Consider the following 42892-nt stretch of genomic DNA (forward strand, 5'->3'; position numbering starts at 1 on the left):
GTCGGCCACGCGCCGTACGGTGTCACGATCAGCCGGGACGGCACCAGGGCGTACGTCACCGACCAGGGCGCCGAGACCGTCTCCGTGCTCGACCTGACGGCGGCCGAGCCCGCGGTCCTGTCCACGATCACCGTGGGGACCCACCCGAACCAGTCGGTCCTGGACCCGGCGCGGAACCTCCTGTACGTCGCCGACGGCGACAGCGACGACGTGAGCGTCGTCGACACCACGGCCGGCAGGACGATCCGCACCATCGGCCTGGCGCCCTACCGGGGGGCGCAGGTCGGGAGCAACCCCGACGCGCTCGCGCTGTCCCCGGACGGGAAGACGCTCTACGTCGCCAACTCCGGCAACAACGACGTCGCCGTCGTCGACACCGCCGGCGGCCGGGTCAGGGGCCTGATCCCGACGGGCTGGTATCCGACTGCCGTGGTGTCCCTCGGCGGACGGTTACTGGTGACGAACGCCAAGGGCCTGGGCGCCGGGCCCAACGACGGTCCCGGCCGTCCCGACCCCTACGGCCCCTCCGCCTCCCCCGGCCGGTACTCCGGGTCGATGATCGTCGGCACGCTGTCCCGGATCTCGCTGCCGATCCGGCGGGACCGGCTCGCCCGTTGGACCCGCCAGGTCGAGGCGGACAACGGCTTCCACGGCGCGGGCGGCGACACGACGCCGGGGGCCGCCTCCAGCGTGGTGCCGCGCCGGGCCAAGGAGCCCTCGCCCATCAAGCACGTGATCTACATCGTGCGCGAGAACCGTACGTTCGACCAGGAGCTGGGCAGCATCGGCAAGGGCGACGGCGACCCCTCGCTGAACCTCTTCGGCGACGAGTCGGCGCCGAACGCCCGCGCCCTGGCCCGGCGCTTCGTCACGATCGACAACTTCTACGCCGACGCCGAGGTGAGCGCGCAGGGCTGGAACTGGGTGGTCGCCGCCAACTCCAACCCCTACTCCGAGCAGGGATGGCCCGCGAACTACTCCCGCCGCAACCATTCCTACCCCTCGGAGAGCGACGACCCGGCCATCGCCCCCCAGAGGCCCGACGACGCCTACATCTGGCAGCGGCTCGCCAAGGCCGGCGTCTCGTTCCGGAACTACGGCTTCTACGTGACCCGCGACTCCACGGGGCGGTTCGTCGCGGGTGACCCGGTGCTCGACGCGCACACCGACCACGCCTTCACCGGGTTCGCCCTGGGCTGCCCCGACAGCCCCGGCTCCTTCGAGCCCCGGGCCGCCACGTGCGGCCCCACCGACCGGTTCACGGAGTGGAAGCGGGAGTTCGACCGGTACGTGGCCGACGGCGGTCTGCCGGCCGTGCAGTTCGTGCGCCTGCCCAACGACCACACCGCCGGCACCAGGGCCGGCTCGCCCACCCCGCGGGCGTACGTCGGCGACAACGACTGGGCGCTCGGCAAGCTCGTGGAGAGCGTGTCGCACTCGAAATTCTGGAAGTCGACCGCCGTCTTCGTCACGGAGGACGACTCCCAGAACGGCCCCGACCACGTCGACGCGCACCGCACGGTCGCCCTGGTGATCAGCCCCTACACCCAGACCGGACGGGTGGACTCCACCTTCTACAGCACCGCGTCGATGCTCCGCACGATCGAGTTGTTCGCCGGGTTGCGCCCGCTGACCCAGTTCGACGCGTATGCCACCCCGATGATCGGGTCCTTCACCGGCAAGCCCGTCTTCACGCCGTACCGCGCGATCCGGCCCGGCACCATGGCCGAGGTGAACGGCGCGAACGCCCCCATGGCCGCGCAGTCCGCCGAGCAGAGCCTGGGCAAGGAGGACCAGATCGACGAGCAGGTCTTCAATCAGGCCATCTGGAAGAGCGTCAAGGGTGACACGTCGGTCATGCCGGCGCCCAGGCACTCGCCGCGGGGATCCGTGCCCCGCGACCAGGCCGGGAGGCACGCGGACGACGACTGACGGCGGCGGTTTTCCGGAGATCCGGAAAGCTGTTTTCGACCCCGCCCGTCTCTCCGATCTTCACCTGCCCGGTGGACGCCCGCCCGCCGCACGTCACCTGGCGTTGATCCAATTCCTGCCGTCACAGCCACGAGCAAGCGAAGGTATCGACGTGCACCACAACAGCTTCCGGCGCCGGGCGGCGGTCTCGGCGGCCCTCGCCGTGACGGCGGCCGTCTCGGCGCTGACCGCCCTGCCGGCCGGCGCCGCCGAGGCCGCGCCGCCGCCCGTGGACGTCCAGCTCCTGTCCGTCACCGACCTGCACGGCTACCTGACGCCGCAGAACGACGCGGCGAACGGCACGGTGAAGGACGCCCAGGGCCAGACGATCGTGGTGGGGGGCGCGCCGTACATCGCCGCCCACCTGAAGAACCTGAGGCGGGGTCACGAGAACTCCATCACCTTCACCACGGGCGACGACTTCAGCGGCTGGCCGGTCGAGGTGGCCTACCACCAGGACGAGCCGACCGTCGAGTTCCTCAACTCGATCGGCGTGGAGTTCGCCGCAGTGGGCAACCACGAGCTCGACCGGACGCCGGAGTTCCTGCGCGACCACATGGGCAAGGGCCGCTGCTTCGGCGTCGCCGACGAGGACAGCTGCTTCACCGACTCGACCGGCCACCGGTTCCGCGGCGCGGACTACACGATCTCCTCGGCCAACATCACCCGCAGGGGCTCCACCACGCCGATCCTCAAGCCGTACGTGATCAAGCACGTGAAGGTCCGCGGCGGCAGGGACGTCCGGATCGGCTTCATCAACCTGACCACCCCGACGACTGTCGCCGGTTCGACGTCGTACCAGCCCGAGCTGGACAACCTGCCACTGCTGGAGACCGCCGACAGGTACGCCGCGGAGCTCAAGCGCCAGGGTGTGGAGGCCATCGTGGCCAACGTCCACGAGGGCGGCTCGGCGGGCGGCTTCTACGACGGATGCACCAACCCGTCGGGGCCGGTCGTCGACTTCGCCAGGCAGGTCTCCCCCGACATCGACGCGATCGTCACCGGCCACTGGCACGCGCTGTTCAACTGCGTCATCCCCGACCCGGCGGGCAACCCCCGTCCCGTGGTGGAGGCGGGCAACCACGGGCGCCTGATCAGCGAGATCAACCTCAGGATCGACCCGAGGACGGGCGACGTCATCCGCTCCGCCACCACCGCCGTGAACCACCCGGTCACCCGGGACGTCACCCCCGACCCCGCGGCGGCGCGGCTCGTCGACTACTGGAAGGCCAGGTCCGCGCAGACGGCCGCGCGCCCGGTCGGCAGGATCAGCGGCGACATCACCCGGGCCCGCGCCGCCGACGGCGAGAGCACGCTGGGCAACCTCGTCGCCGACGTGGAGTACGCGGACGCGCTGCGGACGGCCGGCGGGCCGGTCGACCTGGCGCTGGTGGCCACGGCGCCGCTGAAGGGCTCCGCCAGCCTGCGCGGCGACCTGCGCTTCGCCAAGGGGACCAACCCGGCGGACGCCGACGGCACCGTCCTGTTCGGCGAGGCCTGGGCCACGTACGGCTACGCGAACCCGGTGCTCACCGTCTCGCTCACCGGGCGGCAGATCGAGCAGGCGCTGGAGCAGCAGTGGCAGACGCAGGCCGACGGCACGGTGCGGTTCGGCCCGCTGGCGGTCTCGGCCAATGTCCGGTACTCCTATGACGCCTCCCGGCCGGTGGGCGACCGGATCGATCCCTCTCAGGTGCTGATCGGCGGCGCTCCGCTGGACCTCGGGAGGACCTACCGGGTGGCCGCCCTCGCGTACACCCTGATCGGGGCGGACGGCTTCGACGCGCTGACCTCCTTCACCGACCCGGTGCGGGGGTCGCGCGACTACGACGCGTTCCGCGCCTACTTCGAGGCCAACGAGACGGTCGCTCCCCCCGCGCTCGACCGGGTGACCGCGCTCTGACCCCCACCGGTGGGGCCGTCTCCCCTCCCGGAGGCGGCCCCGCCGTGTCGATCCCGGCCGCCGTCGGCAGCGCTCCGCCAGCGTTCACGACACCCGTACGTCACGTCGCAACGGCGGCCGGCTGCCGACCAAGTGACCCGACGTGGAAGCGACCAACGAACCGGAGCCCCCGTGCACCTTCGCAAGTTTCTGTTGAGCCTGACCCTCGCGCCCGCACTCGCCGCGCCGGCGGCCGCCCACGCATCGACGGCGGGCGGACCCGGAGTGTTGCCGCAGAAGACCCACTTCGACCTGCAGGCCCATCGTGGCGGCATCGGCATGACGACCGAGGAGTCGCTGGAGGGCTTCGCCAAGGCCCTGCGCCTCGGGGTCAGCACCCTGGAGCTGGACACCCACGTCACCAAGGACGAGAAGGTCGTCGTCAACCACGACCGGCAGATCAGCGCCCAGAAGTGCCGCGACACCGGGCCGGTCGTGCCCGGCGACCCGATGTACCCCTACGTCGGCAAGTACATCAAGGACCTGACCCTGGCGCAGATCAAGACCATGGACTGCGGATACCGGCAGCTGCCCGGGTTCCCCGAGCAGGAGGTGATCCACGGCTTCCGGATGGCCGAGCTCAAGGACGTGCTGGACCTCGTCAAGAGCTACCGCGCCAAGCAGGTCATGTTGAACATCGAGACCAAGGTCGAGGCGGGCGCGCCGGAGCAGACCGCGCCGCGCGAGCTGTTCGTCCGCCGGGTGTACGAGGAGATCCACGCCTCGGGGATCGAGGACCAGGTCACCATCCAGTCCTTCGACTGGGGCGCGCTCAACGAGATGCACCGGCTCGCCCCGAGTTGGCCGCTGGTGGCGCTGACCAACTACGACTTCCTCCAGGTGGGCAGGCCCGGCGCCTCGCCGTGGCTCGGCGGGCTCGACGCCGACGACTTCGGCGGCGACTTCGTGAAGGCCGCCGCGGCCATCCCCGGCGTCACGGCGCTGTCTCCGGTGTACGGCTTCCCGCAGAACGGGAAGATCGGCGACCCCGGTTTCCGCTTCTACGTGGACGAGGCAATGGTGGCGCAGGCGCACGCACGCGGCCTGAAGGTCATCCCGTGGACCTGCGACGACCCGGCGACCATCGAGGCTCTCATGGACATGGGCATCGACGGCGTCATCACCGACTATCCGAACGTCGTCCGCCAGATCATGGCCGACCGCGGCATGCGGCTGCCGAAGGCCCACGAGCCGCGCTGACGGTCGCGACCCGATCAGGAGGCGAGGCTCGCGCGACTACGACGCGTTCCGCGCCTACTTCGAGGCCGACGAGACGGTCGCTCCCCCCGCGCTCGACCGGGTGGCCGCGCTCTGAGGTCCCGCCCGCGTCCGGCGCCGCGGCAGGGCCGGCTCCCCACCTGGAGGCGGCCCTGCCACGGCGCGCGCTCCACCCCAGAGGCGGTCGCTGACCCGGCTCTCACAGGGCAGCGCTCAGAGGGCGGCGCTCAGGGGATGGCGCTCAGGGGGTGGCACTGCGCGGCGGCGACGTCCTCGCGCCGGTCCTCCCTGCCCTCCGCGCCGCCAGGGCCGGCCCCGCCACGGCGAACGCCAGCGCCACCAGCAGCGCGCTGACCCACAGCGGAGCGCGGAAGCCCAACCCCGCGCCGATGGCGGCCCCGCCCAGCAAGGGCCCGGCGGTCGCGCCCACGTTGAAGGCGGCGGTCGCGAACGAGCCACCCAGGGACGGCGCTTCGGCCGCCGCGTAGAGCGCCCGCGTGATCAGCGTGGAGCCGACGGCGAACGACAGCGTGCCCTGCACGAAGACGAGCACGAACACCGCCGCCGCGTCGCCCGCGGCCACGCCGAACACGATCCAGCCCGCCAGCAGGGCCAGGCCGCCGGGCACCAGCAGCCGCATCGGCCGCCGGTCCGCCATCCGGCCGCCGATCGACACTCCCGCGAACGACCCCAGGCCGAACAGCGCCAGCAGCACCGGCACCCACTGCCGGCCGTACCCGCCGACCTCGGTGACCACCGAAGCCAGGTAGGTGAACGTGCAGAAAGTGGCGCCATTGACCAGCGCGCCCAGCAGCAGGGTCACGAGCAGCCGGGGCCGGCGCAAGGCCCGCAGCTCCCGCCGCGCCTCGGGCACGGCCGCGTCCGGCGGCGTGGCCGGAACCGAGCGCGCGACCGCGACGACGGCCGGCGCCGAGACGACCGCCACCGCCCAGAACGCCGAGCGCCAGCCCCACACCTGGCCGAGCACGGCACCGGCGGGCACCCCGGCCACGCACGCGAGCGTGATCCCGCCGAGCAGTACGGAGGCGGCCCGGCCCTTGGCGCCGGGTCCCGCCATGGCGGTCGCCGTCGCGAGACCCACGGCCAGGAAGCCGGCGTTGGCCAGCGCTCCGGCGACGCGGGTGGCCAGCAGGACGGCGAAGCTGGTGGTGACCGCCCCGGCCACGTGCACGATCATGAAGGCGGTCAGGAAGACCAGCAGCGCCCGCCGTCTCGGCCACCGCAGGCTGAGCACGGCCGTCAGCGGCGCGCCGACGATCATCCCAACGGCGAAGGCCGACGTCAGCGCCCCGGCGGCCGGGACGGACACCTGCAGGTCGCGGGCGATGTCGGGGACCAGGCCCGACAGCATGAACTCGGACGTCCCCTGGGCGAAGACCGCCAGTCCGAGCATGTAGATGGCGATTGGCATGACAACTCCACACCGCGTGGTGAATATCGCGAAAGGTCGACGCGGCGAGCCACGGAGAACCACAGCCGGACGATGAGGGAGGCGTCCAGCCGGGCACACGAGGTCACCGCGCGAGGGAACCCGGGTTCCGGCGAGGCACATGTGGCCGTCACGTCGGCGACTGTGGTGCGGAGCCCGGGAGAAACGGCCCGTACGACGGTGGTTCGGTGGCAGGGTTCGGTGGCAGGCAGAGCGCAGCGACGCCGTAACGGACGCGACGGCACCCCAGCACGGCACACAGCACGGCAAGCACAGCTGCGGACACAACGCTGCAGCGCAGCGCGGCAAGCACAGCAGGGCAAGCACAGCGCGGCAGCACAGCGCCGCAACGAGCACGGCAGGACAGCACGGCGAACACCGCGCGGTGAGCCAGCGCTGCGGCTCAGTGCGGTAGGACAGCTCAGTGCGGTAGGACAGCTCAGTGCGGTAGGACGGCTCAGTGCGGCCAGGTCAGCCGTGGGACGGCTCAGCCACCGAATGACCGGTGGCTAGCGTCTCGACGCCTCGGGGCTCGACATGGCCGTCACGTTAGCCACGGCGCAAGCGCCCTGTCCACCGCTTTGATCGCGGTTCTGGTTCCATCACGGTCCGGAGGCGGGGCGGCCGCGGTCGTCCCGCCGGAAGGCCGGAAGGGCCGAGGCGTCCCGGACCGTCCGAGGCCATGCCGGGACTGGGGCGGGACTGGGCCGGGACTGGGCCGGGGCGTGCCAGAACCGTGCCACGGCCCTGCTAGGACCGCGTGCCGCCGAGGCGGGCGACGACCGCGAGAGCCGTACGGGCGCTCGCCGCGTCGTGGACGCGGAACACCCGGGCGCCCAGCAGCGCCGACACTGCGAGCGTGGCCAGCGTGCCCGCGTGGCGCTCCTCCACGGGCAGCCCGCCCAGCGTCTCTCCCACGAAGTCCTTGTTGGAGACGGCCACCAGCACCGGCCACCCGGTGGCGGTCAGCTCACCGAGCCGTCTGCTGACCTCCAGCGAGTGCCAGGTGTTCTTGCCGAAGTCGTGAGCCGGGTCGATCAGGATCGCGTCGCGCCGGACTCCCGCGGCGACCGCCCGCTCCGCGAGGTCCGTCGTGTACGCGACCACGTCGGCCACCACGTCGTCGTACGCGATGCGGTGCGGCCGGGTGCGCGGCTCCGCCCGCCCGGCGTGCGCGCAGACCAGGCCGATGCCGTACGCCGCGGCGACCTCGGCGAGCTTGGGGTCCACGCCGCCCCAGGTGTCGTTGAGCAGGTCGGCCCCGGCCTCGGCGACGACCTTGGCGACCTCCGACCGCCAGGTGTCGACACTGATGATCACGCCGGGGTGCCGGTCCCGCACCGCGGCAACGACCTCCGCCACGCGGCGTATCTCCTCGGCCGGGTCGACCTCCGAGCCGGGACCGGCCTTCACGCCGCCGATGTCGACGATGTCCGCCCCCTCCTCGATGAGGCGGGAGGCGGCGTCGACCGCGGCGGAGAAGGCGTAGGTCGATCCCCTGTCGTAGAAGGAGTCGGGGGTCCGGTTGACCACGGCCATGACCGCGAAGTCGCCGGGACCGAAGGCACGGCCGCGCAGGCGCAGGACGGCCGGCCGGCCGGGCGCCTCGGCGGGCATCGGCGTAGTGGACATCGCCGCCAGCGTACTAGGTGAACGTCGTCCTATCGCCTGCCCGCCGGGAGCGCGGCCTGGAACGGTCCAATCGCGGGGCATGCGTCACGCCGCTGAGCCGCCCTCGGCCAGTGCCACGAAGTCCTGCGCCATCGTCGGCAGCCGCCGCCGGGCGTGCACGACCGCGATGATCTTCCGGAGCGAGGGATCGAGCGAGCGGACCACCAGGCCGGCCCTGCCCGCCTGCTCGGCCATGCCCCGATACCACAGCAGCGAGGCCCGCCCCTCCCGTACGGTCCGCAGCCAGCCCCGGCGCTCGTCGGATTCGACGGCCGGAATCGGGCGGACGCCGTACGTGGCGAAGATCTGGTCGAACTCCCTGCGGCGGGGGCTGGCGGGGGCGGGCAGCACCAGCCGCATGCCGTCCAGCCGGGCCACGGGGACGGGGTCGGGCAGGTCGAGGCCGGGCGGGGAGATCAGCACGATCTCCTGGCGTTCGAGCGGGTGGCTCACCAGGTCGGTGGGCACCGGGAGGTCGGTCAGCCCCAGATCGGCGCGCTGCTCGCGGACCGCGCTGACCACTTCCTCCCGGCCCTCGCACCGCACGATGTGCACCCGGATCCCCGGATGCTCGGCGGCGTAGGCGGGCAGCAGGCGCCCGGCGAGACCGGGCTCCAGGCTCGGAGTGGACGCGATCCGCAGTTCGGCGCCGGAGGAGTTGCCCTGCGTGGCGAGGGCTTCGATCTCGGCCACCGCGTCGAGGGCCTCGCGGGCCAGCTTCACGACCCGGCGTCCCTGGGCCGTCACGACGACCCCGCGGCCCGAGCGCGCGAAAAGCGTCATTCCGAGTTCACGTTCCAGGTCGCGTATCGCGCGGGACAGGGCGGGCTGCGCGATATAGAGCGATCTGGCGGCATCGGTCATGGTGCGGTGCTCCGCAGTGGCGACCACGTAGCGGAGCTGCTGCAGATTCATGCGAAAAACGCTAGGGCAGACGAGCCCGGCGATTCCGGAACATCGCAGAGATCACGCCGCTCGATTACACATCGTGCCCGACATCTGCTACATCCGTGATGGATGGGAAAACAGTATCCTTTTGCCCCAAATCCACAAAGGGGGCAATGTCGTGGCGCAGCAGTACCCTCCCCAGGAGCCACCCGGGGGGAGTTCTTCCTATTCAGGTCCGCCGTATTCGCCGCAAGCGGAGGCTGTGCCCGGCTCACCGGACGGACCGCAATCCCCTGGCACGGTGCCGGGGCCGTACGGCCCGCCGGGATGGGGCGGCCCTGAGGGCGGCGCGTGGCAGCCGGGGCCCGGCGCCGCTCCCTACCCACCGGCGGCGCAGCCCGGCCCCCCTCCAGGCCCGGGACACTTCGGGAACCCAGGGAACCCAGGGAACCCAGGGAACGCGGGGAACTTAGGCGCGGGCGGGCACGCCTGGGGTGGCGTGGCAGCCGGGGCCTCCCCCGGCACCGCCCCCTACCCCGCTCCCCAGCAGCCGGTGGGACAGCAGCAGAACGGCCCCTATCCGCCTGGGGCGCATCCCCAGGGCCCGGCCGCGTACCCGGCGAACGCCTCGCCCCAGGGCGGCCCCCATCCTTACGGCGCGCCTCAGGGCCCGCCGGCGTACCCCGCGAACGCCTCGCCGCAGGGCGGTCCCCATCCTTACGGCGCGCCTCACGGCCCGGCCGCGTACCCCGCGAACGCCTCGCCCCAAGGCGGCCCCCATCCTTCAGGCGCGCAGCCTCACGGCGCCGTCTCCGGCATGCCACAGGGCGGCGCCTCCTATCCGCAGAGCGGACCGCAACAGGGCGGCGTCCCGTACCCCGGATCGCACGGCGGGGCGCCGTACCCGCAGGCCGCGTCGCCCTACAGCCGTGGCGCGTACCCGGGGGCCGAGGCGCAGGGCGGCGCCTACGCGCCGAACGGCCCGCACCCGGGCGCGACGCCCTACCAGCCCGGGGTGCCGCTCCAGGGCGGTGCTCAGCCGCATCCACAGGCCCCCGCGTGGCCGGACGGGAGCGGACCGTACGCACAGTCCGTCGCGCAGTCCGTCGCCCAATCCCCCGCGCAGCCGCACGCGGAGCCCTACGCGCAGTCCTACCCACCTCCGCCGTCCCCCGCCGCCCCGGCGGGCACGCCCCCGGGCGCTCCGTACGCCCCGCCGAACGGGGCGGCCGGCCATCCGGGAAGCCAGGCGTACGCGCCGGGCGGGCTCGGGTATCCGCCGAATTTCCCGGCTCCGCCAGGGGACATGGCGGCCCCCGTCCCGTCGCAGGGCATGCCGTTCCAGGCCGCGCCACCACAGGCACCACCACAGCCGGCACCCCCGGCGGCGCCTCCACAGTCGGCACCACAGTCGGCACCACAGGCGGCACCACAGGCGGCACCGCCGGCAGCGCCACCCCAGGGAGCTCCGTTCCAGATGCCGCCGCAGGCAGCACCGCCGCAGGGGCCGGGATGGGCGCCGCAGCCGCCGCCTCCCCCGCGCGGGCCCGCTGCCCCCTATCCGCCGCCCGCCTGGCGCCCGCCCCGCCGCAAGTCCGGCGCGGGGGCGGTCGTCGGCGCGCTCATGGGCGTGCTGGCGCTGGTTTTCGTGCTCGTCGTGGTCGTGAGCGCGCTGGCCGGCCTGTCGGACCACGACGAGTCCGTCTCGCCGGTCGCGATTCCGACCTTCACCTTCTCGCCGTTCCCGTCACACGAGGCCACCACGGACACGAGACCGACGCAGAAGCCCACCTCGCGGCCCACGACGCGGCCGACTCCGGTGCTCAACCGGACGACGAAGAACAACACCGTCTACCGGGCCGGGTCGCTGGCCAAGACGAACTGCCGGGCCGGGAACGCCAGCATCTACAACCACGCCCAGTTCAAGGCGCTGATCCTCAAGACCGGCGCGTGCATGGGCAAGGCGTGGGCGCCGGCGCTGCAGCGGGTCGGGATCGACTGGAGCCCGCCCAACTACATGATCGCGGCCCGCAAGGGCAGGGGCGCGTGCGGCGACTATCCCTCACCCGGCAGCAACGTGCCGTACTACTGCCCGAGCAACAGCACGATCTACGCCTCCACCTCCGCCATGGCGAGGGAATACGGCTCGCTCGGGTCGTGGAACGGGATCATCATCAGCATGATGGCCCACGAGTACGGCCACCACATCCAGAGCCTGTCGGGCATCTCCGACTCCTGGTGGCGGCAGACGCTCGACTCCTCCTCGCGCAGCGGCAGGATGGCGCTGAGCCGCCGGCACGAACTGCAGGCGACGTGTTTCGGCGGCATGTTCATGCGGTCGGTCGCCGCCTCGTATCCGATCGACGCCACCCGGCGCAACACGCTCCTGTGGGCGTACGGCCACCTGGGCGACCCGCCGGGAGGGCCGCGCGACCACGGGAACACGCGCAGCAACGCCGCGTGGTTCCGCCAGGGTTACACCCGCCCGATGGCCTACCAGTGCAACACCTGGGTCGTCGGCTCCAGTTCCGTGTCATGATCGGCCCTCTGGCTTACGTCTACCTTGTCCGGATATGGGGGTTAGAATCCCTAGCCACAGCTTCGGAGGAGAGAGCGGTGAACCATGCGAGGCGGGGGTCCCGCTGACGACGCCGGGGGTCCCCCGGAAGGTCAGCGTGCAGGTCGGCGTGGTGGGAGTGGGAACGACAAGGAACCCACGGGCCCGCCGCCCACGCCGCCCGCGCCGCCCACGGCCGCCGCGCGCGGCGGGACGCCGCGTTTCGGCCCTCCGCTGACCACCGCCTCCCTGATCGGCTGGACGGCGCTGTCGGCCGTCCTGCCCGGGGCGGCCCACCTGAGGGCGGGCAACCGCCGCACCGGGATCGCGCTGCTGGCGACGTTCGGCGTCGTGCTGGTCGCCCTGGTGGTCCTGGCCCTGCGCCTGAAGGACAACGCCGGGGCCGCGCTGCGCGGCAGCACGCTGACCGCCATCATGGGCGGCGCCGCCGTGTGCGCGCTCGCCTGGTTCACGCTCGTGCTCCTGTCGTTCATCGCCCTGCGCCCGCAGCGCCTGCCGCAGACCGGGCAGGTCGTGTCCGGCATCGTCGTGGGCGTGCTGTGCGTGGCCGTGATGGCGCCGTTCGCCTTCACCGCGAACACGATCAGGACGGCCAGCCAGTTACTCGACGACGTCACGGCCCCGGTGGAGGGCTCGACCCCCGTCCCCGTACGGGCCGAGGACCCGTGGAACGGCCGCACGCGGGTGAACTTCCTGCTGGTGGGCGGCGACGCGGCGGGCAACCGGGTCGGGGTGCGCACCGACTCGATGACCGTGGCCAGCGTGAACGTCGCCACCGGCAACACGGTCCTGTTCAGCCTGCCGCGCAACCTCCAGTACGTCCGCTTCCCCCCGACCAGTCCCCTTCACAAGGTGTTCCCCGACGGCTTCAACGCCGAGGGGCAGGGCCTGCTCAACTCCGTCTGGTACTACGCCGACAACAACCCCCAGATCATGGGCGGCAAGAACAGGGGCGCGCAGGCGCTGAAGGACGCCATCGGCTACACCCTGGGCCTGCACATCGACTACTACGCGATCGTCGACATGTACGGCTTCGCGGCCCTGATCGACGCGGTCGGCGGGCTCAAGATCCGGGTCGAGCAGGACATCAGGTGGGGCGGGAAGTTCGGCACCGCCGGGACCATCAAGGCCGGCTACCGGACGCTGAACGGCGAGGAGGTGCTCTGGTACGGCCGCTCGCGGGTGGACAGCGACGACTTCTCCCGCATGGCCCGCCAGCGCTGCGTCATCGGCGCGCTCGCCCAGCAGGTGACCCCGGCCACGGTGCTCGCGAACTTCAACAAGATCGCCTCGGCGGCCCGGCACATGTTCCGCACCGACATCCCCCGCGACCTGCTGGAGCACCTCGTCCCGCTCGGCATGAAGGTGCGGAACGCCAAGATCACCAGCCTTCAGTTCGTGCCGCCGCTCATCTACACGGGCAACCCGGACTGGGCCAAGATCAGGCAGCTGACCAAGGACGCGATCCGGGAGTCGATGTCCGACCGGGGCGCCGTCGCGGCCACCGCCTCGCCGATGACGTCCGCCGGATCGGCGGCGTCCGCCACTCCCTCCGGCTCGCCCGGCCGGTCCTCGTCGCCCTCCGCGTCGCCGAGCCCGTCGCCCTCCCGTACGCCGGTCGTCGCCGGGGCGACCCCCCGCAGGACGCCCACCCCGAACGACAAGGCGGCCAAGAGCCTGTCGGAGCTGTGCGGCTTCTGAGCGAGGGCTTCTGACCGGGCCACACCAGAGGGTTTTTCCGCGAAGGCGTGGACGCCGCCTTCGGGATGCAGCATGGTTGTCACGTAACGTATCCACCCAGTCACAATCCGCCTAGTAACGGAGTGGACTCGTCGTGCGCGTACTCATCCAGTTGCGTCCGTCCCCCGATCTGGTCGCCGCCGTCGCCGACCCGTCGGTCCCGTCGGCGGCGTCGGACGTGGCCGACGGCCTGCCCGGGGTCGTCCTCGACCACTCGTACGCCCCCGTGGCCGTGCCCCGCCCGATGCCCGCCTCCCCCGGCGGGGACCCGTTGTCGCTCAACCAGCCGCTGGTCTTCTCCTTGGCGCCCCGGGACGCCTCGGTCGTGGTCCGCGGGGAGATCGCCGACGACGAGGTCACCAGCAGGGTCGCCCTCCTGCCCGCGGCCCGGCGGGACGTGGTCGCGGTGTACGCCGACCCGGCGATCGAGACCACGCTCACCTGTGGGGGCGACCCCGCCGTCGGCGACTGGCACGACGTCGAACGGCTGCTGCGGGTGCCCGACCTGACGGCCGAGGGGCTGGACGGCTCCGGCGTCCCCCTCGCGGTCATCGACACCGGCATCAACGCGGCGTACGTCAAGGCCGCCCGCGGCCACGACGTGACGGTGGATCACGAGCGGAGCTGGAACCCCCAGAGCGTGTCCGGAACCCCCGGGGACTTCCCGGTCGACCACGGCACGATGTGCGCCTTCGACGCGCTGATCGCCGCGCCCAAGGCGTCGCTGGTGGACGTGCCCGTGCTGCTGTCGCGGCGGCAGGGCGGCTCGACGCTCGACGGGCTGCTGTCCGACGCGATCGCCGCGTACGCCCACCTGCGCGAGGTCCTCGACGCCCAGCCCGCCGAGTCGCGGGCGCTCGTGGTCACCAACAGCTGGGGGTCGTTCTCCCCGCGCTGGGACTTCCCGCCCGGCCACCCCGGCAACTACTCCGACAACCCCGCCCATCCGTTCAACCTGATCGTCGGCAGCCTGGCCGAGGCGGGGGCGGACATCCTGTTCGCCGCGGGCAACTGCGGGACGCAGTGCCGCGACAGCAGGTGCGCCTACCCCGACCGGCCCATCGTCGGGGCCAACTCCCATCCCCGCGCGCTGTCGATCGCCGGGATCGACACGGCGGGGACGCGGGTGGGTTACTCCTCTCAGGGCCCCGGGCGGCTGGCCGCGCGCAAGCCGGACGTCTGTGCCTACACGCACTTCGCCGGCTCGGGCGCGCTCGGCGACGGCGAGCCCGACTCGGGCACCTCGGCGGCCTGCCCCGTCGCGGCCGGGCTGGTCGCCGCCGTCCGCTCCCGCTGGCCCTCCACCGTGCTGCCGCCCGCCCAGCTCCGCACCCTGCTCCGCCGGACGGCCGATGATCGCAGTGCCGTAGGGTATGACAACGACTACGGGTACGGCGTGGTGGACGCCGCCGGCATCATCGCCGCGCTGCGCCGCCGGGCGGCGAAGGCCGCCTGAAAGACACAGCGCGGCGAAGGCGGCCTGAAAACCGCAGCGCCGCGAAGGCGGCCTGAGAGCCGCCGCGCCGCCCGGTGATGAGACGTCCGACCAGAGGGAGGCGGGGCCGGTGCCCGAGGTGCTCATCACCGTGCGGCTTCCCGCGCCCGCGACACTGGAGGCCGCCATGCGGCGGCTGGGTCTCAGCGAGGACGAGGTCGACACCGTCTACGGCCTGGTTCCGGTCGATCCCGGCAGGAACCTGTACGTCCTGCGGGTGACGGAGGACGCCGGACGGCGCGTCGGCGACCCGGACACCGGGAAGGCGGACGGCGGGCCGTACTCCGATCCGCCCATCGAGCCCTACGGCCCGCCGCGATGACCGCTCCTATCTGGGTGGTGTCCGGTCCGCCGGGCGCGGGCAAGTCAACCGTCTGCGACCTGCTGCTGGCCCGCCTCGACCCCGTGCCCGCCCTGCTCGACAAGGACACGATGTACGGCGGCTTCGTCGAGGCCACGCTCGCCGCGTACGGCAGGCCGCCGGGCGAGCGTGAGGGGCCGTGGTACGACGAGCACGTCAAGCGGCACGAGTACGCCGGAATGACGGCGACGGCCAGGGAGATCCGCTCCCACGGCTGCCCTGTGATGCTCGGCGGGCCCTTCACCTCCCAGGTGCACGACGCGGCGCTCTGGCACGCGTGGGTGGAGGCGCTGGGCGGGCCCGAGGTGCGGCTGGTCTGGATCCGCTCCGACGGTGCGGCACTTCGTGAGCGGCTGATCCGCCGGGGCCTCGCCAGGGACGGGCAGAAGCTGGAGAGGTTCGCCGAATACCTGCGCGCCATCCGCGTCGACGAACCGCCCGCCGTGCCGTACGACGAGGTCGACAACCGCCTCGGCGCCCCGCCCCTCGCCGGCCAGATCGACCGGCTCGCCGCCTCCGCCGGCGGCTGACCGGTCACGACGCGGCCGGTCCGGCACGTCCTCACCCGACCGCCGTTCATGGTTCTCCGCCCCGCGAAAAGGGCGGCCATTTCCACCGTTTGCCTCCCGCCCGGATCGGCGGCCACGAGCCGTTCTGTACGACGAATTCGGCAGGCGAATCGACCCGATTGCGTTGGAGCAGCAGGTCACGGACCCTCTTGGCCGTCGGCAGACTGTACGGGAGAATGTGCGAGTGTGTTACGACGAATGATCCGCCGTTCCGGATAGAACGGTTATGTTTACCGAACCATTGCATCGTAAATAATCTTGCTGCCTGAGTCGTCGCTGTCATCGACACCAGGGGGAGTCCGGGCTGTATGACCGTTCCATCACGCGACTCCCGGCCATCGCCGAAGCCAGAATCATCGCCTACTCCCCCACCGGCGTCACCCCAGCCGTCTCACGGCGCTTCGGCTCCCGTCCCGTCGCCGAGCGCGGAACCGATGCCCACGGCCCCGCCGACCGTGCCGGCGCCCACTTCCTCGGCGCGGACCGTCACGGCCGGCCGCCCGGAACCCACACCGCCGCCCGAGGGCTGGGTGAACCGCGGCGGAGGCTTCGCCGGAATCGACCCCACCGCGATGGAGAACTTCGAGCGCGGACTCGGCCGAGCGCAGGACGCCATCGGCCGTACCGAGCCGCGGCTTCGCGGCATGTTGCAGCGGCTCGACCTGGACACCTCCCGTCTGGGCGCTCTGCGCGAGGCGCGGGGCTGGATCGAGACGGCACGCCCCGACCTGCGGCGCCGCGGCGACACGATCCGCGCCGAACAGGGCGAGTGGGCCGCCTCCCCCTCTCTGCCCGGCGGTATGACCGCCTTCGACGAGGGCCTGTACGGCAAGACCGGCCGGGATCCCGACGTGTACGCGGCGGTGAGCAAACTGACCGAAGCGAGCTCGAACGGCGAAATCGACGAGAAGACCGTGGCGGCGCTGGAGAAGCGCGCGGGGAACGCCTCCTTCACCCTGGCACTGATGAACGCGTTGGGCGCCACACCACTTCGCAACCTACTGGTGAAGACCGTCGAGCACGACGATGACAACGCCATGCAGCGCTTGCAGAAGGCCCTCGGCAAGGCCCTCGGCATCGCCAGCCCACGCCTGAGCCCGGTCTACCGGGACGAACTCACCGGCGCGCTCGACAAGGCCATCGTCGACTGGCGTCCGGGCTACGCCTTGGCACTGGCGCTCACCCACGGCACCTTCGCCTCCGCCTTCCTCGTGGCGGTGGCCAGAAAGATCGACAAGAGAGCGTCGGCGATGTCGGGCGAGCCCGCCATCAGGAAGACCCTCATGCAGGCCCTTGCCCGCAACGCGACAGCGGCCCAGGATTTCTTCCTGGGCGATCCCGCAGCGCTCGAACGCTACCTGTCGTGGCCCTACATGCCGGACGACGGTGCGGCCCTGGGCGCGGCACTCGAGGCCGCCATGCTCACCTTCCGCGACCACGACGGCACACCGGACCAGCCTTCTCGCGGATACCTGTCCGCCCAGCTGGCCTCCCAGTTCCTCCACCTTGAAGCCAAGCGGATTCTTGAAGGTTCCCCGCACGCCGTTCCCCCCATCACCACCGCCAAAATCCTCGCCGGCTACATCCTCGACGTGAACCGCGTCGCGCCTGATTCCGGTGACGCGATCGTGCCCGGCGTCTCGTACACAGACGATCCCAGCATCCCCGGACCGGTCGACTGGGGGCTGCGCGTCACGAGGGAAGCAGTGCATGAGGTAATGAAAGAGGCATTCGCCGACCCCGGCGCCTTCAGCATTGTCATGACCGCTGAGACGGCGTTCGCCAAGAGACTCCTCGATCACGGCGCCGCCGAGATGGCCCGCACACACCGCGATGAGAAGCTTTCAACCGAATCTCAATGGATCGGCGCAGGATTCGGATTGATCACGGACGCGGCCGGGCTGGCGAACATAGAACAAGGAAAGGATCTCGACGAAGCGCAGGAGAGGAACATGAAGATCCTCACCGCCATCGCGAACACCGGCCTCGCGATACCGCAATCAGGAGCCTGGCCGGTCATCGCGGGAATCGCGGGGGCCTGGACAGGCCGGATAGAGGACAGCGCCGAAGGAGACTCCGAAGATCAAGCCAAGAAGACAGCGAACCTAAGGATGATCACCACGCAAGAACTTCTGCGCGACATCACTGTGCAGGCGATGCTCAAGCACGAGCTCTTCGGTCCCGCCGATCCACCCGCCCCGCACCACCCCTGGGCCTCCCTTGCGGGCCTGAAAAAAGGTCAGGACCCGCGCGACAACCCCAATAACTTCCTCAAGGATGGCCAGACAATCATGACCAGGGACGAAATGATCGACACAACGACCCGCGGCGATGCCGACGGACAGCGACGACTCGACGCGTACAAGCGCTGGCTTCGTGACGAGAGTCTGCTGGGAAAGCACTGGAGTCAGCTCCTGAATCGCCTGATTGAGACCTACTCTCGGGCTTTTGTCGGATTCAAGTGATGAAAAGGTCGCGAGCCGCCGGAGTGGCAGGGCTGATCTGCTTGCTCGCCCTGACAGCCGGCTGCCGGCACGAGGAGGCGAAGGTCGACGAGACGCCGCTGCCGACAGTCGCCGCCCCGCCATATGTCTGCGATGTCGTACCGCTGAAAGCCGTCGAACTGATGACCGGAGAACGCGATCCTCTGGTGAGTGGCGACTTCAATTTCGATCGCCCCAGCGGCCTTGGTGACGGAGGATGCGCCGTATATCAACGGAATGGCGACCGACAGAAGGTTCTTGAGATCATCCTGGTGCCGATGGGAACCGAAGAGAGGGTCAGAGACCAGCTGCGGATCGGTGCTTCTCCTTTGCCCACAATCGTTCCCGGAGCCATCGGTTACTACGGCAAGGACCCGTTCAGCCAGCAGGCCTCCGCACACGCGACCCTCGCACGAGGCCATGCGTTGCTCATCATCAGAATGGACAGAGGCGCCGAGGGGCGGGACAGCGCCGCAGATGTGGTGGCGTTGATGAAACTGATCGCGCCGAAACTGATCAAGCCGGCCGGCGCAGCCACCCCCAGCCCGTCCGCCACGAAGGACTGAACGACGACATGGCCGAACTCGTGCCCAATCCGCTGTATCTGGCACTGCGGGACACGCTGAGCGCGGCGGAGCCGATGCTCACGGAGATCGCGGACGAGATCGAGACGCAGTACCGGGCCTTCCATTCCGGGCGAGTGTGGACGGGGCCGGCCGCGCAGCGATTCGACGAGCAACTGACCCTGCACCGCACCCGCGTCCGCGGCTGTGCCGACGCCGTCCTGTCCGACCTGCGGCGCATCCTGGCGAGCACCTCACCCGAGGTCACCGCCGAACAGGCCAGGGACATCAAGACGAGGTACGGACTCACCTGAACCAGAAGGACACGCCGTCACCCGTGGAACCGATACACGCTCCTACGAGCGTCCCGGCCTTGTGCTGATCTCCGTCTGGGTAGCCGCCGCGTGCGGCTGACGCCGGTTCCGCGATGCGAGATCAACCGCAACGCCCGCAGGACGCGCAGGGCCCGCAGCACCGACAGGCGCGCGCGGGCCGCGCCGAGGACGCGCTCACGGGTGCCCAGGCCGTCGGAACGCGGCATGTGAGGCAAACGGTGGGTCACCCCTCTCACTTCAGCGGGACGGGCGGCGGCGTCCGTTACGGTCCGAAGGCGTGGAAGCCGCGCGCATCCGGGAGTCCGGCCGCTGCCGCCCTCGCCGATGGCGCGGCGGATCACCAGCGTCCGACGAATCCCCGACCATGGAGACGACATTGAAGGCAGTCACGATTCAGAGGTTCGGAGGTCCCGAAGGTTTGGCGGTCGTCGACCTCCCTTCCCGGGCTCCCGCCGCCGGACAGGTGCTGGTCGCCGCTGAGGCGATCGGCGTCGGCGGCGTCGACGCCGTGATCCGAAGCGGTGCCCTGGCTGCCTACGGCTTCGAGGAAGGCCACATCCCCGGCAGCGAGGTGGCGGGCACCGTGACCGCCGTCGGCGACAACGTCGACAGGTCGTGGATCGGTCGGCGGGTGTGGGCGTTCACCGGCGTGGGCGGCGGCTACGTCGAACAGGCCATCGCCCGGGTCGAAGAGATCCTTCCCCTCCCCGCGAACCTGTCCGCCGTCGACGCGGTGACGCTCGGGAGCTCCGGAGTGGTGGCCCACTTCGGCCTTTCCCACGCCCACTTCGCTCCCGGCGAGTCTGTGCTGGTGCGCGGCGCGGCCGGCAGCATCGGGATCATGACGGTCCAGCTCGCGGCCCGTGGCGGGGCCGGCGCGGTGGCGGTCACGACGTCGTCGGCCGAGCGCGGCGAACGCCTGCGCGCGCTCGGCGCGACCCACGTGCTGGACCGCTCCGGCGTGGGAGGCGAGGACGCTCCCGGGGGCTACGACGTCATCATCGACGTCGTCGCCGGTGTGGACATGCCTTCCTTCTTCGACAAGCTCAACCCGAACGGCCGCATGGTGGCCGTCGGTGCGGTCGGAGGCCAGCCGCCGGCGGACTTCGGCACGACGATGATGGCGGCGTTCCGGAAGTCGATGTCGTTCGCCACCTTCAGCGCCGACACGGTGGCCGAATCCGATCGGCGTGCCGTGAGGACCGAGCAGTTCGCCGCCGCGAGCCGCGGCGAGCTGCACACGGTGGTGCACGAGGTGCTGCCGCTGGACCAGGCCGTGCAGGCGCACCGGAAGATGGACGCCGGCGAGGTGTTCGGGAGGATCGTGCTGAGGCCGTAGCCCTCACAGGCGCGAAGCCCGCCGGTCACACGATCTCGTGGCCGTACGCGGCGGCGAACGGCCGCAGATCGGGAACGCCGAAGGCCGCGCACATCGACGTGAACATCTCGGTCTTGTCGTCGCCGTACCGGCGGACATGCGCCGCGTACGCCTCGGCGGTGACGAATCTCGGCGGGTCGGTCTTGCTGTGGAACTTGTCGGCGAACATCACGAGCTCTTCCTCGGCCGACTCGGCGAGATAGTCGCCTGGGGGCAGCGGCAGGCCCTGTCGCAGCACGTCGTCCCGGCTGATCCCCACACCAGTGTGGTGGGAGCAGAACCGGCACAGGCTCTCGGGTAAACCCTCTCCGCGGAGCAGTTCGTGGCCGAGGATCCCGTGGCGCACGTAACCGGCGTGGTCGAGCCGCCCGTCCTCGTCGTAGAGCAGGTAGACGCCGATGTCGTGCAGGAGGCTCCCGGCCCGCACCAGCTCGGCGTCGACGTCGAGTCCGGCGCGGTCGGCCAGGTGCAGGGCGACCGCGCAGACGATCTCGCAGTGGGTGTGGACGAGGTCGAACGCTTCCTCCGTGGGCGCGTGTTTCGCGTGCAGTGCGCGGATCTCAGCGTCCGTCGGAAGCCGCATGCGCGGAGTCTAGCAAGCGACGATCATGGCCAGGGAAGCCCGGCCGGGGGAGCCCGGCCACGGACGTCAGGAGGGCACCCGTTCGCCCAGGCTCTCGCGCAGGCCCCTGATCTCCTCGCGCAGAGCCGACAGCTCGGCGAGCGTCGAGCGTTCCTCCCTGGCCTCCTCCTCCATCGCGCTCACCACGACCGCGATGAAGAGGTTCAGCACGACGAAGGTGCATATCAGCACGAACACGACGAAGTAGATCCACGACGAGGGATGGGTCTGCATCAACTCGCGGTTGATCTCCGACCAGCCGTCTCCCGTCATGACCTGGAACAGTGTGTACAGAGACGTCGGCAGGTCGCCGAAATACTCGGGCGCGGCGGTGCCGTACAGCTTGGTGCCCATGACGGCGGCGACGTACAGGACGAGGCCGAGCAGGACGACGATCGAGGTCATCCCGGGGATGGCGGTGAGCAGCGCGGAGACCACGCGGCGCAGCGACGGCACCACCGAGATCAGCCGCAGCGCCCGCAGGACGCGCAGGGCCCGCAGCACCGACAGGCCGCCCGCGGTGGGCAGGAACGAGAAGCCGATGATGAGCAGGTCGAAGACGTTCCAGGCGTCGCGGAGGAACCGCCACCCGTAGACGTAGATCTTGGCCAGGATCTCCGCCACGAAGACGTACAGGGCGACGTGGTCGGCGACGTGCAGTTCCGTGCCGTAGCGGGCGACCGCCTCGGCGGAGGTCTCGACGCCCAGCGTGGCCGCATTGAAGAGGATCACCACGGTGATCGCCTGCTGGAACCGCCGCGACTCGATCAGGCGGCGGACACGTTCACGCACAGAAGGACTCCTGGGGGGCCATTGAAGATCGGCACAGAGCCTAGTGCCATCGCCCGACAAATCCGTTCCCAAACGGCCCCGCGGCAGGTCCTCCGGCTCGCGAACAGGGCCGCCGCCAAGTCGCGACCCGGACCAGGACCTGCGGAGGGCGTGTCATCTCGACCGGGTACGGCCTGCTCCCGAAAGTACGGGTCGGTGCTCGGGCATGGGGGCTCTGCTGGCCGGCGGCACGGCGCTGTGGGCGGTGATGATGTGGCGGGTGCTGCGCACGGCCCTGGCGAGGGACAGCCGCGGCAGCCTGCCCTGGTTGTTCTTCCTGTCCGGCCTGGCGATCCCCGGCGTCTACGCGGTCGGGCTGCTGGCCCGCCCGGGTGACACCTTCACCGTCACCGACTTCTGGCGATTGCGGGTCACCCCGCGCCCCGGCTGTCGGACGTCCGGGAACCCGTGGACACCGTGTGATCGGTCCCTTCACCACAGAGGCGGTCCTGGCGGACGGCTACGCGGCCGGGCTGCTCGCCACCGCCGCCGGGCTGGACCGCCTGGCCCGCCACGTCGCCGAGCGACCGCGCGACGGCCGGGAGATGGTCCGGGCGCTCCGGCCCTGGCCGCACTCCGAAGCCGGGTGCTTCCACCGCGGGCTCACGCTTGTTCTGGTCGTCCTTGCCGCCTCGCCGGCGCTCATCCAGGCCGTACGTCACCCCGCATGGCCCGACCTCTCCCTGGCCGCGACCGCGGATGTCAGCGGGCGGCGGCGTCGACGGCCTGGGCCGACAGGACGTGGTCGAGGACCATGAGGGCGCAGCCGGTGATGCCCGCGCCGGGCCCGAGGCGGCTGCGCTCGATGCGCAGGCTGCGGGTGGCGAGCTGGGTGGAGCGCCGGTAGACGACCTCGCGCACGCCCGACACCAGCGGCTGGAACATCTCGGCGACGTCGCCGCCGAGGACCACGACGGCGGGGTTGAGCAGGTTGACCGCGCCGGAGATGACCTCGCCCAGCCAGCGGCCGGCCTGCCGCACCACGGCCATGGTCTCCGCGTCGCCGGCCCGGACCAGGGCGGTCACGTCGGCGAGCGACACCACGTCGCGGCCCTTGGCCCGCAGGTCGCGCAGGATCGCGGTGCCGCTGGCGACCGAGTCGACGCAGTCGAGGTTGCCGCAGCGGCACAGCACGCCCCCGCCGTCCCGCACGGGGATGTGCCCGATCTCCCCCGCCGCGCCGAGCGCGCCGCGCAGGATGCCGCCGCCGGAGATCACCCCCGCGCCGATCCGGGTGGAGACCTTCACGAACAGCAGGTCGTCGAGTTCGGAGGCGTAGACGACCCGGTGCTCGCCCATCGCGATGACGTTCACGTCGTTGTCCACGAGCACGGGCACGTGGAAGCGCTCGGCGATGATCGGCGGGATCACCACGCCGGTCCAGCTCGCCATCACGCGGGCGCTCTCGACCCGCCCGGCGGCGAACTCCACCGTCGCCGGCACGCCCAGCCCGATGCCGACGACGTCGTCCCGCCCGTCGAGCAGCTTCTCCCAGGTGTCCATGAGCAGGGGCAGCACGACGCCCGGCCCCTCCTCGACGTCGATGTCCAGGTCGGTGCGGTGCAGCACCTCGCCCGCGAGGTCGCACAGCGCGATCTGGGTGCGGCGGGCGCCGAGCGAGGCCACCGGGACGACTCCCCCGGAGGCGGCGAAGCGCAGCCGTACGGGCGGGCGGCCCCCGGTGGATGGCCCCTCGGCGTCCTCCACGATCAGCCCGCGCTGGAGCAGGTCGGCGACGCGGTGCGCGACGGCCGGGCGGGACAGGCCCGTCACGCGGCCGATGTCGGCGCGCGTCACCGCCTCCCCGCTCCGGATGAGCTGGAGGACCTCGCCGGTGGTGGCTAAACGTGACATCGAGCGTAAGTGAAGCACAGAAGCTCACCTAAGTTCAATGACTTATTCATTCCGAGTTACAAAAGTGGGCTTGAAAAGTCGCATAACTTCCGGATACTGTCCCATCCGTGCCCGATCGACACCTGGTGCCCGATCAATGGATCGGGGCCGACGTGCCGCCGGGCGCACGTCTCCGGGACGACGGCCCGGGGCGAGTTGCACCCCGCCTCGCGGCGGCCCCGGCAGGAGGAGGACCTTCCGTGACGAACCCCGTTATCACCGAGGTCACCGAGCGGGTGGTCGCGCGCAGCCGCGACAGTCGCGGGGCGTACCTGGAGCGGGTGCGCCGCGCCGGGGCCGAGCTGCGTGAGCGGGGGCCGGCCCGGGGGCGGCTCGGCTGCGCCAACCTGGCCCACGGCTTCGCCGCCGCGCCCGCCGAGGACAAGCTCGACCTGCGCGGCACGGCGAAGCCCGGCGTGGCCATCGTGACGTCGTACAACGACATGCTGTCGGCGCACCAGCCGTACGAGACCTACCCGCCGGAGCTGAAGCGGGCGGTCCGGGAGGCGGGCGGCGTGGCGCAGGTGGCGGGCGGCGTGCCCGCCATGTGCGACGGCATCACCCAGGGCCGGGCCGGCATGGAGCTGTCGCTCTACAGCCGCGACGTGATCGCGATGGCGACCGCGATCGCGCTGTCGCACGACATGTTCGACGCGGCCCTGCTGCTCGGGGTCTGCGACAAGATCGTTCCGGGGCTGCTCATCGGCGCCTTACGCTTCGGGCACCTGCCGGCGATATTCGTGCCCGCCGGGCCGATGACCTCGGGCCTGCCCAACAAGGTCAAGGCCAGGGCGCGGCAGGCCTTCGCCGAGGGCAAGATCGGCCGGCTGGAGATGCTCGACGCCGAGGCGGCGTCCTACCACTCCCCCGGCACCTGCACGTTCTACGGCACCGCCAACTCCAACCAGCTCCTCATGGAGGTCATGGGCCTCCACCTGCCCGGGGCGACGTTCGTCAACCCGCACACCGAGCTGCGGCACGCGCTGACCGGGGCGGCGGCGCGGCGGGCGGTCGAGATCACCCCGCACGGCGAGGAGTACACGCCCGTCGCCGAGGTCGTGAACGAGAAGGCGATCGTCAACGCGGTCGTCGCGCTGCTCGCCTCGGGCGGCTCCACCAACCACACGATGCACCTGGTCGCCATGGCGGCGGCCGCCGGCATCGAGCTGACCTGGGACGACATGGCGGCCCTGTCCAAGGTCGTGCCGCTGATCACCCGCATGTACCCCAACGGCCAGGCGGATGTGAACCACTTCCAGGCCGCGGGCGGCATGGCGGTCTTCATCGGCGACCTGCTGGACGCCGGGCTGCTCCACGCCGACGTGCTCACGGTCGCCGGGCGCGGCCTCGGCCTCTACCGGTCGGCCCCCACGCTGAAGGAGGGCGCGCTGGTGTGGGAGGAGCGGACCGACCCCAGCGCCGACACGGACGTCCTGCGGCCGGTCGCCGAGCCGTTCTCCCCCGACGGCGGCATCCACATGCTGTCGGGCAACCTGGGCCGTGCGGTGAGCAAGGTCTCCGCCGTCAAGCCCCAGCACCTCGTCATCGAGGCCCCGGCCAAGGTGTTCGACGACCAGCTCGACCTGCTCGCCGCGTTCGAGCGGGGCGAGCTCGACGGGCAGGACTTCGTCGCGGTCGTCCGCTACCAGGGCCCCCGGGCCAACGGCATGCCGGAGCTGCACAAGCTCACGCCGCCGCTGGCCGTCCTGCTCGACCGCGGCCAGAAGGTGGCCATCGTCACCGACGGCCGCATGTCCGGCGCCTCGGGGAAGGTCCCCGCGGCGATCCACCTGTCTCCCGAGGCCGCCGACGGCGGGCCGATCGCGCTGGTGCGCGACGGCGACGTGATCCGCCTCGACTCGGCCGCAGGGACGCTCACCGTGCTCGCCGACCTCACCGGGCGCACGCCCCAGGGCGCGCCGCTGACCGACGAGCAGTGGGCCGGCACCGGCCGCGAGCTGTTCGCCTCCTTCCGCCGCACGGTCGGCCCGGCCGAGCGCGGGGCGAGCGTCTTCGGAGGTGCCGCGTGAGCCTTCCCTGGCTGGTCGCGGACATCGGCGGAACCAACGCCAGGTTCGGTTTGGTGACCCGGCCCGGAGGGCAGCCGGAGGCGGTAGCCGTACTCGACGTTTCCCAGCATCTCGGCCTTGCCGATGCCGTAGCCGCCTATCTCGCAGACCATGCGGGCGGAGTTCGGCCGGGGGCCGCGTGCCTGGCGATCGCCGGTCCGGTCGACAGGGACCGGTACCGGCTGACCAACGCGGGATGGTCGGGGTCCGTGGAGGAGCTCGGCATCCCGCATACGGTGCTGCTCAACGACTTCGAGGCGCTGGCGATCTCGCTGCCGCACCTGGCGGGGGACGACCTCGTGCCGCTCGGCGGCCCGCCGCCGACCGCCCGCCTGACGAAGGCCGTGCTCGGACCGGGCACCGGGCTCGGCGTGGCCGGTCTTGTGCCCGTGCGGGAGGGATGGCAGCCGGTGCCCGGCGAGGGCGGCCACGTGGCGGTCCCCGCCGTCACGGACCTGGAGATGGAGATCGTCCGGGCGCTGCGGGCGGACGGCCTGCCGTACGTGGACGCCGAGCACCTGCTGTCGGGCACCGGGCTGCCGCGCCTGCACCGCGGGCTCGCGCTCGTGCGCGGCGTCGCGCCAGAGGCCCGTACGGCAGCGCAGATCACCTCCTCGGACGACCCGCTGTCCGCCGAGACCGTGGAGGTCTTCCTCGCCCTGCTCGGCGGTTTCGCCGGCGGCGTGGCGCTCACCCTGGGCGCGCGGGGCGGGATCTATCTGGGCGGCGGCGTGCTGCCCCGCCTGGTCTCGCGGATCCCCGGCAGCGCGTTCCGGGCCCGGTTCGAGACGACCGCGCCGGCGCTGTCGGAGTACGTCACCGCGATCGCCACCTCACTGATCATCGCCGAGCAGCCGGCGCTGACGGGTGCGGCCGCCTGGCTCGCCCAACGAAACCCCAATGTGGAGTTTGTATGAGCAACCTTCTCGACCTCGCGCCGGTCGTCCCGGTGGTCGTCCTCGACGACGCCGAGAGCGCCGTCCCCCTCGCCCGGGCTCTGGTGGCCGGTGGCCTGCCGGTCATCGAGGTCACGCTGCGCACCCCGGTCGCGCTCGACGCGATCCGGAGGATCGCCGCCGAGGTGCCGGAGGCCGTGCTCGGCGCGGGCACCGTGCGCTCGCCCGAGGACGTGGAGGCCGCGACCGGGGCCGGCGCCCGCTTCCTCGTCTCCCCCGGCACCACTCCCGGCCTGCTCGCGGCCATGCTCGCCGCCGGCGTGCCGTTCCTGGCGGGCGTCGCCACGGCCACCGAGGCGATGACGCTGGCCGAGCGCGGCGTGCGCGAGATGAAGTTCTTCCCGGCCGAGCCGGCCGGCGGCGTCGCGTATCTCAAGGCGCTGAGCGGCCCGCTGCCCGACGTGCGGTTCTGCCCCACCGGCGGGATCACCCCGTCGAACGCGCCGGCCTATCTCGCCCTGCCGAACGTCGGCTGCGTCGGCGGGAGCTGGCTCACCCCGCGCAGCCTGGTGGCCGCGGGCGACTTCGCCAGGATCGAGAAGCTCGCCTCTGAGGCCGCCGCGCTGCGCCCATGAGCGCTCCCCTCGCGCTGCGCGCGTGACCGCCTCCCGGGTCTCCCCAGCTCGCCGGTCCGTCCTTCCTCCCTCGGCGGAGCCGGTGGCCATGCTCGTGCCCGCGACCCGGGCACGTCCATGGGTGCCGGGCCCGCGACCGCTCACCGGCGGTGGCGGGCCCGGCGTCGCCTCACGACACGGCGCCCAGTCTCACGACACGGCACCCAGCAGGGCCTCCAGGCCGATCGGGTCCTCGTGGGTGCCCTCCGAGGTGCACGCGTGCGCCCCGGCCACGGCGCCCAGCCGTACGCACTCCTCCAGGGGCCGGCCGGTCAGGCGGCCGTACAGGAAGCCGGACACGAACGCGTCGCCGGCGCCGTTGCTGTCGGCCACCGGGCCGGGCAGGGGCTCGGCCGGGAAGCCGCGGACCTTGCCTTCGGCCAGCACGTGGCAGCCCTCGGCCCCGTCCGTGCACACGACCACCGACGCGCGGCCCCGCTCCGCGATCGCCCGCATGACCTCCTCGCGCCGCCCGCCGAGCTTCGTCGCCGACAGGAAGACCACGTCGGAGGAGTAGGCGAAGTCCTCGTGGTGCGGGTTCTCGCCGTCCCAGTCGTGCAGGTCGGTCGAGACCGTCGTGCCGTCCGGGATGTCGGCGTACACGTGCCGGGCGAAATCCACGATCGAGACGTGGACGTGCCGGGCCGACCGGAGGGCGGGCAGGTAGAGGTCGCGGCGCATCCGCTGGCCGGGGACGACCCTGGGGTCGAAGAGCGAAAGACGCCTGCCGTCCGGGTCCACGAGCAGGACGCTGCGGCGGGTGCCCGCCTCCGACACGGCGTGGGCGAAGTCCACGCCGCGGGCGGCGAGGTGGTCGCGGATCAGCCTGCCCTGCGGGTCGTCGCCGATCAGGTCGGCGAACTTCACGCGCATGCCGAGGGCGTGGCAGCCGAGCGCGACTCCCGCGCCGGTGTTGCCGATCCGGTCCACGACGGGCGGCACGGCGTAGGTGTCGGCGTACGGCAGGGGCAGCTCGGGCACGTAGACGGTCGTGTCGACGCCGGCGCCGCCGACGACCAGGACGTCAAAGGTGTGATCGGTCATTCGCAACGCTCCTGAGGACATCGTGGAACTCCGGCGCGGTGGCCTCGCACGTTCGCCGGAACAGAGGGAAAGGCGATCAGGCCGGCGCGGGCATGCCGGGAGCGGCCTCCGGGCACGCGGCCCCGCGCCGGCGCTCCACGCGGCGGCGACCGCGGCCGGAGTCAGCGGCAGGAGGGGTCGGCGGCAGGAGGGGTCGGCGGCAGGGCTCAGCGGTTGACCAGCGGGCCCGAGCTGGTGGAGCCGCGCACCACGAGCTCGGGCTGGTAGACCAGCTCGACGTGCTTGGCCGGGGTGCCGCCGATCTCCTCGAGCAGGGTCTCGACGGCCGCGGCCGCCATCGCGCCGATCGGCTTGCGCACGGTCGTCAGCGGCGGGTCGGTGAACGCCATCAGCGGCGAGTCGTCGAACCCGACGACCGACACGTCCCCGGGCACGGACAGCCCGCGCTCGCGGGCGGCGCGGATCGCGCCGAGAGCCATGAGGTCGCTCGCGCAGAAGATCCCGGTGCAGCCGCGGTCGAGCAGCGCCGCGGCGGCGGCCTGCCCGCCCTCGACGGAGAACAGCGAGTGCTGGATGAGGTCGCCGACGTCGGCCGGGCCGAGCAGCTGCGCCATCGCCTGGCGGAAGCCCTCGATCTTGCGGATGACCGGGACGAAGCGCCGCTGCCCCAGCGCGAGGCCGACGCGCTCGTGCCCGAGGTCCACCAGGTGCTGTACGGCCAGGCGCGCGGCGAGCCGGTCGTCGGGCGAGATGAACGGCGCGGGGATGGTCTCGTTGTAGCCGTCCACGAGCACGATCGGCAGGCCCCGATCGGTGAGCCGCGTGTAGCGGTCCATCCGCGCGGTGGTGTCGGCGTGCAGGCCGGAGACGAAGACGATGCCGGACACGCCCCGGTCGAGGAGCATCTCGGTGAACTCGTCCTCGGGGGCGCCGCCGGGCTCCTGCGTGCACAGGATCGGCGTGTAGCCGTGCTGGATCAGCGACTTCTCCATCGCCTGCGCGAACGCCGGGAAGATCGGGTTGCCGAGCTCCGGGATCACCAGGCCGATCAGGCCGTTGCTGCGCTGGCGCAGCCGCTGGGGCCGCTCGTAGCCCATCAGGTCGAGGGCGGTGAGCACGGCCTGGCGGGTGGCCGGAGAGACCCCCGCCTTGCCGTTGAGCACACGGCTCACCGTCGCCTCGCTGACTCCGGCCTGGGCGGCGATGTCGGCGAGCCGTGTGTTGTTCATGAGCATTACTTTAGACATCTCTCGCGGTCCACCAGGTGGCCGAATCGGGAGCGAGCCGGACGACGTCGCCGGCGGTCTCCGGTCCTCCGCTGGACAGCAGCAGGTCGCCCGGCACCCCGATCTCCACCCACTCGTGCGTCATGTTGAGTACGCAGACGAACGACTCGCCGCGCCGGAACGCCAGCGTGCCGGCCGGGCTGTCCACCCACGCAAGCGTGCCGTCGCCCAGCTCCGGGTGCTCCCGCCTGAGGGCGAGGGCCGCCCGGTAGAGGCTGAGCATCGACGCGCCGTCCCGCAGCTGCGCCTCCACCGACAGGTCGCGCCAGTCGCCCGGCATGGGCAGCCAGCTCTCGTATATGCCCGGCGGGGTGAAGCCGTACGGCGGCTCACCCGCGGCGGTCCACGGGAGCGGCACCCGGCAGCCGTCGCGTCCGCTGTCGGGGTCGCGCAGCCGCTGCGGGTCCTGCAGGTACTGCTCGGGCAGGTCCAGCACCTCGGGCAGCCCCAGCTCCTCGCCCTGGTAGACGTACGCCGAGCCGGGCAGCGCCAGCATGAGCAGCGCCGCCGCCCGCGCCCGGCGCAGCCCGCGCTCGCCGCCGCCGTAGCGGGTGACGTGCCGTTTCACGTCGTGGTTGGACAGCACCCAGGTCGAGGGCGCGCCCACCAGCGCCGACGTGCGCACCGACTCGTCGATCACCTCCCGGAAGCGCGCCGCGTCCCAGGGCGTCTTGAGGAAGTGGAAGTTGAACGCCTGGTGCAGCTCGTCGGGGCGGACGTAGTTGGCCAGCCGCTCGGGCGAGGGCGCCCACGCCTCGGCCACCCCGATCCGCTCCCCCTCGTAGGAGTCGAGGATGCGGCGCCAGGCCCGGTGGATCTCGTGCACGCCGTCCTGGTCGAAGAACGGCACGACCTGCGCGCCGATCATCTCGGCCTGGCCCCGGGCGCCGACGTCGGGCAGGCCGGGGGCCTTGACCATGCCGTGCGCCACGTCGATCCGGAAGCCGTCCACGCCGAGGTCGAGCCAGAACCGCAGCACGTCGGCGAACTCCTCGTGCACCTGCGGGTGCTCCCAGTTGAGGTCCGGCTGCTCGGGCGCGAACAGGTGCAGGTACCACTGGCCGTCCTCGACGCGGGTCCAGGCCGGCCCGCCGAAGATCGACTCCCAGTCGTTGGGCGGCAGCTCGCCCGCCGCGCCCTTGCCCTCGCGGAAGATGTAGCGCTCGCGCTCCGGGCTGCCCGGCCCGGCTCTCAGCGCCGCCTCGAACCAGGGGTGGCGGTCGGAGGTGTGGTTGGGCACCACGTCCACGATCACCCGCAGGCCCAGCCGGTGGGCGTCCGCGATCAGCGCCTGGGCGTCCGCCAGCGACCCGAAGATCGGATCGACGTCGCGGTAGTCGGCCACGTCGTAGCCGAAGTCGGCCATCGGCGAGGGATAGAACGGCGTCAGCCAGATCGCGTCCACGCCCAGGTCGGCCAGATACCGCAGGCGGCTGCGCACACCGAGCAGGTCGCCGATCCCGTCGCCGTTGCCGTCCGCGAAGCTGCGGACGTACACCTGATAGATCACCGCGTCACGCCACCACCGGGTCGCGACCGCGGACGGCTGGACGGCGAGTTCGGTCATTGGGATCCCCCGATTCTCATATTGGGTCACGCCTTCGTCGCGCCGGCCGTCAGGCCGGTGACGAGGTGGCGCTGGACGAGCAGGAAGACGACGGCCGCCGGAATGGCGATCAGCACGGACGAGGCCGTCAGCAGGCCCCACTCCGCCTTGTGCTGGCCGACGAACTGGCTCAGGCCGACCGCGAGCGTGTACTTGTCGTCGCCCGTCATGAACGCGGTCGCGTACGCGACCTCCGCCCACGCGGTGAGGAACGAGTAGAACGCGGCCACGGCCAGGCCGGGCTTGGCCAGCGGCAGGATGAGCCGCCAGAACGTGCCGAAGGGAGTCAGGCCGTCCACCCGGCCCGCCTCGTCGATCGTCACGGGGATGGTGTCGAAGTAGCCCTTCATCATCCAGGCGCAGAACGGCACGGTGGAGGTGAGGTAGGCGATGACGAGGGACGGGAACTGGTTGATCAGCCCGAGCCCGGCCATCAGGTTGTAGATCGGCACGATCAGGATCGCCACCGGGAACATCTGCGTCACCAGCAGCATCCACATCACCGAGCGGAAGCCGGGGAAGCGGAAGCGGCTGACCGCGTAGCCGGTGGTGGCCGCGAGCAGCACGCCGAGCGCGGCGGTGACGAGCGAGACGATGACGGAGTTGGCGGCCCAGGTGAGGAACCGGGTCTCCCCCAGCACCTGCGTGTAGTTGGCGAGCGTGGGGTGGTCGACCGGCGCGACCGAGGCGGTCTCGATGACGGCCCGCGGCTTGAGCGAGGTCAGCACCAGCCACGCGACCGGGAACACCGACACGATGCTCGCCGCGATCAGCGTGAGGTGCAGGGCGACCGACTTGCCGGGGCTGCGCCTGTCGCGGCTCCAGGCGCCGGTGCGGGCGGAGGCGGCCTGGCTCACCATGCCTCCCCCTGCTGCCTGAGGGCGCGCCGGTAGACGGTGGCCATGACGACGAGCAGCGCGAGGATCACCATGCCCCAGGCGGCGGAGCCCGAGTAGTTCCTGATGCCCTCGAACGCCTGGCGGTAGGCGTACGTCACGAGGATCTCCGTGGCTCCGCCCGGTCCTCCCCTGGTCAGCAGGTAGATGACCGGGAACTGATTGAACGTCCAGATCGTGCCGAGCAGGACGACCGTGCTCGACACCGGGCGCAGGCCCGGCAGCGTGATGTGGCGGAAGCGCCGCCACGGCGTGGCGCCGTCCACCTCGGCGGCCTCGTACAGCTCGCGCGGGATGGCCTGCAGGCCGCCGAGCAGCGCGAGCATCATGAACGGCACGCCCAGCCACACGTTGCAGGCGATCACCGAGACCTTGGCCCAGAACGGGTCGTCCAGCCAGGCGATCCCGGCGAACCCGGCGGCCCGCAGCATGGCGTTGACCACGCCGAACTCGCCGTTCAGCAGGTAGCGCCAGATGAACGCGGACACGAAGGCCGGCACCGCCCAGGGCAGCACGAGCAGGACCCGGTAGAGCGACCGCAGCCGCATGGGCCGGTTCAGCAGCAGCGCCAGGCCGAGGCCGATGCCCACGTGCAGGGCGACGCACACGACGGTCCACACGACCGTCCAGGCGAGCCGGCCGAGGAACTCCGCCGAGGTGAGGATGTCGGCGTAGTTCTTCAGGCCCACGAACTCGTAGGTGGACGGGATGACGTTCATCCCGATCGTGCGGCCCATGTTGCCCTCGGTCGCGTCGGTGAGCGACAGGTACACGCCTCGCACGAGGGGGTAGCCGACCAGCACCAGCGTCACGATGACGACCGGCGCGATCATCGCCCAGGCGTACCAGTGGCGCGACAGGAGGCGCCGCGCCCCCGAACGGGGCGCGGCCCTTCTCGTCGCGACGACGTCAGCCGTCATGGCCTACAGGCTCCAGCCCTTGAGGATGCCCTGGTAGGCGGTGGCGACGTCCTTGAGCATGGGCTCGGTCGTCGTCTGCCCGCCGGCGAGCTTCTGGTAGCCCTCGACCAGCGGCTGGAACAGCGAGGCGGCCTCGGGGATCCAGGGACGCTCGACGGCCGTCTCCATCGGCTTCGCCCACTGTGCGATCTTCGGGTTGGCCGTGGCCTCGGAGGCGCTGTAGGCGGGCTGGCGGGTCGGCAGCAGGCCGAGCTTGCCGGCGATCTTGGCCTGGCTCTCCGCGCTGTCCATGAACTGGACGAACAGGTAGGACGCGTCGAGGTTCTTCGAGCCCGCGTACACGGTGTAGTCGTGGCCGCCCAGGGGCGAGCCCGCCTTCGCCGAGCCGGCCGGGACCGGGGCGACGCCGAAGTTGTCCGGGTTGTCCTTGAACACCTTGCCACCGAGGTTGTCGGCGTTCGACCACGGACCGTTGAAGATCATCGCGACCTTGCCGTCCTTGAACGCGGTCTCGGCGTTCGTGTAGCTGTCCTGCAGCGCGGGCTTGACGGCGGCGCCGGACGTGATCAGGTCCTCGACGATCTTCACCCCCGCCACGCTCTGCGGGGACGAGATCGTGATCTTCTTGTTCTGGACGTCGACGAAGTCGCCGCCCTCGCCGTAGATGAACGGAAGCAGGAAGTAGGCGTCCACGTTCAGGGCGATGCCGCCGGCTCCGGTCTTCGACTTGACGTCGAGTGCCACCTTCTTGAGGTCGGCCATCGTCGCCGGAGGCTCGTCGTAGCCCGCCTTCTTCAGTAGTTCCTTGTTGTACAGGAGGCCGAGGGTGTCCGTCACCTGCGGCACGCCGTACGTCTTGCCGTTGTACTTGCCGCTGGCGGCCGGGACGGGCAGGAACTCCTCGGGCTTGTCGACCGCGGGGGTGCCGTCGAGCGGCGCGAGGTAGCCGAGCGAGGCGAACTCCGCGACCCAGCCCACGTCGGTGCGCAGCACGTCGGGCGCGCCGGAACCGGACTGCGCGGCGGTCTTGAACTTGTCCCGCGCGTCCGCGAACGGCACGTTGACGTAGTTGACCTTGATCTTCGGGTACTTGGCCTTGAAGTCCTTGATGATCTCCTGGAAGACCGGGCCCTCGGTCGTGGCGTCCGAGGTGTCCCACCAGGTGACCGTGCCGGCCACCTCGGCGGGGGCGGCGCTCCTGGCCGGGGACGATCCGGCCTCGCCGGAACCGTCGCCACAGGCGGTGACCGCCAAAGCGAGCGCCGCGGCCACCGCCGCGGACGTGAGGACTCGCCTCATCTGCGTCGCACTCCTTGCTCAGGGGGATTTGAGCGGAACGTAACAGGGGCGCGAAGGGGATGAAAGGCCTTACAGAAACTTTCAGCAATTTCGTTACATTTGACGCCCCCAGGAGGGCGCGACGAGGTCACGGGGCGACCCTGACAACCGGCTTTAGTGAGGGGAAAGTTCGGAGTAACGAGAAGTTTCACGTAGATGCCGGATCTTTCACGACACGTATGGACAGGGGTGCCCGCGACGCGATGTACTACCTCATCATTCACATCGGTGGCTGGGGATCCGGGAGTGCCGTGCCCGGGAGGAACGAGCTTGCATGAGCGAGCGGAGCGCACGAATCAGTGAACTCACCGTGTGGCGAACGCCACTCGGAGCCGAAGGCGAGGAGGTGGCATGAGCACCGTCGTCCTCGACAACGTGACGAAGATCTACCCGGGGGGGTATCTCGCGGTCGACCGCATGAACCTGCGTGCGGAGGAGGGTGAGCTCCTCGTCCTGCTCGGGCCGTCGGGCTGCGGGAAGTCCACGCTGCTGCGTATGATCGCGGGCCTGGAGGAGATCACCTCCGGCGACCTGTGGCTGGCCGGACAGCTCGCCAACCACCTCGCGCCCCGGGACCGGGACGTCGCGATGGTCTTCCAGAACGGCGCCCTGTATCCCCACCGGACGGTGCGCGGCAACCTGTCCTTCCCCCTGGAGATCGCCAAGGCGGACCCCACCATGGTGCGGGAACGGGTCGTCGAGCTGTCGCGCGCGCTGCACATCGACGAGACGCTGGACCGGCGGCCGGGCACGCTGTCCGGCGGCCAGCGCCAGCGCGTGGCGATGGGCCGCGCGATCGTGCGCCAGCCCTCGCTGTTCCTGATGGACGAGCCGCTGTCCAACCTGGACGCCGGCATGCGCACCGAGCTGCGCATGGAGATCTCGTCGCTGGTGCGGGCCCTCGGGGTCACCACCATCTACGTCACGCACGACCAGGTCGAGGCCCTCACCCTGGCCGACCGCATCGCCATCATGAACCGGGGCGTGCTGCAGGACATCGGCACCCCGGCGCAGGTCTACAACGACCCCGCGACCGCGTTCACCGCCGCGTTCCTCAACTCCCAGCAGCTCAACCTGCTCGCGGCGACCGTGCGCACCCCGCAGAACCAGTTCATCATGCTCGACTTCGGCCCACACCAGATCACGATGCCCTGGACCGATCCACGGGCGTACGCGGTGTCGCAGCACACCGGCATGCAGATCATCGTGGGGATCCGGCCGGACGGGCTGGTCCCGGTGCCGGAGAAGACGGAGGGGCCGACCTTCTTCGGCCGGGTCAGGACGCTGGAGTATCACGGCCACGAGTGGCTCGCCTACCTGGAGGCCGGGATCCCGGCCGTCAACGTGCCCGAGCCGCCGGACCGCCGCCAGCTGAACGGCGCGGGGGGCGGCGGCAAGGCGCGGTCGATGATGCGCCGCCTGCTCAACGGCTCGGCCGCGGTGGAGGAGGAGCAGCCGCAGCCGATCTCGCAGTCGGGCACGCACCGCCGCGCGGACCTGATCGTCAGGCTCGGCAACCGTCCCGTCTGGCGGGCCGGCGACCACGGCCGGGTCGCCGTCGACGTCTCCCGGCTCATGCTGTTCACGATGGACGGCAACCGCATCGACCCGCCGCGCCGCTGACGCCCCTCAGACCGGCCGGCTGACGCCGCCGGCCAGTACGGAGACGATCCCCACCAGGCGGACGATCTTGTCCAGCTCCGCCCGGTGGAACGCGGGCCCCTGGGAGCGCGCCACCACCAGGTGGACGCCGTCCATCGGCACGCTCGCGAGGTGCAGCCCGCCCTCCTCGAACGCCGCGGCGCGCAGCGGGGTGAGGTCGGCCGCGGGCACCTTCTCCGGCGCCTGCCAGCTGCCGTGGACGATCTCGCCGTCGGACGAGTCGACCGCCACCGCCCACTCGGCGCTGACCAGGTCGGGCACCGCGTCGACGAGGGTGACGTACGCCCGGTCGGGGTCCGCGGCGACGTGTCCGAGCAGGTCGTAGTCGGGGCTCGATCCGGGCGCCTCCCGGGTCGGCCACACGGCCTCCACCCGCGTGCCGGGAACCACGCCGATCCGCTCGCTCAGCTCGCCGGGCTCGAAGACGCCCGACCAGGAGACGGTGAAGTCGTCCACCGCGCGGCCCGCCTGCCGCTCCAGCACGGTGACCTGCAGGATGTCCGCGCCCATCACGCCGAACGCGCGCGCCACCTGGCCGAGCACCCCGGGCCGGTCAGGGAGCGAGACCCGCAGCCGCAGCAACATCCCCACCACCTCCTCTTCGCGCGGCCCCCGTTTTGAGTGACACCAACAGTGTCGGACACAGGTTTCACGGGTGTTACGGCGGCGGGTCACAGAACGGCTGCAATGTTTCTGGAACTTGCAGCAAAGTCTTGCACGAACCGGGGCCCGACAGTAGCTTCCGGGCCATGGTGACCCCCCAGCACCGGCGTACGCGCGCGCCCATCGCGGTGTCCGTCGCCGCGGCACTCGCCGCCGCGCTCGCCGTCGTCCCTCTCGCCACTCCCGCGGCCGCGCGGCCGGCCGTGCCCGCGGTGGCGGCCGGCGCGCCGTCCGACGCCGAACTCGCCCGCGACGCCCTCCGCGCGGACCTGTCCCGCGAGCGGCTGTACTTCGCGATGACCGACCGGTTCGCCAACGGCGACCCCTCCAACGACCGGGGCGGGCTGTCCGGCAACCGGCTGACGACCGGTTTCGACCCCGCGGACAAGGGCTTCTACCAGGGCGGCGACCTCGCGGGCCTGATCGGGAAGCTCGACTACATCAAGGGCCTGGGCAGCACGGCCATCTGGCTCACGCCGTCGTTCAAGAACCGGCCCGTGCAGGGCACCGGGGCGAACGCGAGCGCCGGCTACCACGGCTACTGGATCACCGACTTCACCAGGATCGACCCGCACCTCGGCACGAACGCGCAGATGAAGAGCCTCGTCAAGGAGGCGCACAAGCGCGGCATGAAGGTGTTCTTCGACATCATCACCAACCACACCGCCGACCTCGTCGACTACGCCGAGAAGACGTACGGCTATCGCGGCAAGGCGGCCTACCCCTACGTGGACGCCTCCGGCCGGGCCTTCGACGACCGCGACTACGCCCTGCGCGACGACTTCCCGAAGGTCACCGCAGAGTCGTTCCCGTACACGCCGGTGGTGACGGCCAGGTCGAAGGTGCCGTCCTGGCTGAACGACCCGACGATGTACCACAACCGGGGCGACTCGACCTTCTCCGGCGAGAGCTCCGAGTACGGCGACTTCTCCGGCCTCGACGACCTGTGGACCGAGCGGCCCGAGGTCGTCAAAGGCATGACCGACATCTACAGGACGTGGGTCAAGGAGACCGGCGTCGACGGCTTCCGCATCGACACCGCCAAGCACGTCAACATGGAGTTCTGGCAGCGCTTCGCGCCCGCCCTGCACGGCTACGCCGCCAAGCTCGGCAACGACAGGTTCTTCATGTTCGGCGAGGTCTACAGCTCCGACCCCGCGTACGAGAGCCGCTACACCACCACCGGCACGCTCGACGCCACGCTGGACTTCGGCTTCCAGGAGGCGGCGCGCTCGTACGCGAGCGGCGGCGACGCCGCGAGCCTCGGCAGGCTGTACGCCGCGGACGACTACTTCACCGACGCCGACTCCAACGCCTCGTCGCTGCCGACGTTCCTCGGCAACCACGACATGGGCCGGATCGGGTACTTCCTCAAACAGGACGACCCCTCGGCGGACGACGCCACGCTGCTCGCCCGCGACCGCCTGGCCCACCAGCTCATGTACCTGACCCGCGGCCAGCCGGTCGTGTACTACGGCGACGAGCAGGGCTTCACCGGCGGCGGAGGCGACAAGGACGCCCGGCAGCCGATGTTCGCCTCGAAGACGGCCGACTACCTCGACGACGACCTCATCGGCACCACCGCCACCCACGCGACCGCCAACTTCGTCACCACCCATCCCCTCTACACCTCGATCGCCGAGCTGGCCCGGCTGCGCGACCGCTACCCGGCGCTGGCGGACGGCGCCCAGGTCGAACGGCTGGCGAGCGGGAACGTGTTCGCGTTCTCCCGGATCGCCGCCGGGGAACGAATCGAGTTCGTGGTCGCACTCAACAACGGCGCCGCGGCGAAGCCCGTCCAGATCCCGACGTACTCGCCCGGCGCCTCCTTCACCCAGGTCTACGGCGGGACGCTGAAGCTCACCAGCGCGGCCGACGGGAAGCTGGCCGTGACCGTGCCGCCGCTGTCGGCCGTCGTCTACCGCGCGGACAAGGCGGTGGCCGCCCCGGCCGGGGCGCCGGAGATCTCCCTCACGCTGCCCGGGGAGACCCTGCGCGGCACGGCCGCCGACAGCCGGGTGGCGATCTCCGCCGAGGTGCCCGGCGACGGGTTCGCCCAGGTCACGTTCGCGGTCAAGGCGGGGGACGCGCCGTGGCGGGTGCTCGGCACCGACGACGCGCCCAACGGCCACACCTACCGGATATTTCATGATCTGACCGGCGTGCCGGAGGGCACCCCGCTCACGTACAAGGCCGTCGTCAAGGACGCGGCGGGCCGGTACGCGGGTGCCACGGCGACCGCCACCGCCGGGCCGGAGCCGGCCGAGGAGCAGCCGGGCGCGGTCAAGCGCGACTACCTGGTGGTCCACTACAAGCGCGACGGCGGCGACTACGACGGCTGGGGCCTGCACGCCTGGGGCGACATCGACCAGACGGTCGAGTGGGGCTCGCCCGTCGCCTTCGAGGGCGAGGACGCCTTCGGCCGCTTCGCCTGGCTCAAGCTGAAGCCGGGGGCCACCGAGGTCGGCCTGATCACGCACAGGGGCGACACCAAGGACCAGGGCGACCGGACGGTCAACCCGGCCCGTACGGGGGAGGTGTGGCTCGTGGAGGGCAAGCCGGAGGTGTACGCCTCCCGGGCCGCCGCCGAGGGGTACGCCACGATCCACTACCGGCGCCCCGACGGCGCGTACGACGGCTGGGGCCTGCACCTGTGGGGCGACGCGCTCGCCGACGGCGCGGGCACCGAGTGGGGCTCGCCGCGGCGGCCGGACGGAACCGACGCGTTCGGGGCCTTCTGGCGGGTGCCGCTGAAGAACGCCGACGCGCCGCTGAACTACATCATCCACAAGGGCGACACGAAGGACCCCGGGGCCGACCAGACGTTCGTCCCGGCGAGGCAGCCCGAGGCGTACGTGAACTCGGGCGAGAACGCGGTGCACGGCGGCGCCGCGGCGGCGCGGAACGTCGCGGTGCTGCACTACCGCCGGGCCGACGGCGACTACGACGGCTGGGGCCTGCACTTCTGGGGCGACGCGTCCGGCTCGGTCGAGTGGGGTGACCCGCTGAAGCCCGCCGGGACCGACCGGTTCGGCGTGTACTTCGAGGTGCCGCTCAAGGAGGGCGCCAGGACGCTCGGCTACATCATCCACAAGGGCGACGCGAAGGACCAGCAGGCCGACCAGGCGCTGGACCTCGCCGCCACCGGCCACGAGGCGTGGAAACTGTCCGGTGTGGACGGATACCTTCTGCCGCAGCCCGCGGCCACCGGGGCGGACGCCGACCTGTCCAAGGCCACCGCGCAGTGGATCGACCGGGACACGGTCGCCTGGAAGGGGAAGGTCCCCGAGGCGAACCACTACGCGCTGGCCTACTCCCCCAAGGGCGACATCGCGTACGAGAAGGGCGACCTGACCGGGGACGTCCATCTCATCCGGCTGATGCCCGGGCAGCTGAGCGACGCGCAGAAGGCCGCCTGGCCGCATCTGGCGGCGTACGGCGCGCTGAAGGTCGACCCGCGCGACGCGGACCTCGTGCGCGAGGCACTGCGCGGCCAGGTCGTGGCGATCGAGCGGGGGCCCTCCGGCGCCCTGCTGACCGCGACCGGCGTGCAGATCCCCGGCGTCCTCGACGACCTGTACGCCGGGGCCGCCAAGGCTCCTCTGGGGCCGACCGGCGGCGGCAGGCTGGCGATCTGGGCGCCCACCGCCCAGAAGGTCGAGCTGGCCCTCTACGACGGCCCGTCCGCCGATCGCAGGACGGTCCACCGCATGCGCAGGGACGACGCGACCGGCGTGTGGTCGGTCGACGGGCCCTCGTCGTGGCGGGGCAGGTACTACACCTACCTCGTCACCGTCTTCGCCCCCGCCGCCGGGAAGATCGTGACCAACGAGGTGACCGACCCCTACAGCCTGTCGGTCTCGGCGGGCTCGGGGCGCAGCCAGATCGTCGACCTGTCCGACCGCACGCTGCGGCCCGACCGGTGGACGACGCTGCGCAAGCCCCCGGCCGTGCGGCAGGACCGGGCCTCGATCTACGAACTGCACGTCCGCGACTTCTCCGCCTCCGACACCACCGTCCCCGAGGCCGAGCGCGGCACGTACAAGGCGTTCACCGAGACCGGCAGCGCCGGGATGACCGAGCTGCGGAGCCTGGCGAAGGACGGACTGACCCACGTCCACCTGCTGCCGGCCTTCGACTTCGCCACCGTCCCGGACGTGAAATCGGACCGGACCGAGCCCGGCTGTGACTTCGCCGCGCTGCCGCCCGACTCCGAGCAGCAGCAGGAGTGCGTCGTGAAGACGGCCGCCAAGGACTCCTTCAACTGGGGCTACGACCCGCTGCACTACACCGTGCCCGAGGGCTCGTACGCGACCGACCCGGACAAGCGGATCAAGGAGTTCCGCGAGATGGTCGCGGGGCTCAACGGCGCCGGCCTGCGGGTGGTCATGGACGTCGTCTACAACCACACCCACGCGGCCGGTCAGGACCCGGCGAGCGTGCTCGACCGCGTCGTGCCCGGCTACTACCACCGGCTCATGGACGACGGCACGGTGGCCACCTCCACCTGCTGCGCGAACACTGCGCCGGAGCACGCGATGATGGGCCGGCTCGTCGTCGACTCGATCGTGACCTGGGCCAAGGAGTACAAGATCGACGGCTTCCGGTTCGACCTGATGGGCCACCACCCGAAGGCGAACATCCTGGCCGTGCGCAAGGCCCTCGACGCGCTCACGCTCCAGAAGGACGGCGTGGACGGCAAGTCGATCATCCTGTACGGCGAGGGCTGGAATTTCGGCGAGGTGGCCGACGACGCCAGGTTCGAGCAGGCCACGCAGGCCAACATGGCCGGCACCGGCATCGGCACCTTCAACGACCGGCTGCGCGACGCCGTGCGCGGCGGCGCCTACAACGCCCTCCCGCCGACCCAGGGCTTCGGCTCCGGGCTCGCCGGCGACCCGAACGGCTCCCCGGCGAACGGCAGCGAGGCCGACCAGGCGAAGCGGCTGGCCAACTACGAAGACCTGATCAAGGTGGGCCTGACCGGGAACCTCGCCGGCTACACCTTCACCGGATCCGGGGGCACCGAGGTCAAGGGCTCGGAGGTCGACTACAACGGCGCGCCGGCCGGGTACGCCGCCACGCCGGGCGACACGGTGACCTACGTGGACGCCCACGACAACGAGACGCTGTTCGACGCGCTCGCCTACAAGCTGCCCAAGGACACCCCGATGGCCGACCGGGTCCGGATGCAGTCGCTGTCGCTGGCGACGGTCCTGCTCGGCCAGGGCACCGCGTTCGTCCACGCGGGAAGCGAGCGCCTGCGCTCCAAGTCGCTCGACGGCAACTCCTTCGACTCGGGCGACTGGTTCAACCGGCTGCTGTGGGACTGCCGCCAGGGCAACGGCTTCGGCGGCGGCCTGCCGCCCGCGAAGGACAACGAGGCGCGCTGGCCGTACGCCCGGCCCCTGCTGGCCGACCCCGCGCTGCGGCCGGACTGCGCGGCGATCGGGGCGGCCCGGGCGAGGTTCGGCGAGTTCCTGCGGATCCGCTACTCCTCCCCCGCCTTCTCGCTGGGCTCCGCCGCCGAGATCGGCAGGCGGGTCTCCTTCCCGCCGTCCGGCACCCCCGGAGTGATCGTCATGCGCATCGACGCCGCCGGCGTCGACGCCGCGAACAAGGCGATCTACGTGGTGTTCAACGCCACCGGGAAGACCGCCGCGCCCGCCGTGCCCGCGCTGAAGGGCGCCCGGGTCGCACTGCATCCCGTACAGGCGGCGTCGGACGACCCGGTGGTCCGGCAGGCGTCGGCGGACCCGGCGGCCGGCACGCTGACCGTGCCCGCCCGCACGGTCGCGGTTTTCACCCAGCCGCGGTAGGAGTGGCGCCGGGCGCGGGCTCTCCCGCGCC

At 71.5% G+C, this 42892-nt stretch carries 31 protein-coding genes (1 of these 31 running past the window's edge); 18 read left to right on the plus strand and 13 right to left on the minus strand.

Annotated features, from left to right (window positions below; all coding sequences use genetic code 11):
• The 3 genes from ABZ857_RS35620 to ABZ857_RS35630 form a co-directional block, all read left to right on the plus strand.
• Nucleotides 1-1932: the 3' portion of a bifunctional YncE family protein/alkaline phosphatase family protein gene (locus ABZ857_RS35620; RefSeq protein WP_357052354.1), read on the plus strand. The gene continues 615 nt to the left of window position 1, outside the view; 1932 of the gene's 2547 nt are visible here — the last part of the coding sequence; its start codon lies off the left edge, out of view; it ends in the stop codon at nt 1930-1932.
• 151 nt (nt 1933-2083) lie between these two features.
• Complete coding sequence (locus ABZ857_RS35625; RefSeq protein WP_357052357.1) at nt 2084-3874, plus strand: bifunctional metallophosphatase/5'-nucleotidase; 1791 nt, start codon at nt 2084-2086, stop codon at nt 3872-3874.
• Nucleotides 3875-4066: 192 nt separating this feature from the next.
• Nucleotides 4067-5113 (plus strand): glycerophosphodiester phosphodiesterase family protein, encoded by a 1047-nt coding sequence (locus ABZ857_RS35630; RefSeq protein WP_357052360.1) that lies wholly within the window; start codon nt 4067-4069, stop codon nt 5111-5113.
• A 259-nt stretch (nt 5114-5372) separates the two neighbouring features.
• On the opposite strand, the gene ABZ857_RS35635 is transcribed toward ABZ857_RS35630, so the two are convergent.
• From ABZ857_RS35635 to ABZ857_RS35645, 3 genes are all read right to left on the minus strand, one after another.
• Complete coding sequence (locus ABZ857_RS35635; protein WP_357052363.1) at nt 5373-6563, minus strand: Cmx/CmrA family chloramphenicol efflux MFS transporter; 1191 nt, start codon at nt 6561-6563, stop codon at nt 5373-5375.
• Nucleotides 6564-7331: 768 nt separating this feature from the next.
• Nucleotides 7332-8213, minus strand: coding sequence for a dihydropteroate synthase (gene folP / locus ABZ857_RS35640; RefSeq protein ID WP_357052366.1), 882 nt, complete (start codon nt 8211-8213; stop codon nt 7332-7334).
• 84 nt (nt 8214-8297) lie between these two features.
• Nucleotides 8298-9167, minus strand: coding sequence for a LysR family transcriptional regulator (locus ABZ857_RS35645; RefSeq protein WP_357052369.1), 870 nt, complete (start codon nt 9165-9167; stop codon nt 8298-8300).
• A 1450-nt stretch (nt 9168-10617) separates the two neighbouring features.
• Between ABZ857_RS35645 and ABZ857_RS35650 the strand changes: the two genes are divergently transcribed.
• From ABZ857_RS35650 to ABZ857_RS35690, 9 genes are all read left to right on the plus strand, one after another.
• On the plus strand, nt 10618-11679 hold the full coding sequence (locus ABZ857_RS35650) for a neutral zinc metallopeptidase (RefSeq protein WP_357052372.1): 1062 nt from the start codon (nt 10618-10620) through the stop codon (nt 11677-11679).
• Nucleotides 11680-11763: 84 nt separating this feature from the next.
• Nucleotides 11764-13419: an LCP family protein gene (locus ABZ857_RS35655; protein ID WP_357052374.1), complete on the plus strand. Its 1656-nt coding sequence runs from the start codon at nt 11764-11766 to the stop codon at nt 13417-13419.
• A gap of 133 nt (nt 13420-13552) precedes the next feature.
• The gene (locus tag ABZ857_RS35660; RefSeq protein WP_357052377.1) at nt 13553-14914 is read left to right on the plus strand and encodes a S8 family serine peptidase; all 1362 of its coding nucleotides are present in this window, start codon (nt 13553-13555) and stop codon (nt 14912-14914) included.
• A gap of 109 nt (nt 14915-15023) precedes the next feature.
• Nucleotides 15024-15275 (plus strand): hypothetical protein, encoded by a 252-nt coding sequence (locus tag ABZ857_RS35665; protein WP_357052380.1) that lies wholly within the window; start codon nt 15024-15026, stop codon nt 15273-15275.
• A complete protein-coding gene (locus ABZ857_RS35670; RefSeq protein WP_357052383.1) occupies nt 15272-15844 on the plus strand; it encodes an AAA family ATPase in 573 nt (190 codons plus the stop codon). The genes ABZ857_RS35665 and ABZ857_RS35670 overlap by 4 nt, the downstream gene beginning before the upstream one ends.
• A 473-nt stretch (nt 15845-16317) precedes the next feature.
• The gene (locus ABZ857_RS35675) at nt 16318-18348 is read left to right on the plus strand and encodes a hypothetical protein (protein ID WP_357052386.1); all 2031 of its coding nucleotides are present in this window, start codon (nt 16318-16320) and stop codon (nt 18346-18348) included.
• 23 nt (nt 18349-18371) lie between these two features.
• Nucleotides 18372-18932 (plus strand): hypothetical protein, encoded by a 561-nt coding sequence (locus ABZ857_RS35680; protein WP_357052389.1) that lies wholly within the window; start codon nt 18372-18374, stop codon nt 18930-18932.
• A gap of 8 nt (nt 18933-18940) precedes the next feature.
• Nucleotides 18941-19243 (plus strand): hypothetical protein, encoded by a 303-nt coding sequence (locus ABZ857_RS35685; protein WP_357052392.1) that lies wholly within the window; start codon nt 18941-18943, stop codon nt 19241-19243.
• 439 nt (nt 19244-19682) lie between these two features.
• Entirely contained in the window at nt 19683-20603 is a 921-nt protein-coding gene (locus tag ABZ857_RS35690; RefSeq protein WP_357052395.1) for a zinc-binding dehydrogenase, read from the plus strand.
• 25 nt (nt 20604-20628) lie between these two features.
• Here ABZ857_RS35690 and ABZ857_RS35695 read toward each other — a convergent pair whose 3' ends face one another.
• Together ABZ857_RS35695 and ABZ857_RS35700 are read right to left on the minus strand one after the other, a co-directional pair.
• The gene (locus tag ABZ857_RS35695) at nt 20629-21225 is read right to left on the minus strand and encodes an HD domain-containing protein (protein ID WP_357052398.1); all 597 of its coding nucleotides are present in this window, start codon (nt 21223-21225) and stop codon (nt 20629-20631) included.
• Nucleotides 21226-21291: 66 nt separating this feature from the next.
• The gene (locus tag ABZ857_RS35700; RefSeq protein ID WP_357052401.1) at nt 21292-22056 is read right to left on the minus strand and encodes an ion transporter; all 765 of its coding nucleotides are present in this window, start codon (nt 22054-22056) and stop codon (nt 21292-21294) included.
• 458 nt (nt 22057-22514) lie between these two features.
• On the opposite strand from ABZ857_RS35700, the gene ABZ857_RS35705 reads away from it, so the two are divergent.
• Nucleotides 22515-22853, plus strand: a complete 339-nt coding sequence (locus ABZ857_RS35705) for a hypothetical protein (RefSeq protein WP_357052403.1) — start codon at nt 22515-22517, stop codon at nt 22851-22853.
• Here the strand turns inward: ABZ857_RS35705 and ABZ857_RS35710 are convergent.
• Nucleotides 22798-23949, minus strand: coding sequence for an ROK family transcriptional regulator (locus ABZ857_RS35710; protein ID WP_357052406.1), 1152 nt, complete (start codon nt 23947-23949; stop codon nt 22798-22800). The genes ABZ857_RS35705 and ABZ857_RS35710 overlap by 56 nt on opposite strands.
• 239 nt (nt 23950-24188) lie before the next feature.
• Between ABZ857_RS35710 and edd the strand changes: the two genes are divergently transcribed.
• Genes edd through eda form a run of 3 tightly spaced genes read left to right on the plus strand, consistent with a single transcriptional unit; the run spans nt 24189 to nt 27588 of the window.
• Complete coding sequence (gene edd / locus ABZ857_RS35715) at nt 24189-26018, plus strand: phosphogluconate dehydratase (RefSeq protein WP_357052409.1); 1830 nt, start codon at nt 24189-24191, stop codon at nt 26016-26018.
• Nucleotides 26015-26974 (plus strand): glucokinase, encoded by a 960-nt coding sequence (locus ABZ857_RS35720; RefSeq protein ID WP_357052412.1) that lies wholly within the window; start codon nt 26015-26017, stop codon nt 26972-26974. The genes edd and ABZ857_RS35720 overlap by 4 nt, the downstream gene beginning before the upstream one ends.
• Nucleotides 26971-27588, plus strand: coding sequence for a bifunctional 4-hydroxy-2-oxoglutarate aldolase/2-dehydro-3-deoxy-phosphogluconate aldolase (eda, locus tag ABZ857_RS35725; RefSeq protein ID WP_357052415.1), 618 nt, complete (start codon nt 26971-26973; stop codon nt 27586-27588). The genes ABZ857_RS35720 and eda overlap by 4 nt, the downstream gene beginning before the upstream one ends.
• A gap of 189 nt (nt 27589-27777) precedes the next feature.
• Here eda and ABZ857_RS35730 read toward each other — a convergent pair whose 3' ends face one another.
• From ABZ857_RS35730 to ABZ857_RS35755, 6 genes are all read right to left on the minus strand, one after another.
• Nucleotides 27778-28671: a PfkB family carbohydrate kinase gene (locus ABZ857_RS35730; protein ID WP_357052418.1), complete on the minus strand. Its 894-nt coding sequence runs from the start codon at nt 28669-28671 to the stop codon at nt 27778-27780.
• Between the two features lie 206 nt (nt 28672-28877).
• Nucleotides 28878-29900, minus strand: a complete 1023-nt coding sequence (locus ABZ857_RS35735; protein WP_357052421.1) for a LacI family DNA-binding transcriptional regulator — start codon at nt 29898-29900, stop codon at nt 28878-28880.
• Nucleotides 29901-29910: 10 nt separating this feature from the next.
• Nucleotides 29911-31524, minus strand: coding sequence for a glycoside hydrolase family 13 protein (locus ABZ857_RS35740; RefSeq protein ID WP_357052424.1), 1614 nt, complete (start codon nt 31522-31524; stop codon nt 29911-29913).
• A 26-nt stretch (nt 31525-31550) separates the two neighbouring features.
• Nucleotides 31551-32423: an ABC transporter permease subunit gene (locus ABZ857_RS35745; protein ID WP_357052427.1), complete on the minus strand. Its 873-nt coding sequence runs from the start codon at nt 32421-32423 to the stop codon at nt 31551-31553.
• Nucleotides 32417-33379: a sugar ABC transporter permease gene (locus ABZ857_RS35750; protein ID WP_357052430.1), complete on the minus strand. Its 963-nt coding sequence runs from the start codon at nt 33377-33379 to the stop codon at nt 32417-32419. Before ABZ857_RS35750 ends, ABZ857_RS35745 begins: the two co-directional genes overlap by 7 nt.
• 3 nt (nt 33380-33382) lie before the next feature.
• Nucleotides 33383-34678, minus strand: coding sequence for an extracellular solute-binding protein (locus ABZ857_RS35755; RefSeq protein WP_357052433.1), 1296 nt, complete (start codon nt 34676-34678; stop codon nt 33383-33385).
• 390 nt (nt 34679-35068) lie between these two features.
• Between ABZ857_RS35755 and ABZ857_RS35760 the strand changes: the two genes are divergently transcribed.
• On the plus strand, nt 35069-36340 hold the full coding sequence (locus ABZ857_RS35760) for an ATP-binding cassette domain-containing protein (protein ID WP_357052436.1): 1272 nt from the start codon (nt 35069-35071) through the stop codon (nt 36338-36340).
• 6 nt (nt 36341-36346) lie between these two features.
• Here ABZ857_RS35760 and ABZ857_RS35765 read toward each other — a convergent pair whose 3' ends face one another.
• On the minus strand, nt 36347-36964 hold the full coding sequence (locus ABZ857_RS35765) for an amino acid-binding protein (RefSeq protein ID WP_357052448.1): 618 nt from the start codon (nt 36962-36964) through the stop codon (nt 36347-36349).
• A gap of 164 nt (nt 36965-37128) precedes the next feature.
• On the opposite strand from ABZ857_RS35765, the gene pulA reads away from it, so the two are divergent.
• Nucleotides 37129-42861 carry a pullulanase-type alpha-1,6-glucosidase gene (gene pulA, locus ABZ857_RS35770; RefSeq protein ID WP_357052439.1) on the plus strand — a complete coding sequence of 1911 codons (5733 nt, stop codon included), beginning with the start codon at nt 37129-37131 and terminating at the stop codon, nt 42859-42861.
• The last annotated feature ends 31 nt before the right edge of the window (nt 42862-42892 follow it).

Origin of the sequence: Microbispora sp. NPDC046933 (genome assembly GCF_040644635.1) — a bacterium.
Taxonomy (GTDB): domain Bacteria; phylum Actinomycetota; class Actinomycetes; order Streptosporangiales; family Streptosporangiaceae; genus Microbispora.

Bases quoted from the DNA above. Each gene is read 5' to 3' on its own strand.
- ABZ857_RS35635 (WP_357052363.1), bottom strand. From the start codon at position 6,563: ATGCCAATCGCCATCTACATGCTCGGACTGGCGGTCTTCGCCCAGGGG.
- folP (WP_357052366.1), bottom strand. From the start codon at position 8,213: ATGTCCACTACGCCGATGCCCGCCGAGGCGCCCGGCCGGCCGGCCGTC.
- ABZ857_RS35645 (WP_357052369.1), bottom strand. From the start codon at position 9,167: ATGAATCTGCAGCAGCTCCGCTACGTGGTCGCCACTGCGGAGCACCGC.
- ABZ857_RS35650 (WP_357052372.1), top strand. From the start codon at position 10,618: ATGCCGCCGCAGGCAGCACCGCCGCAGGGGCCGGGATGGGCGCCGCAG.
- ABZ857_RS35655 (WP_357052374.1), top strand. From the start codon at position 11,764: ATGCGAGGCGGGGGTCCCGCTGACGACGCCGGGGGTCCCCCGGAAGGT.
- ABZ857_RS35670 (WP_357052383.1), top strand. From the start codon at position 15,272: ATGACCGCTCCTATCTGGGTGGTGTCCGGTCCGCCGGGCGCGGGCAAG.
- ABZ857_RS35675 (WP_357052386.1), top strand. From the start codon at position 16,318: ATGCCCACGGCCCCGCCGACCGTGCCGGCGCCCACTTCCTCGGCGCGG.
- ABZ857_RS35685 (WP_357052392.1), top strand. From the start codon at position 18,941: ATGGCCGAACTCGTGCCCAATCCGCTGTATCTGGCACTGCGGGACACG.
- ABZ857_RS35695 (WP_357052398.1), bottom strand. From the start codon at position 21,225: ATGCGGCTTCCGACGGACGCTGAGATCCGCGCACTGCACGCGAAACAC.
- ABZ857_RS35710 (WP_357052406.1), bottom strand. From the start codon at position 23,949: ATGTCACGTTTAGCCACCACCGGCGAGGTCCTCCAGCTCATCCGGAGC.
- eda (WP_357052415.1), top strand. From the start codon at position 26,971: ATGAGCAACCTTCTCGACCTCGCGCCGGTCGTCCCGGTGGTCGTCCTC.
- ABZ857_RS35730 (WP_357052418.1), bottom strand. From the start codon at position 28,671: ATGACCGATCACACCTTTGACGTCCTGGTCGTCGGCGGCGCCGGCGTC.
- ABZ857_RS35735 (WP_357052421.1), bottom strand. From the start codon at position 29,900: ATGAACAACACACGGCTCGCCGACATCGCCGCCCAGGCCGGAGTCAGC.
- ABZ857_RS35740 (WP_357052424.1), bottom strand. From the start codon at position 31,524: ATGACCGAACTCGCCGTCCAGCCGTCCGCGGTCGCGACCCGGTGGTGG.
- ABZ857_RS35745 (WP_357052427.1), bottom strand. From the start codon at position 32,423: ATGGTGAGCCAGGCCGCCTCCGCCCGCACCGGCGCCTGGAGCCGCGAC.
- ABZ857_RS35750 (WP_357052430.1), bottom strand. From the start codon at position 33,379: ATGACGGCTGACGTCGTCGCGACGAGAAGGGCCGCGCCCCGTTCGGGG.
- ABZ857_RS35755 (WP_357052433.1), bottom strand. From the start codon at position 34,678: ATGAGGCGAGTCCTCACGTCCGCGGCGGTGGCCGCGGCGCTCGCTTTG.
- ABZ857_RS35760 (WP_357052436.1), top strand. From the start codon at position 35,069: ATGAGCACCGTCGTCCTCGACAACGTGACGAAGATCTACCCGGGGGGG.
- ABZ857_RS35765 (WP_357052448.1), bottom strand. From the start codon at position 36,964: ATGTTGCTGCGGCTGCGGGTCTCGCTCCCTGACCGGCCCGGGGTGCTC.
- pulA (WP_357052439.1), top strand. From the start codon at position 37,129: ATGGTGACCCCCCAGCACCGGCGTACGCGCGCGCCCATCGCGGTGTCC.